The sequence below is a fragment of the Streptococcus sp. genome, assembly GCF_032481935.1.
In the GTDB taxonomy this organism is placed as follows: Bacteria; Bacillota; Bacilli; order Lactobacillales; family Streptococcaceae; genus Streptococcus.
Window position 1 is genome coordinate 1 of the sequence record NZ_JAWERU010000009.1, and the last position, 43,468, is coordinate 43,468.

38 protein-coding genes, 2 tRNA genes and 1 pseudogene are annotated in these 43,468 nt (G+C 34.9%); 20 read left to right on the forward strand and 21 right to left on the reverse strand.

What is annotated here, in order from left to right; translation table 11 throughout:
- From E7C97_RS02515 to yfmF, 12 genes and pseudogenes are all read right to left on the reverse strand, one after another.
- Positions 1–63: pseudogene (locus E7C97_RS02515) on the reverse strand (30S ribosomal protein S2); the annotation flags it as partial.
- Positions 64–499: 436 nt separating this feature from the next.
- Positions 500–1,714 (reverse strand): aminoacyltransferase, encoded by a 1,215-nt coding sequence (locus tag E7C97_RS02520; RefSeq protein WP_316108034.1) that lies wholly within the window; start codon positions 1,712–1,714, stop codon positions 500–502.
- A 198-nt stretch (positions 1,715–1,912) separates the two neighbouring features.
- Positions 1,913–3,130, reverse strand: coding sequence for a peptidoglycan hydrolase PcsB (gene pcsB / locus E7C97_RS02525; RefSeq protein WP_316108035.1), 1,218 nt, complete (start codon positions 3,128–3,130; stop codon positions 1,913–1,915).
- Positions 3,131–3,221: 91 nt separating this feature from the next.
- Positions 3,222–3,716: a rod shape-determining protein MreD gene (gene mreD, locus E7C97_RS02530; RefSeq protein ID WP_223140375.1), complete on the reverse strand. Its 495-nt coding sequence runs from the start codon at positions 3,714–3,716 to the stop codon at positions 3,222–3,224.
- Entirely contained in the window at positions 3,713–4,534 is an 822-nt protein-coding gene (mreC, locus tag E7C97_RS02535) for a rod shape-determining protein MreC (RefSeq protein WP_316108036.1), read from the reverse strand. Before mreC ends, mreD begins: the two co-directional genes overlap by 4 nt.
- 21 nt (positions 4,535–4,555) lie before the next feature.
- Positions 4,556–5,350, reverse strand: a complete 795-nt coding sequence (locus E7C97_RS02540) for an energy-coupling factor transporter transmembrane protein EcfT (RefSeq protein WP_049526146.1) — start codon at positions 5,348–5,350, stop codon at positions 4,556–4,558.
- Complete coding sequence (locus tag E7C97_RS02545; protein WP_316108037.1) at positions 5,343–6,182, reverse strand: energy-coupling factor transporter ATPase; 840 nt, start codon at positions 6,180–6,182, stop codon at positions 5,343–5,345. The genes E7C97_RS02540 and E7C97_RS02545 overlap by 8 nt, the downstream gene beginning before the upstream one ends.
- Positions 6,167–6,994, reverse strand: a complete 828-nt coding sequence (locus E7C97_RS02550; protein ID WP_316108038.1) for an energy-coupling factor ABC transporter ATP-binding protein — start codon at positions 6,992–6,994, stop codon at positions 6,167–6,169. Before E7C97_RS02550 ends, E7C97_RS02545 begins: the two co-directional genes overlap by 16 nt.
- Positions 6,995–6,996: 2 nt before the next feature.
- Positions 6,997–7,536: a CDP-diacylglycerol--glycerol-3-phosphate 3-phosphatidyltransferase gene (gene pgsA / locus E7C97_RS02555; RefSeq protein WP_061863869.1), complete on the reverse strand. Its 540-nt coding sequence runs from the start codon at positions 7,534–7,536 to the stop codon at positions 6,997–6,999.
- A gap of 12 nt (positions 7,537–7,548) precedes the next feature.
- A complete protein-coding gene (gene rodZ / locus E7C97_RS02560; RefSeq protein ID WP_075226780.1) occupies positions 7,549–8,373 on the reverse strand; it encodes a cytoskeleton protein RodZ in 825 nt (274 codons plus the stop codon).
- A 37-nt stretch (positions 8,374–8,410) separates the two neighbouring features.
- The gene (yfmH, locus tag E7C97_RS02565) at positions 8,411–9,694 is read right to left on the reverse strand and encodes an EF-P 5-aminopentanol modification-associated protein YfmH (protein WP_316108039.1); all 1,284 of its coding nucleotides are present in this window, start codon (positions 9,692–9,694) and stop codon (positions 8,411–8,413) included.
- The gene (yfmF, locus tag E7C97_RS02570; protein ID WP_316108040.1) at positions 9,691–10,941 is read right to left on the reverse strand and encodes an EF-P 5-aminopentanol modification-associated protein YfmF; all 1,251 of its coding nucleotides are present in this window, start codon (positions 10,939–10,941) and stop codon (positions 9,691–9,693) included. The genes yfmH and yfmF overlap by 4 nt, the downstream gene beginning before the upstream one ends.
- A gap of 161 nt (positions 10,942–11,102) precedes the next feature.
- Between yfmF and yaaA the strand changes: the two genes are divergently transcribed.
- On the forward strand, positions 11,103–11,471 hold the full coding sequence (yaaA, locus tag E7C97_RS02575) for a S4 domain-containing protein YaaA (RefSeq protein WP_061863865.1): 369 nt from the start codon (positions 11,103–11,105) through the stop codon (positions 11,469–11,471).
- Positions 11,472–11,473: 2 nt separating this feature from the next.
- The gene (gene recF, locus E7C97_RS02580) at positions 11,474–12,565 is read left to right on the forward strand and encodes a DNA replication/repair protein RecF (RefSeq protein WP_316108042.1); all 1,092 of its coding nucleotides are present in this window, start codon (positions 11,474–11,476) and stop codon (positions 12,563–12,565) included.
- 54 nt (positions 12,566–12,619) lie between these two features.
- On the opposite strand, the gene guaB is transcribed toward recF, so the two are convergent.
- On the reverse strand, positions 12,620–14,098 hold the full coding sequence (guaB, locus tag E7C97_RS02585) for an IMP dehydrogenase (RefSeq protein WP_045762410.1): 1,479 nt from the start codon (positions 14,096–14,098) through the stop codon (positions 12,620–12,622).
- A 162-nt stretch (positions 14,099–14,260) separates the two neighbouring features.
- A complete protein-coding gene (gene trpS, locus E7C97_RS02590; RefSeq protein ID WP_316108045.1) occupies positions 14,261–15,286 on the reverse strand; it encodes a tryptophan--tRNA ligase in 1,026 nt (341 codons plus the stop codon).
- A gap of 205 nt (positions 15,287–15,491) precedes the next feature.
- On the opposite strand from trpS, the gene E7C97_RS02595 reads away from it, so the two are divergent.
- Both E7C97_RS02595 and E7C97_RS02600 read left to right on the forward strand, forming a co-directional pair.
- Positions 15,492–17,114 carry an ATP-binding cassette domain-containing protein gene (locus E7C97_RS02595; protein ID WP_045762408.1) on the forward strand — a complete coding sequence of 541 codons (1,623 nt, stop codon included), beginning with the start codon at positions 15,492–15,494 and terminating at the stop codon, positions 17,112–17,114.
- A gap of 61 nt (positions 17,115–17,175) precedes the next feature.
- Complete coding sequence (locus E7C97_RS02600) at positions 17,176–19,725, forward strand: YfhO family protein (protein WP_316108047.1); 2,550 nt, start codon at positions 17,176–17,178, stop codon at positions 19,723–19,725.
- A gap of 31 nt (positions 19,726–19,756) precedes the next feature.
- On the opposite strand, the gene E7C97_RS02605 is transcribed toward E7C97_RS02600, so the two are convergent.
- Positions 19,757–22,420, reverse strand: coding sequence for a YhgE/Pip domain-containing protein (locus tag E7C97_RS02605; RefSeq protein ID WP_316108048.1), 2,664 nt, complete (start codon positions 22,418–22,420; stop codon positions 19,757–19,759).
- Between the two features lie 149 nt (positions 22,421–22,569).
- On the opposite strand from E7C97_RS02605, the gene E7C97_RS02610 reads away from it, so the two are divergent.
- Positions 22,570–23,112: a TetR/AcrR family transcriptional regulator C-terminal domain-containing protein gene (locus tag E7C97_RS02610; protein ID WP_316108049.1), complete on the forward strand. Its 543-nt coding sequence runs from the start codon at positions 22,570–22,572 to the stop codon at positions 23,110–23,112.
- A gap of 215 nt (positions 23,113–23,327) precedes the next feature.
- On the opposite strand, the gene E7C97_RS02615 is transcribed toward E7C97_RS02610, so the two are convergent.
- The 6 genes from E7C97_RS02615 to rlmH all read right to left on the reverse strand — a co-directional run bounded on the left by E7C97_RS02615 (position 23,328) and on the right by rlmH (position 26,509).
- Positions 23,328–23,401: transfer RNA gene (locus E7C97_RS02615), tRNA-Asn, on the reverse strand.
- A gap of 120 nt (positions 23,402–23,521) precedes the next feature.
- A complete protein-coding gene (comE, locus tag E7C97_RS02620; protein WP_301393757.1) occupies positions 23,522–24,274 on the reverse strand; it encodes a competence system response regulator transcription factor ComE in 753 nt (250 codons plus the stop codon).
- Entirely contained in the window at positions 24,271–25,590 is a 1,320-nt protein-coding gene (gene comD / locus E7C97_RS02625) for a competence system sensor histidine kinase ComD (protein WP_316108052.1), read from the reverse strand. The genes comE and comD overlap by 4 nt, the downstream gene beginning before the upstream one ends.
- A 22-nt stretch (positions 25,591–25,612) precedes the next feature.
- A complete protein-coding gene (gene comC, locus E7C97_RS02630) occupies positions 25,613–25,747 on the reverse strand; it encodes a competence-stimulating peptide ComC (protein ID WP_152901835.1) in 135 nt (44 codons plus the stop codon).
- Positions 25,748–25,912: 165 nt separating this feature from the next.
- Positions 25,913–25,986, reverse strand: a tRNA-Arg gene (locus tag E7C97_RS02635).
- Between the two features lie 43 nt (positions 25,987–26,029).
- A complete protein-coding gene (rlmH, locus tag E7C97_RS02640; protein WP_000695942.1) occupies positions 26,030–26,509 on the reverse strand; it encodes a 23S rRNA (pseudouridine(1915)-N(3))-methyltransferase RlmH in 480 nt (159 codons plus the stop codon).
- Between the two features lie 184 nt (positions 26,510–26,693).
- Between rlmH and E7C97_RS02645 the strand changes: the two genes are divergently transcribed.
- From E7C97_RS02645 to ftsH, 15 genes are all read left to right on the forward strand, one after another.
- Entirely contained in the window at positions 26,694–27,878 is a 1,185-nt protein-coding gene (locus E7C97_RS02645) for a S1C family serine protease (RefSeq protein WP_301393766.1), read from the forward strand.
- 56 nt (positions 27,879–27,934) lie between these two features.
- Positions 27,935–28,693 carry a ParB/RepB/Spo0J family partition protein gene (locus E7C97_RS02650; RefSeq protein ID WP_301393769.1) on the forward strand — a complete coding sequence of 253 codons (759 nt, stop codon included), beginning with the start codon at positions 27,935–27,937 and terminating at the stop codon, positions 28,691–28,693.
- Between the two features lie 221 nt (positions 28,694–28,914).
- The gene (gene dnaA / locus E7C97_RS02655; RefSeq protein WP_301393772.1) at positions 28,915–30,270 is read left to right on the forward strand and encodes a chromosomal replication initiator protein DnaA; all 1,356 of its coding nucleotides are present in this window, start codon (positions 28,915–28,917) and stop codon (positions 30,268–30,270) included.
- 157 nt (positions 30,271–30,427) lie between these two features.
- The gene (dnaN, locus tag E7C97_RS02660; RefSeq protein ID WP_049508360.1) at positions 30,428–31,564 is read left to right on the forward strand and encodes a DNA polymerase III subunit beta; all 1,137 of its coding nucleotides are present in this window, start codon (positions 30,428–30,430) and stop codon (positions 31,562–31,564) included.
- A gap of 66 nt (positions 31,565–31,630) precedes the next feature.
- Positions 31,631–31,825, forward strand: coding sequence for a DUF951 domain-containing protein (locus E7C97_RS02665; RefSeq protein WP_000285188.1), 195 nt, complete (start codon positions 31,631–31,633; stop codon positions 31,823–31,825).
- A gap of 85 nt (positions 31,826–31,910) precedes the next feature.
- Complete coding sequence (gene ychF, locus E7C97_RS02670; RefSeq protein WP_045762398.1) at positions 31,911–33,026, forward strand: redox-regulated ATPase YchF; 1,116 nt, start codon at positions 31,911–31,913, stop codon at positions 33,024–33,026.
- 72 nt (positions 33,027–33,098) lie between these two features.
- The gene (pth, locus tag E7C97_RS02675) at positions 33,099–33,668 is read left to right on the forward strand and encodes an aminoacyl-tRNA hydrolase (RefSeq protein ID WP_301393780.1); all 570 of its coding nucleotides are present in this window, start codon (positions 33,099–33,101) and stop codon (positions 33,666–33,668) included.
- The gene (gene mfd, locus E7C97_RS02680) at positions 33,661–37,164 is read left to right on the forward strand and encodes a transcription-repair coupling factor (protein ID WP_301393782.1); all 3,504 of its coding nucleotides are present in this window, start codon (positions 33,661–33,663) and stop codon (positions 37,162–37,164) included. The genes pth and mfd overlap by 8 nt, the downstream gene beginning before the upstream one ends.
- 64 nt (positions 37,165–37,228) lie before the next feature.
- Positions 37,229–37,495, forward strand: coding sequence for an RNA-binding S4 domain-containing protein (locus E7C97_RS02685; protein WP_301393785.1), 267 nt, complete (start codon positions 37,229–37,231; stop codon positions 37,493–37,495).
- On the forward strand, positions 37,488–37,856 hold the full coding sequence (locus tag E7C97_RS02690) for a septum formation initiator family protein (protein WP_000277028.1): 369 nt from the start codon (positions 37,488–37,490) through the stop codon (positions 37,854–37,856). Before E7C97_RS02685 ends, E7C97_RS02690 begins: the two co-directional genes overlap by 8 nt.
- A gap of 6 nt (positions 37,857–37,862) precedes the next feature.
- On the forward strand, positions 37,863–37,985 hold the full coding sequence (locus tag E7C97_RS02695; RefSeq protein ID WP_045762396.1) for an SP_0009 family protein: 123 nt from the start codon (positions 37,863–37,865) through the stop codon (positions 37,983–37,985).
- On the forward strand, positions 37,978–39,246 hold the full coding sequence (locus E7C97_RS02700; protein WP_301393790.1) for a serine hydrolase: 1,269 nt from the start codon (positions 37,978–37,980) through the stop codon (positions 39,244–39,246). Before E7C97_RS02695 ends, E7C97_RS02700 begins: the two co-directional genes overlap by 8 nt.
- Positions 39,243–40,520: a tRNA lysidine(34) synthetase TilS gene (gene tilS / locus E7C97_RS02705; protein WP_301393792.1), complete on the forward strand. Its 1,278-nt coding sequence runs from the start codon at positions 39,243–39,245 to the stop codon at positions 40,518–40,520. Before E7C97_RS02700 ends, tilS begins: the two co-directional genes overlap by 4 nt.
- Positions 40,521–40,524: 4 nt before the next feature.
- Positions 40,525–41,067, forward strand: a complete 543-nt coding sequence (gene hpt / locus E7C97_RS02710) for a hypoxanthine phosphoribosyltransferase (RefSeq protein WP_301393796.1) — start codon at positions 40,525–40,527, stop codon at positions 41,065–41,067.
- 16 nt (positions 41,068–41,083) lie between these two features.
- Positions 41,084–43,042, forward strand: a complete 1,959-nt coding sequence (gene ftsH / locus E7C97_RS02715) for an ATP-dependent zinc metalloprotease FtsH (protein WP_301393799.1) — start codon at positions 41,084–41,086, stop codon at positions 43,040–43,042.
- The last annotated feature ends 426 nt before the right edge of the window (positions 43,043–43,468 follow it).

Genomic DNA, 43,468 nt, shown 5'->3' on the forward strand with positions numbered 1-43,468 from the left:
ACGAGTTTGGTGACCAAAGTGTACACCAGCCTCAAGAAGTTGTTTCATTGAAATTACTGCCATGAGTATTTCTCCTTTTTGTTTTTTTCCTCTTCTTGATTTCAGCTTGCAAAACGACCCGAAGGCAACAGCTTCACAATTCATCAAGAATGAGTATTATCGTTTACACGACAAGTTACATTGTATCATAGTTGAGCCTTTTTTTCAAGTAATTTTGCTAGTTTTTCCTTCATAACCTAACTTCCCAACAGAAATTTTAAAAAAATTTATTAACTTTAAATAAAAAAACATCCCAACATAAATTGTTACTGCTAAATGTGCAATAACCGCTTATGTTGAGATTCAGATAAATACAAAATATTTCGAGTTGATAACTTAAATGTTTTGATATGAAAGAATCTACTTTATATTTTTTGATAGCAAGTGTCATATCTTCATACTCTATGTTCTCAAAAAAACAATTACTAAAGATTAAACTTGACAATAAGTCTTTGACTTTCTACTTGCTACTTCGAAGTTTCTTTCGGATTTTATAGGCTATATTAAACAAGAAATACAATGAGCTAGTTGGGAAATTAAACTCACCAGCAAATTCCTCGATAGTGGGATTAAACTTAGATTTAAAATTAAATAACCCACCCTCTAAATTATTTTCAATTCCACCCATATTATGAGTCTCTGCTCCACGTTCAAATGAATGCTGAGCAGTCTCAAACCATGTAGGAATAGCAGGTTGATAATGTCTAAATTCCTCATTCATTCCAGCATATAAGTTTTCAGAAGTTTTCCCAAATTCGATGGTTAAAGTTCCAGACAATGGAACGACACTGTCCCCTCTATCAATATGGCTCTTAATAAAAGAAATTTCTTCCTCTAATCGTTTTCTCTCTTGCTGATTCTCTTTTATTTTGCCTTCTTTCGTTTTATCAGTAAATTTCTGCGCTGTTTTTAGATTCTTTTCGAGTTGATTCTCAACTTCTTTCAGTCTATTAGGTAAATCTAAATAGCTCAGTGTGATAAAAGAGTGATCAGGATAAGTAGTCAGTAACTTCTGATAATAATCTTTGCCTCGTAAACTGATATTCTTACGAGACTCTGTTTTCTTCATTAAAAATGAAAATTCATCTAATAAGTCGAGTCCACCGAATTTTACTTCCAATCCTTTATTTCTTGCAGTTCGGATTGCCTGTCTAGTAGACTTGGATAGTTGATCCAACGAGAAGTTTTCTTTATGAATATTAGCTTGAAAACGTGGTTGTATATTTTCTGCCATATCCTTTGTCAAACCTGTCCAATGAACTTTGTTTTTTTGCAATTCCTCAACAATTTCAAAAGTTTTAGAATTTTGGATAGTTTCTTGGTCGATAAGACTTCGACTGATAAACAGACTTGGATCAAATTTGATCATTATTGCATGGCTTTTTTTAGCAAGTTTTTTCAATGTTAAAAGCACAAATTTCTGAAGTTCTTTATCTTCATAATTAATGACTGGTCCTCTTGGAATATAGAACATGGAAAATCCTAATGGAAGAGGCTGAATTAAGATGTTCGCTACTCCAACTAGTTGATTCTCTTTATAAAATCCAACTCTCTCATTCCCCCAAGTATCCTTTATCTTGGCCCAATCACTACTCTGCAATAAATTCCCTTGAGGATGATTTTCTAAAAATAAATCCCACTCTTGAACATCAACATTCATTTTATAAGTAAACATAATTCCAGTACCAACTCTCTTAAAATCTTGTTATTATTTCGTTAGATAAACAAATTTATTCTAGCTACATATCTGATAATTTTCAATCCATATTTAACTCTCTAATTATAAAAATATTTAGATGAAAATTTCTTATCAATACTATACAAAGGGTGAGATTCATAAAACCTCACCCTAAATTTAATAATAATTAATATGTTAGTTTGGATAAATGTATCTTACTGTACCACGTGATGCTGTAGGATTAAACCATCCACGATAATTTCCGATTGGTTGAGTTCCGCTACCATCATAGTTACATTCTGAAACTTGAATACGCGTTGTTGATTCAACAGCTGTAACAACCGCTACGTGTCCATATCCACCATCATCCCAACAAGCAATCGCACCAACTTGTGGTGTAGAACCTGTACGGAAACCTGCTGCTGCTGCACTAGTAGCCCACTGACCACCATTACCCCAATAATCACCAGCCCATGGAGCCAAAGTCTTAGCACCCCATGTACATTGACCTGTAGGGTAACTTGAAGCATTTGAACTATAAGTTGGTCGTTGACTTACAGTAGTTACTGCAGGTGTGTAGCTTGAATCATCATCTGACGATGAAGCTGATGAAGAACTTGAAGTTGCTTGTACTTGGGCAGCAAAAGTTGTGTTAGCTGAAGCTGCAAGTGATTGTTGTTGACTTGCTTGTTTAGCTTTATATGCTGCTTCTGCCTCCGCTGCTGCTTTAGCTTCTGCCTCTGCTGCTGCTTTTTTCTCTAGCAAGCTAGCTTTTTCGTTTTCTGCTGTAGCTTTTTCAGCTGCAAGATTTAACTCAGCTACTTTCAATTCTGCTTGTTTTGTTGTCAAAGCTTGAGCATCGTCAGCAAGTGTTTGTTGGTTAGCAATGACTGTATTGATTGCTTCGTTGTTTGCAACTTGTTTTTCAGAGATAGCTTTCTTATCTTCTTTTTGTTGCTGCAACATTTTATTGTTTGCTGATACGATTTCACTCATAGCTGCTACACGAGAAATAGCTTCTGTAATTGAGTCAGAGTTAATAATCGTATTGATGTAACTTGTAGCAGTTCCGTTTGTTTGTGCACTACGAGCTTGGTTTTCAAGCGATTCGTTACGTGCTACGATATTTTTTGAAAGCTCTGCGATTTCACCTTCAAGTTTTTTTGATTCTTCTTGAAGTTTTTCGTTTTCAGATTGTAATTTTTCTTGCTCTGATTGAATAGCTGAAACTTTAGTTTGAATTTCGTCTACTTGTTTTTGAGCTTCTTTCTGTTGAGCTGTCAAGTTACTAATTTTACTATCTTGAGCAGCAATCTTTTCATCTGTTGTATTTGCTTTAACACTTGAAAGAACAGCTCCTTGTGAGACCAATACTGTACTTAACAAAAGTGATGCTAGGATTTTTTTCTTCATAAGTGTAAATACTCCTTCTTTTAAGACAATACTAGTATATCAAAAAAAGGCTTAATAAATATTACGCCTTTATTACAGTTTTGTTTCTTTCTTATAGATATATTTTTTCAAAAATAAACTGGAAAACTAACATCCAGAGACAGTTTAATATCATTGACGGAACTAGACCATAAACGATAAAAACTGTTATACTTTCAGCAGTTAAACCAATCATTTGCGCTAGAAGAAAACTGCCAAACTCAAAAGAGAAAGTCATCATTAAAATAGCTAATAGTCGAGTCCATCTATTTGACAAAATAACTGAGTTGCTTTTATACACTATTGCTCCAATAATCACAAATAGAAGACTAGCGATTCCAATCAAATGGAAGAAATAAATATCGTATATAAGCCCTAGAACTAGGCAATAAGCTAAAAACAGATACTCAGATACTTCTATTGTTTCAAACAACAAGAAGATGAAGATAAAGTGGCTCACAATTTGAAAATGTGGAAAAAAACTATTTACAAATTGCCCTAAATGACTGTCTATTAAGACAACTATAGGCAAGAGTAAAAACATCCCTATCTGCTTCAACAGTCTCATGATGGATTCCCCACTAACTCTACGACTTTTAGATTCATTGGATCAGCATGGAGTTTAACCATAACTTCTCTTGTTAGATAGTCACTACTATGGATAACTGATACAACCTCCCCTACTGGAATATCTGTTGTTTTAAAGTTGCCCAGACCTCCTGTAACTACCTTGTCTCCTTGGCTGATATCACTACTACTATTTAACTGGCTTATTTTAAGCAAGTCTTTTTCTTTGTCGTACCCAATGATAATGCCATATATACTAGTAGAACCGTGTTGGATTTTAACGGAGATTTTCTCCGTATTTTCCGCATTGGTTAGTAAGTTAACCACAGTAGAGTTATCTTCAACCTTTCCCACGCTTCCAATCAGTCCCCCACCAGCAATCACAAGCATATTACTGGTCACACCTTGTTGAGAACCTGAATCAATTGTCAACTCTTGTTTCCAAGTTGCAGGAGTTCTCACGATGACATCAGAAGCAATCAACTTGGTTGCGTTCAATTTTGACTTCATATCCAATAACTGACGCAGTTGCTCATTTTCTTCCTTCAGACTGTCTGCTTCATTCGTTTCCTTCTTCATCTGATAGAGTTCTTTTTTGAGAGTTTCATTCTCGTTATAAGTTCTGGTCAAACGACCTAAATCAGATTTTACGGAAGATAGCCATTGAAAAGGCTTTTGCACTATTCTATCGACTAATGAAATGCCATCTCCAGCTTTTGTTACAACTGCACTTGATTGTGTAGTCACTAAAAAAACGGATACTACTAATACAACGACAAATAGAACAATGATATATTTTGATTTTTTAAAACGGTTCATACCTCTACCTTATATTACATTCTAAGATTTTAGCAAAAATAGAATTGCACCCAATACACAAACAAATAATAGCGCTATACTGTCTCTGTTCATCCAATTTAACTGTCGATACTGACTGCGGCCATTTCCACCTTGATAGCCTCTAGCTTCCATGGCTGTAGCAAGAGAATCCGCTCGTTTCAAACTTGTAGCGAACAAAGGAATCAAAATAGGAATCATAGCCTTAACCTTTTGAATTACATTACCTTCTCCAAAATCAACACCACGCGCCTTTTGAGCATTCATAATGCGAATCGTATCATCCATCAAGGTTGGTACAAATCGCAAACTCATAGACAACATGAGTCCAATCTCATGAACTGGAACCTTAAATCTTTTTAAAGGTCCAAGCAAGGATTCAACAGCTGTTGCCAAGCTCAATGGCATGGTTGTCAAAGTAAGCAAGGTTGAGAAAAAGATAATCAACACAAAACGACAAAAAATAATTCCTGCCTGCTCAATACCATAGCTTGTAATTTTTATAAATCCCATCTCGAACAAGACTTGGCCACCAGAGATAAAGAACAGTTGAAAAAGGGTTGTAAAAGCAATCAGAAAAAACATAGACCGCAAACCTTTTATAAAAAAAGATAAGGGAACTTCTGATAAAACGACAAATATGCCTGTTGCAATGAAGAGTATGAGATTTGTAATTGGATTATTGGCCCAAAAAGCGATGATGATCAATAAAATCATTGCTACTAACTTACTACGAGGATCCAAACGATGAATAATCGAATTTCCTGGTATGTATCGACCTAAAATCATATTATCCATTGATAAACTCCTTAAACTCCTCTATCGTTATCGGCAATTGTTCGAAAGAAATTCCTCTGTCAACTAGCCTTTGAGCAAATCGTGTGATTTTAGGAACACCCAATTGGATTTTTTCCATAAATTCGACATTTTGAAAGACAATACTTGGCTTCCCACCCTTAACTAGTTTCCCTTTTTCCATCACATAAACTTGGTCAGCAAATTCGGCCACATCATCCATAAGGTGGGTTACTAAAACAATTGTTATGCCATCTTGATGAAGCTTTTTAAACAAGGCCATCAACTCTTTTCGACCAATTGGGTCCAAACCAGCTGTTGGCTCGTCTAAGACCAAAATGCTAGGCTCCATCGCCAAAATTCCAGCAATAGCAACCCGTCTCATTTGTCCACCTGAGAGTTCAAATGGACTTCGTTCAAAGAGTGATTCATCGATTCCTACTAAAGCTAGTTTTTCACGCGCGATAGCTTCTGCCTCTTCTACAGAAACTCCAAAATTTTGAGGTCCAAAAGCCACATCTTTTAGGACAGTTTCCTCAAAAATTTGGTTCTCTGCAAACTGAAATACCAAGCCCACTTGTTTGCGAATTTGACGAATTTGCTTATTGACGGATGTTGGTGTAATCAATGTATCAAAGACACGAACACTTCCCTTTGTAGGAACCAACAAACCATTCAAGAGTTGTAGAATTGTAGATTTCCCACTTCCTGTATGCCCAATAATCGCAGTATAAGAGCCATCCTCTATTGACAAACTGACGTCGGACAAGGCAGCTGAGGCAAACGGCGTTCCTTCTTGATACGTATAACTAACATTGTCTAGAATAATTCCCATAAAGCCTCCTCGAGCTCCTCCTCGGTCAGGTAGTGCTCTGGTAATTTTAAGCCATTATCACGCAGTGATTGTTTTAATTGGTTGACAAAGGGTTGATCTAAGCCAATTTGATCTAAATCCGATCTAGAAAATAACTCTCTAGGAGTGCTAGTTGACTCGACTTCTCCTTTTTTCATCACCAAAACTCTGTCACTCATGGCCACCTCATCCAGATCATGCGTAATGGAGATGACTGTCATCTGATGGTCTTTGCGAATCTTCTGGACTATCTTAATCAACTCTAATCGTCCCTCAGGGTCCAACATACTTGTAGCCTCATCCAAGATTAAAATATCTGGTTGCAGAGCAACAACCCCTGCAATAGCTACTCTCTGTTTCTGACCTCCTGACAAGCGAGCTGGTTCCTTTTTAGCAAATTCAGCCATCCCAACCAATGATAAAGCCTCAGAAACACGTTTCTTCATCTCTTCAAGTGGGATTCCTTGATTTTCCAGTCCAAAAGCAACGTCGTCTTCAACAGTTGCTCCTACGAATTGGTTATCAGGATTTTGAAAGACCATACCAATCTTACGTCTTTTTTCCCAGACATTTTCTGGAGTTAGGCAATCACCGTCTATCCAAATTTCTCCAGATTCAGCCTCGAGCAAACCATCAATCAAGCGAACTGTCGTTGATTTTCCACTACCATTATGACCAACGATAGACAACCATTCTCCACGTTTCACGTGAAACGAAAGGTTATGAACATCATAATGTTCTTGATCTGCCTGATATCGAAAAAACAGGTCTTTTATCTCAATAATCGATTCCATATCTAACGAAAGGTTCCTTTAAACAAATATGCGCTTCCCTTGAAATAATCATAACCAGAATAAACTGTGAAGAACAAGGCAATATAAAGAGTTATCTGACCAAGCACATTCCAGTGAAGTAGCAAGAATATAATCGCAAACATCTGACTAAATGTCTTGATTTTTCCAGGCATAGCAGCAGCTAGAACAGTACCTCCTGTTTCAACTAAGAGCAAGCGTAAACCGGTGACAGCAAGTTCACGACAAATAATTATTGCTACCACCCAAGCTGGTGCCATCTTTAGACCAACCAACATAATAAAGGCTGACATGACCAATAATTTATCAGCCATTGGATCTGCAAACTTTCCGAAATTACTAACCACTTGCCATTTTCTAGCTAAATAACCATCTAGATAATCAGTGATACTGGCAATAGCAAAAATAACTGCTGCTATTTTATGTAACACAGGAGATGGCCCAACTGATAGAAGGAGAATAAAAATCGGAATAAATAAAATTCTACCAAGCGTAAGCATATTAGGAATATTCTCTTTTTTCATGTTATCCTTCCTTTAGTTTGAACTTAATGTTAGAGTAATCCAACCAGTTTGACCAGTTAATTTTGAAGTGTCAATTTCCTTATTATCAATTTTCACCGACACTCCTTTAACAACACCCAATGTTATGGTTACTGGAGATCCTTTGGAAATGGTTGTTTTAGCTGTTTTATTATTAGGTTCAAGAGTCACTCCCCCTGCTAAATCAGTATCCGAAACACTAATCCAGCTTGTTGCATCTGTTACAGATAATTGAAGCTCCGCAGAATCTTTAGATGTCTTATATTCCACTGATAAAGCATCTCCCTGACCTGAAACAGTCAAAGTAGTTGCCTCACTCGAACTTGATGAACTAGTAGCTTGACTACTACTTGATGCTACACTACTAGAGCTACTTGTTGAACTCACAACACTATAAGTTGCCGCAGAAGACGCAGTTGGTTGGGTTTGAATATAATTCCACACATAGTAGGTTACAAAAATTAAAATTGATAAAGAAAAAAGAACAAAGTAAAATAGCGGGAGAAATGAATTTTTCTTTCGATTAGACCGTCTACGTCCTGAAAGTTCAATCTCATCTACATCAACTTCTTCATAAGTAATCATACTTCCCGAATCATAGGCATCTAGAACGATATTTTCATCTAATTCAACTGCCCAAGCATACTTTCTCAAAAATGAACGAGCATAAAAAGTACTCGGTAGTTTGTCAAAATCATCTGACTCCATTGCCTCCAACAAATCCAGCTGAATATCTGTCTTTCTGTGCAATTCCTCTAAGCTCAGTCCTTGGTTAATTCTTGCAAGACGTAAGACCTCACCAATTGTTTTTTTTCTCATACTTAACATTCCTTCTTTCTAGTGTATTTTCTAGCGATTATATCGGGAAAATTGTACAATCAACCATATCGCTATTATCTATCAAGTCATATCCAGCCTCTAGAACATCGTCTAAAGTAATTTCCTGCAAAAGTTTAGGAAGGTCAAACAGGGTAGAACCTGTATCGGTTGGATGATACTGAGTAGCAATGTATTCAAGGGAATCCATACTATGAAGAAATTCTCCATACATCTCAGTTTTTACAATATCCAAGTGATCCTCAGTTATATCCTCATCTTTAACAAAATTGCGAATAGCTTTACGAAATTGATGAGAAAGTGCCACAGGTTCCTTTGTATCCATTGTTAATATCACAAAATGGAAACGAGGATCTACTTCAATTTCTAAAGACAGGGAAGCATCCAGTTTACCTGTCTCATATAATTTTTGAAATCTTTGTGAAGTCCAACCAAACATCATTGTAAACAACAATTTCAATAAAAGATGATAACGATACTGATCTCGATTTCCTATGTCTTTATTTCCTCTAATACCAATCGCTAATTTGGGAGATGCTACATCCATGCGAAAACTTTCAGTAGTCTTTACAGGATGTAAAGGTATTTGTTCTCTCTTAAACTCATGTTTTTTTTCTTGAGGATGAGATTTCTTAGCAAAATAATCTTCAAGCAGTTCAAAATCAAAATTCCCCACTAAAAAGATATTACTATTGACAGGTTTGTAAAACTCTTTAAAGTTCTCTTTTAAATCCTCCAAACAAATAGCATCAATAGAGTTTTCACTACCAACAATATCTGAAGCTAAAGAACTTTCTGGATAGAGATTTGCCAAAGTCTTGAAAAATAGACAAGAATCCGGATCATCCTGATACATCTCTCTTTCCTGTTGAATGATATCCTTTTCTCGCTCCACAGATTCTTCCGTTACATTGAAGGTAGTGACAAGTTCTTCTAGTAAATCTAAACACTCTAGAACATTTTCAGAAGTCGAGAAAAGATAGCTAGTATTCGTAAAGCTCGTAAAGGCATTACTTTCAGCACCCAACTCTGTAAAAGCTGCCATAACATCTCCAGAATCTTCTCTTTCAAACAGTTTATGTTCTAAGAAATGAGCGATCCCTTGTGGATATTGTTGTAAGTTCTTATCATCCACTGTAAACCTTGTGTCAACAGAACCGACTTGGACACTTACAACGCCATAAACCTCGTTAAAGTCCTTTTTAGGTAGTAAAGTAACTGTCAAACCATTTTCTAATCTAGTTTGATACAAAGTTTCTTTTACAGCAGGATAATATTTCTTTTGAAAAGTAGGTCTGGTCATTCTGCTCCTTCCATAAAATAAATAGCCTGCAACTTAAAACTGTTTGCTGCTTCACAAATTGCTTCTCTATCAACTTGTTCAAGCTTATCGATTAAAGTTTTTGTATCAAGATTCGCCTTCCCAAAAAAAGTTGACAAATAATATTTATCGACGATAGAATCTTGATTATCCTGAGCTAGTAGTAAAGAGCGACGAATCATTTGTTTGGTCTGATCAATCTCCTTATCTGTAAACTTTCCATTTTTTATGTCAATCAACTGATGATTCATCAATTTTCTTACTTTGTTTCGATTTTGCCGATCAATTCCAGCAAACAATCGTAAAAATCCACTAAAGAGATCCAAATGACTTGATACCGTATAGGCCAGTCCTTCTTTTTCTCGCACTTGGATAAATAGTTTCGAATGTGGAAAGGCTCCTAAAAGACCATTTACAAGAAGCACTGCCATCTGTTCTTCATCACCATATGCCACTGAACTATGGTAGCCCATCTCTAAAACAGACTGTCCTAATCTCTTTCTAACAATACCTTCTCTAAGAATATTAGAATAGGGTTGCTGATATTGAATGTTTACAACTGATTTACGACCTGTTAAAGGAAATTTATGTAAAAACTCTAAAACTTCAATTTCATTAAAATCGCCTAAGAAGAAAATATCTATTTGGTCTTCTTTTAGCATTTTTTGATAGCTTGAAAAACATGTTTTTGAAGTCTCTTCTGAAATTCTAGAAATCAAATCTTTTGGAACTAGCTGCATTGATTCTTCTTGGAAAAACAATTGATCTAACTCTTTATGTGCAAAGAAAAATGGGTCTTCCAATTCTGATTCTAGCCTTGATAAGATCTGTTTTTTCTCGATGTCAAAAGCATTTTTCTCAAATCCATCCTCATCCGACAATGGTGTAAACAGAACCTGATGCAGTAATTCTAAAATTTGAGAAGTTAATACGTTTTTCTTACTTAAAAATTCATCACGCACATAGGTAATATTCAAATCCACAAGATGACTTTGTCCTCTTCGATAGGCGTGCGCTGACAAATCAGTTCCATACAAGGTTGCTAAACGTTTTCTAAACAGTTGAGCAGTTGGATAACTTTGGTTGGCAGTTTCAAGCATACTGGCACTTAACATGCGACTTGAAATTGAATCCAAAGACAATGGAGCTGTGAGACGCACAGTAATTTTATTAGTTTTAAATTTTTTTGATTGGATAAAATGCACTGCAATTCCAGGTACTAACTCCATCTCTTACCTCCTTCTACATAGAGTTCTATTATACCATGAAAAGAGAAAATTTTCTTGTTCTCTTTACCCCTTTTAAAATTAAAATCGCTTTCATTTCTAACAAATTTACCTCTGCCATTTCAAGGTAAAATATGGTATAATACCAAAGATTGAGGTGAACTATGGAATACAAACTATTTGAAGAATTTATCACTCTCCAAGCTCTCTTGAAAGAACTTGGTATTATACACAGTGGCGGAGCCATTAAATCCTTTTTAGCTGACCATCTTGTCTACTTTAATGGCGAATTGGAAAATCGTCGTGGGAAAAAAGTAAGAATCGGAGACTCTATCGACATTCCTGACATGAAAATCCAAATCATTCTGACGCAACCGAGCTTAGAAGAACAGGAAGAATATCTCCAAGAAAAACTTGAGAAAGAACGTGTGGCTAAACTTGTCAAAGAAATGAATAAGACGGTCAAAAAAAAGCCAACAAAAAAGACCCCGAAAGCTAAAACAAAAACTGCACCACGTTTCCCAGGTAGATAAGTATGTGGCTAAAAAACTTATCCATCAAGCAATTTAGAAACTATCAGGATACCGAAATTGAATTCAATCCTAAATTAAATGTATTTGTGGGTCGAAATGCCCAAGGCAAAACTAATCTTCTGGAAAGTATTTACTTTTTAGCTTTAACTAGAAGTCATCGGACAAAGACAGACAAGAATTTAATTCAATTTGAAGAAGAACAGCTTCAAGTTTCTGGAATTCTTCAAAAACGAACGGCTACTATTCCACTTGCGATTGATTTGACTCCAAAAGGTCGAATTACTAAAGTCAATCACTTAAAGCAAGCTCGGCTATCTGACTATATTGGACACATGAATGTTGTTCTATTTGCACCCGAAGATTTACAACTTGTCAAAGGAGCACCTGCTATCCGACGTAAGTTTATAGATATGGAACTAGGACAAATCAAACCCATATACTTGTCAGATTTGTCAAGCTACAATCATGTGCTCAAACAAAGAAATACCTACTTAAAGTCAGCGAATCAGATTGACGAAACATTTTTATCTGTTCTAGATGACCAGCTAGTAGACTACGGTTGTCGGGTGATGGTCCACAGAGAAGAATTTATCAAAAAAATGGAATCTTTTGGTCGTAAAAAACACTTTGATATTTCGGACCAATTAGAAGAGTTATCAATTCGTTATCAACCATCTGTAAACTTCACTGACAAGGAAAAACTAGCAGAATCTTTTTATGCAGCACTTCAAAAAAGTAGAGCAAGAGATTTATTTAAGAAGAATACTGGAGTTGGTCCTCATCGGGACGATATAATTTTCTTAATCAATGGAATGGACGCAAACTTTGGAAGTCAAGGGCAACATCGTAGTCTGGTTTTATCTATAAAACTTGCAGAAATAGAACTGATGGAGAGTATCACTAAGGAATCTCCCATTCTTTTGCTTGACGATGTTATGAGTGAACTTGACAATACTCGTCAACTTAAATTATTAGAAACTATATCTCAAAATATTCAAACCTTTATTACAACAACTAGTTTAGAGCATCTTCAAAACTTACCTGATAATCTCAGTATATTTACTGTAAAGAATGGCCAATTATATGTAAATTGATATTTACATTGATGTAAACAATAAAAAATCTCCTGTTTTTCAGGAGATTTTTTATTACATTGAATAGTTTGGTGCTTCATTTGTGATTTGCACATCGTGTGGATGGCTTTCTTTTAGACCGGCACCTGACATTTCGATAAATTGAGCATTGTCATGCAATTCTTTAAGGTTAGCTGCACCACAGTACCCCATACCAGATCGGATACCACCAATCATTTGGAATACGATATCAGCTGCTGCTCCTTTATATGCAACACGTCCTTCAATTCCTTCTGGAACGAGTTTATTTGCTTCATTGACAGAGCCTTGGAAGTAACGGTCGCTTGAACCTTTCTTCATTGCAGCGATTGAACCCATACCACGGTATGTCTTGAACTTACGTCCTTGGAAGATTTCAGTTTCTCCTGGAGCTTCATCTGTTCCTGCAAACATTGATCCAAGCATTACTGCATTTCCACCAGCAGCAAGGGCTTTAACAATATCTCCAGAATACTTGATTCCACCATCAGCAATGATTGTTTTGCCATATTCACGTGCAACGGCTGCTGCATCATAGATAGCTGTAACTTGTGGAACTCCTACACCAGCGATAACACGAGTTGTACAGATTGAACCTGGCCCAATACCAACTTTAACAACGTCAACTCCTGCATCATAAAGGGCACGGGCTCCTTCAGCAGTAGCGATATTTCCAGCAATCAGTGTACGGTCTGGGAAATGGGCACGGATTTCAGCGATTTTACGAAGAACCCCTGCAGAGTGTCCGTGTGCTGTATCGATGACAATGGCATCTGCTCCTGCTTCAAAGAGAGCTTCAGCACGTTCAAAAGTATCAGAAGTTACACCTACCGCACCAGCAACTAGAAGACGACCAAACTCATCTTTAGCTGCATTTGGAAACTCAATCACTTTTTCAATATCTTTAATCGTGATCAAGCCAGAAAGACGACCTTCTTCATCAACCAAAGGAAGTTTTTCAATACGGTGTTCTTGAAGAATGCTCTCAGCTGTTTCAAGATCTGTTCCAACAGGAGCAGTAACAAGATTCTCACTGGTCATATGATTTGAGATTGGTTGATTGTAATCTGAAATAAAACGAAGGTCTCGGTTTGTTAAAATACCAACCAATTTACGATTCTCAAGAGTTTCAACCACTGGAACACCACTGATACGGTAACGTCCCATGAGTTCATCTGCCTCTGCAATTGTATGCTCTGGAGTCAAGAAGAATGGATCAATGATAACACCATTTTCAGAACGTTTTACCTTACGAACTTCATCTGCCTGCTGTTCAATAGACATGTTTTTATGGATAACACCTAGACCACCTGCACGCGCGATTGCAATGGCCATTTGGCTTTCTGTTACAGTATCCATCGCAGCTGTAATAATTGGGATATTTAAAGTCAAATTATCTGCCAATTTTGTTGTTAAATCCGCATCATTAGGCAATACATGACTCTCTGCTGGAATAAGCAATACATCATCAAAGGTAAAACCTTTTTTCAAAAATTTAGTGTCCCAATTAGACATTGAAGTTTCCTCTTTTCTTTCTTTTTGAGCTTGACGCTTTTTGTATTGTATCTATCATACCATTCTATGAAAATTTGTCAATTATATTGATAATAGATAATGTAAAAAAACTATCCCTTTAACTTTAAAGAAGAGATAGTTTTAGAGTTCATATTTTATCTATTAATGAAAGTAATTTAGCCCCATTGCTGCTTTTACCTCTGATAGTGTTTGGCCTGCAACTTCTCGAGCTTTTTCACTACCTTTTTGGAGCATATTATAAACCTCACCCATATCTTTAGCCAACTCAAGACGGCGTTCACGAATTGGACCAAGTTCATGTTCTAGAATTTCAAGTAGATAACGTTTAGTCTTGACATCACCTAGACCTCCACGTTGATAATGCTCTTTCATTTCAGCAATTACTTGAGCATCTTCTGGACGTCCGAAAACATCTAAGTAATGGAAAACCATATTGCCCTCAATCTTACCTGGATCTTCCACACGAATGTGATCTGGATCTGTATACATACTCATTACTTTCTTACGCAAAGTATCTGCATCATCTGACAAGTAGATACCATTATTAAGCGATTTAGACATTTTGGCATTTCCATCAAGACCAGGTAAGCGACCTGCTCCTTCATTTTCTGGATAAATTCCTTCCGGTTCTACTAAAACATCACAATTATAGGCATGGTTGAATGAACGTACAATCTCACGCGTTTGTTCAATCATCGGTTTTTGGTCTGTACCTACAGGAACATAGTTAGCCTTAAAAGCTGTGATATCTGCTGCTTGAGCAATTGGATAAACTAAAAATCCAGTTGGAATACTTTCTCCAAATCCTTTCTGAGCAATTTCTGTCTTTACAGTAGGATTACGCTCCAAACGAGCCAAAGACACCAGATTCATGTAATACATAGACAACTCTGCCAATTCTGGAATTTGACTTTGAATGAAAATCGTTGATTTATTAGGATCTAATCCCACTGCAAGATAGTCCAAGGCAACATTCCCAATAGACTCTACAATAGTTTGTGGATCTTTTGCATGGTCAGTTAAAGCTTGCTGGTCAGCCAAAAAAACAAACATGTCATATTTATCTTCTTGCTGTAATAAGACACGATTTTTTAAACTACCAACGTAGTGCCCAATATGTAATTTTCCCGTTGGACGATCTCCTGTTAAAATAATGGGTTTATTCATCTTATTCTCCTTTGATATGGTCCTTTCAATTATAGCATTTTTTTGATAAAAAGACAGATAATTTTTTTATCAAATAATTACGATTCCAACTCCTCAACTGTAAACTATCTGTAAACATCCTTTACAAATAATTGACAGATAAAAATTTGAATATTTGCTGATTTTCTAGTAGAATTAAAGTATTACATATAATAGGAGAAAAAAATTGCTAACAGTATCTGATGTTTCACTACGTTTTAGTGATCGCAAACTTTTTGATGAGGTCAACATCAAATTTACAGAAGGAAACACCTATGGTTTAATTGGTGCTAACGGTGCAGGTAAATCAACATTTTTAAAAATCTTAGCTGGTGATATCGAACCTACAACTGGTCATGTTTCTCTTGGACCTGATGAACGTCTTTCTGTGCTTCGTCAAAATCACTTTGACTATGAGGATGAACGTGTTATTGATGTTGTTATCATGGGTAATGAAAAACTATACAACATCATGAAAGAAAAAGATGCTATCTATATGAAAGCAGATTTTACTGATGAAGATGGAGTTCGTGCAGCTGAGCTTGAAGGTGAATTTGCTGAACTAGGTGGTTGGGAAGCTGAGAGTGAAGCTTCACAACTCTTGCAAAACTTGAATATCCCTGAAGATCTTCATTACCAAAATATGAGTGAACTCGCAAATGGAGACAAAGTGAAAGTACTCCTTGCTAAAGCTCTATTTGGTAAACCAGATGTCCTTCTTTTGGATGAGCCGACCAACGGTTTGGATATCCAATCTATTACTTGGTTAGAAGATTTCTTGATTGACTTTGATAACACTGTTATTGTCGTATCCCATGACCGTCACTTCTTGAACAAAGTATGTACTCACATGGCCGACCTTGACTTTGGAAAAATCAAACTCTATGTCGGAAACTACGACTTCTGGAAAGAATCTTCTGAGCTTGCTGCTAAATTGCTAGCAGACCGTAATGCTAAAGCAGAAGAAAAAATTAAGCAACTCCAAGAATTCGTTGCTCGTTTCTCTGCTAATGCTTCTAAATCAAGACAAGCAACATCACGTAAGAAAATGCTTGATAAGATTGAACTTGAAGAAATTGTGCCATCCAGTCGTAAATATCCATTTATCAACTTTAAAGCTGAACGTGAAATCGGAAACGATCTCTTGACAGTAGAAAATCTATCTGTCAAGATTGATGGTGAAACTATTCTTGACAACATCAGCTTTATCTTGCGTCCAGGTGACAAGACAGCTCTTATCGGACAAAACGATATCCAAACAACTGCATTGATTCGTGCGATCATGGGTGATATCGACTATGAAGGAACTGTCAAGTGGGGGGTTACAACTAGTCGCTCTTACTTACCAAAAGACAATTCAGCTGATTTTGCTGGGGGTGAATCTATTCTTGACTGGCTCCGTCAATTTGCAAGTAAAGAAGAAGATGACAATACCTTCTTGCGTGGTTTCCTTGGTCGTATGCTCTTCTCTGGAGATGAGGTTAACAAACCTGTAAATGTCTTGTCAGGGGGAGAAAAAGTGCGCGTAATGCTATCGAAACTCATGCTTTTGAAATCAAATGTTCTTGTACTTGACGATCCTACAAATCACTTAGACTTGGAATCTATTTCAAGCTTGAACGATGGATTGAAAAACTTCAAAGAATCTATCATCTTCGCCAGTCATGACCATGAATTCATTCAAACATTGGCTAACCACATTATTGTCCTATCTAAAAATGGTGTAATCGACCGTATCGATGAAACCTATGATGAATTCTTAGAAAATGCTGAAGTACAAGCAAAAGTTAAAGAACTTTGGAAAGACTAAATAATACTTTAAAACTCAGTTGGATTAACCAACTGAGTTTTCTATCATTCTATGAGGTAACATGAAAACATTTTTTAGAAACTATTGGACCTATTTTATTTCTTTCATCATTCCCCTAGTGATTATGTTCGGAGTCTATCTTTCTCAAGGTATCTACTGGAATAGTGATACTTCACCTTTATTAGGGGATGGATTTCATCAATATGTTATTTTTGATCTAAATCTTCGTAATATTTTACATGGGAGTGATAGTCTATTTTATACTTTTACCAGCGGTCTAGGTCTCAATTTTTATGCCTTGTCCAGTTATTACCTTGGTAGTTTTCTATCACCTCTTGTTTATTTTTTTGATGTATCAAGCATGCCAGATGCAGTCTATCTGTCAACCTTGTTAAAATTTGGCTTGATAGGTCTGTCAACCTTTTTTAGCTTGAGTATAATATTCAAAAATCTATCAGCCCCACTCAGATTATCTTTATCTAACTCATATGCTTTAATGAGCTTTACAGTTAGCCAACTTGAGATTAAAACCTGGTTAGATGTTTTTATTTTAATTCCCTTAATTTTAACTGGTTTACATCTACTCATAACGGAAAAAAAACGTATTCTATACTTTACAAGTTTGTCAATCTTATTTATCCAAAACTACTATTTTGGCTATATGACTGCCCTGTTTTTGATAGTTTGGTATTTTTGCCAACTTTCCTGGAATTTTAAAAGTCGCAAGTATTCTTTCCTTGATTTTTTCCTAACATCCTTACTCGCTGGTTTAACAAGTTTCATCATGACACTCCCAACCTTGTTTGATTTAAGAACTCATGGTGAAAAACTAACCGCTATTACAAAAATAAAAACAGATGCCAGTTGGTATCTAGATCTATTCGCTAAACAATTTATTGGTGCTTTCGATACAACTAAATATGGTTCTATCCCAATGATTTTTGTAGGCCTCCTTCCTTTTATCTTAACAATTGTATTCTTTACATTAAAATCAATTAAGTTTCACGTGAAACTATGCTATGCAACTCTACTCATTATCATCATTGCTAGTTTTTATCTAGAAGCCTTAGATCTATTTTGGCAAGGAATGCACGCGCCAAATATGTTTCTTCATCGCTATGCGTGGATTTTCTCTACTCTTTTGATTTATATATCTGCGGAAGTTTTAGATAGATTTAAAGATATCAAATTATGGAATATTTTATTCTCAATAACCTTCCTTTTATTTGGCTATCTGGCAACCATTTATTTTAAAAATCATTATTCATTTCTAACTAAATTAAATATACTCTTAACGATTGAGTTCTTAGTGGTATACTTACTATTGTTATTAGCACTTATCCGAAAAATGATTTCTCTAAAAATCTTTTCAATTCTTATTTTGATCTTTACAGTAAGTGAAGTTAGTTTTAATGCTTCATCTCAATTAAATGGAATTACGAAAGAATGGGGATTTGCTTCTCGTAGTACCTATGATAAAGATATTCCAAGTATGGAAGCTATTTTGGAGTATACCAAACAGCAGCCAGATACATTTACACGAACTGAAAAGTTACAAACTCAAACTGGAAACGATAGCATGAAATTTAACTACAATGGCATCTCACAATTTTCATCTGTTCGTAATCGTTCTGCAAGTACAACGTTAGATAAGTTGGGTTTTAAATCTTCAGGTACCAACCTTAATCTTCGTTATGCAAATAATACTATCATTGCAGATAGTTTATTTGGAATCAGCTACAATATTTCTGAAACCTATCCAGATAAATATGGTTTTCATCCAAGCTATCAAAAAGATAATCTAACCCTTTATAAAAATCAATTCGCTCTCCCAATTGCTTTTGCTACACAGTCTCTTTACAAAGATGTCACTTTTAATGACCATACTCTTGATAACCAAACTCAATTTTTAAATCAAATTGCTGGCTTAAATGAAGAGTACTTTTATCCGATAAATCATTATACAGACTCTGATAACAACGTTGTCAATCTAAACGGAACTGATACTGAAGATGCAACTATCAGCTACAGCATTGAAGTACCTGATAATAGTCAGGTTTACCTTTCCATGACCAAGCTAAATTTTTCAAACGATAAGAAAAAGCAAGTTGACATCATTGTCAATGGTGAAAAAAAATCCTTTACCACAGATAATGTTTTTACATTTTTTAATCTTGGATATGCAGAACATAAACAAACTTTTGATATCCAGGTTAAGTTCCCAGGAAATGCTCAAGTATCATTTGAATCTCCAACTTTCTATCGCTTAGATACTAAGAAATATACGGAGGCTATACGCAAAATAAAAGAAAATCCAGTAGAAGTGAGCTCTTATAAAAATAAAGTCACTGTAAATTATAAGGTAAAGAATGAGACATCGATCTTTTTCACAATTCCTTACGACCGAGGATGGTCTGCTTACCAAAATGGTAAAAAATTACAAATTCAACAGGCACAAACTGGATTTATGAAAATTGATGTTCCTGAAGGTGAAGGAACTATTACCCTTTCCTTTATTCCAAAAGGATTTGTTGCTGGTGCAAGTTGTTCTCTTATAGCCATTATTGTCTTTATTTTTTATGATATTCAAAGAAAAAAATATTCTAGATAAAAAAAAAATCGACCGAATTGGTCGATTGTTTTTAGTTTTCTTCAGCTTTTTTAGGTTGATAGGCTAGCATTCCTAAAGCAACAAAAATCATTACTGTAAAGATAAGGAAAATAATCTGACTATGAATATTGCCTGTCATAGAAATGGTTTGTCGTAAACCTGAAACTGAATAACTCATAGGTAACCATGGATTAATAGTTTTAAAGAATTGATTCGTCAAAGCTAAAGGATAAGTTCCTGCACTTGATGCTAATTGAAGGAGTAATAAAATTAAAGAGAAGAAGGCGCCTAGGCGAGAATTCCAGGTTGTCAATGCTGTTACCATCGCCATGAAAGCAAGGCTGGTTAAAATGATCAAAGCTAAGGTTTTGAATTCGTGAACTGCAGTCAGTCCGATTAAATGTACCCCACCATAAACTAATAATCCTGCCAAACCAGCAATGATACCGTTAATTTCAAAGCGAGACTTAAACCAAGCCCAGCGACTCTCTGGGTGGCGTCCAGAAGGTAATTTAGCAAAAATCATATTAGTAGAAATAGCCGCAACAAAGAGAGCAACTGATATCATATATGGAGCCATGGCAATTCCATTAACTGCTACTTGATCCGTATCAGTTTTTGAAAGACTTAAAGGATTAGCCAGTAAGTCTGCATTTTTTGGTTCAGTTGAAGCCTTATTCAATTGTTTATCAGCATCTGTCAACCCTTGATTTAATTGACTTGAACCATCACTTAATTTTCCGAGTCCTGATTGTAAAATTTCAGATCCTTGAGCAAGTTGATCTGCTCCACTAGCTATTTTTTCAGAACCATTAGCTAGTTGATTTGCTCCTGAAACTAGCTGGTCTGATTTATCAGCTAATTGTTGAGAACCCGCTTGTAATTGATTAAATCCAGCAGTTAAATCTGATGTTTTATTGTTTACTTGGTTGACACCTGATGCAAGTTTATCAATTCCTGTTGCTAATTCTGGCCCATTCGCTGCTAACTTAGCAGTAGCACCTGTCAATGTAGAAGATTTTTCTGTCAACTGATTAGAGCCTTGTAGCAACTTATTGAAACTTCCTGTCAAGTTCGAATTTTTCGAACTCAACTGACTTGCTCCTAAAGCTACTTGGTCTACAGATTTTGTATAGCTGTCAATACCAGATGCAAGAGTTTGACTAGCTGGCAATAACTTATCGTCAATTGCTGTTTGAACCTGTGTTAATCCACTTGACAAACTTGTCAATGTTGAAGAAGCAGTTGGTAATAATTGACTTGAGTGATTCTTTAATTGAGTTAAACTATTTGTTTGAGTGGTTACATTTTCTAAAGAAGATTGTAACGTTTGAACTGTAGTTAAAATTGTTCGTGCTGATTCACTAGTAGAAGATGATTGATTAGAAACCACAGAAGTTATCTCTGCCTGTTGGTCAGGAGTTAAGCTTTGATAAGCACTCGTAGATTGAATAGCTGACAAAGTAGTTTCTTTTTCAGATTGATTTGAAGTAATGATGCTTTGTGCAGAATTTGCAATCGTTGATAGACTACTAGAAAGCTGGTTTGTTACTTGTGTTATCTCTCCACTATCTGCTGTTTGAATATTTTGAATAGCTTGATTAAATTGCTCTAAACTAGTTGCTAATTGTTTAATCTGATCTTTTTGTTGGTTTGCACCATCTAATTGAGTAGAAAGTTCTTGAATACCTTGATTAAGTTGTGTTAGTCCTGTACGTAGAGTCTCTGATTTAGTAGAAATCTGATTTGCACCTGATGATAGACTTTGAACTCCATTTGTATAAGTATCAATACCAAGTGAAAATTGATTTAATCCTGAATTGAGTTGAGAAACACCACCTGTATAGGCTTGTGTGCCTGCATCAAGTTGAGTCAATCCTGATACTAGTGTCGGTGTCTGTGAGTTCAGTTGGTTTAATCCATTATCGATTTGTGAAATAGCGCCTGTATATTGATTTAAACCAGTATTAAAATTACCAAGACCAAGATTTAACTGATTTACACCAGCTGTATAGGTTCCTAAACCTGTAGATAATTGATCAGCACCATCTGAAAATGTGAGACTCGATTGAGCTAAGGTTTGAAGATTGGTTGTTAAGGTTTGACTCCCATCAGAAAGTTGATTTGAACCATCAGCCAACTGTAAACTTGCATTTGCCGCTTGAGATAAACCAAGTTTTAAATCACCCATCTTATTAAATAAAGCTTTAGTATAAGATTGAGTAACATTAGTAGCCACAGTCTGTTTGATTTGTGTCATGGCAGAATCACTCATCTTGCTTGCAATAAAACTATGACCACTTGATGTCTGATAGTCAATCGTCATCTGTTCAGGATGATTTGTAAGGATAGAAGAAGCTTTCTCAGAAAGATTACTTGGCAACGTTACAACCATGTAATAATCTCCATCCCGCAGTCCTCTTTCTCCCTCACCTTCATCTACAAAATGAAAATCCAGACTATTACTATCTTTTAAATTAGACACCATGTCTTCACCAATAGTGAGTTTTTCATCATTATAAGTAGCAGCTTGGTCCTTATTAACAATTGCTACAGGTAACTCCGAAAGTTTACCGTATGGATCCCACATTGATGATAAGAAAATGATATTGTACAGGGCTGGAATTAAGGAAATTCCTATCATGACAATAATAAATGTCGGTTTTTTAAAGATTGCTTTCCATTCTTTAAACATATTGTCTCCTTTTTTAAACTACTTATCTAAATTTTTAAACTACTTGTCTAAATTTTTGATATAATAGATTATACATAAAAAAATTAAAAAGACAAGATAAAAAATCTATTTTTAAACACATTGTCTAAAAATGTTCATCTGGAGGGAACATGCAAGAAAGTAATAAACGATTAAAAACCAAGCGCATTATCGAAAATGCTATGGTAGAATTATTGATGGAACAACCATTCGATCAGATTACAACTGTTAAATTAGCACAAAAAGCTGGAATCAGCCGCTCCAGTTTCTATACTCATTACAAAGATAAATACGATATGATTGAACATTACCAAAGTAAACTATTTCATACCTTCGAATATATCTTTCAAAAACATGCTAATCACAAACGAGATGCTATTCTAGAAGTATTTGAATACTTGGAATCAGAACCGCTTCTAGCAGCTCTTTTATCTGAAAATGGAACCAAGGAAATTCAAAATTTCCTGAGAAATAAGCTTCACATACTACTGAGCACGGACCTTCAAAAACGTTTTATGCAACTCAAACTAAATGAAGTAGAATTAGAATACAGTAGCGTCTATCTAACAAATGCTCTCTTTGGAGTCTGTCAAACCTGGATTGCCCACGGAAAAAAAGAAAATCCACAAGAAATCACGGACTTTTTAATGAAAATGTTAGGAGATACAAATTAACAAAAAAGCTCTATAATTTCTGTAGTGGGTAAAACCACCATAGAAATGATGGAGCCTGTTTTGTTGTTCTTATTAGGCGCTAAGGCAATACAATTTCCTTAGTTTTATTTTCGGACACAAATCATTATCTATCCGTATGTTAGGTATGCCTCCCCTCATTACATCGGAAAAAGAATCAAAAAAAGGAACACCAAATTAGTGTTCCTTTCATCTGACTCCGCCAGTAGGACTCGAACCTACGACATCATGATTAACAGTCATGCGCTACTACCAACTGAGCTATGGCGGATTAAATAGTCCGTACGGAATTCGAACCCGTGTTACCGCTATGAAAAGACGATTTCTTAACCAACGGACCCTCTACCTGTAGCAGATATAACCATTATATCAATTTATCAAAAATTGTCAATTACTTTTTTTGGTTTTTAGCCATTAGTTCTCTCAATTTTTTAGTTTTTAGGCGAGAGATAGGACAACGATGATCTTCATAAAATACAACTTCCATTTTTTTACGATCAATTTCTCTCACATTACCGATGTTGACTAAAAATGACTTGTGAGCTAGATAAAAACGTTGGGTTTCCCTATCCTTTTCTTGAATATCTGTCATTGTTCCATAGAATTCTTTGGCAAAATTCTTACCTACAATTCGTAATTTATGAGAAGTTCCAGTTGTCTCAATGTAGAGAATATCATGATAAGGAATACAAAGATCATTTCCTTTGTAACTATAATCAAAATAATCAACGACTGATTGGTTTTCAAGTAAAGTAGTCTTAGTGTAAAGCACACAGTCGGCAACTCTATTTTTAAAAACTTGATCACTGGTTTCTTTATCAATGAAATCCAATGCTGAAACTTTGTATTTATAAGTCAAGGTAGCAAATTCAGATCGACTTGTAATAAAAACAATAATGGCATAAGGATTGCGGTGACGAATAAATTGAGCAACCTCAAATCCTTTTCTCTCAATTCCATTGATATCAATATCTAGAAAATACAGCTGATTAACTTCATCATGCTCTACATATTCTATAAACTCTCTCACTTTTCCTGTTGTTTTATAGGAGATAGGAATATTTGTTTCCTTAGAAATTTTATTCAAAGTTGTTTCCAACCTTACTTGGTGTTCTATAATATCTTCTAAAATTAATACTTTCATATCAGTTCCCTCTTAAATCTAATCACTTGTTTAAATACATCATTATCAATTTCTGTTTCTAAAATAACATTGTCATATTTTCCTAAAATTTCTTTAACATTATTTAGTCCAAGTCCTCTATGTCTTCCTTTAGTTGAAAATCCTAATTCAAATAAATCTTCAGATTTTACCTTTCTTTTTTTACAAGAGTTTTGGATAACAACTAGGGTTTCAAGATCCAATTTGATGATAGCTACCTCTAGTTGTTTTTGATAGCTTTCAACTGCCCCTTCAACAGCATTATTGAGCAGAACGCTCATCACGCGCACCAAGTCTAATAATTCCATAGACAAAGGTGTGATGATATCTTTTACCTCTAGTGTGTACTCTACATCATTAGTTTTCGCATTGACAATAGATTGAGCAATCAAACTACGAAGTGCTGAATCCTCAATATTGTTCAAATCGAAATAAGTATACTTATCTGAACGTAATTTTTGATTCGCCTTTACAAGAACTTCACTGTAAACTCTGTCAATTTCTTGTAAATCTTTACTTTCGATTGCCATTCTTAAGCTCACAAGCATGCCTGTATAATCATGGCGAAAACCACGAATTTCATTATATAAGGCAACAATCTCATCCGTGTAAGCTTGTAAATGTTTTTGCTCAAACTTCTTTTGTTCCAATTCGATTTCTTTTTCTATCTGAACTTTGTGAGAATTCATGGAGAAAAAAGTCAAAAGTAGACCAACAAAAACAATGGATGATAAAATACTTCCAAAACCATTTAAGTGACGAATCGTACTCACAATATCTGAAGTGAAAGAGACAACGTGTAGAAAAATAAATGCAAAGAGCACTTTCTTCAGAAAAGGATATAGATAGTCTTTATCAAAATATTTAAATTCGAGATGGAAATAAGACACAACAACTTTAATAACCAAATAAGTTAAGATCAGGATAAATAGAGAAAAATAATTGTTATACTTCAATGCAAACTCATCTCCTGTAATAGATGATAAGGTTACTGATAAAAAGTTATTAGTACTATTATATAAAAGAGAAAATAATAGACTGATAAAAATTCCCTTAGATTTCTCATACTTCTTAAATCCAACAAAGTAACCAAATAGGAGGAAAGGAAATAAAAATTTAGACAAACTAAAACTATCTAATTTCAAGAAATAGAGAATTATTTCCAATACTAATGGTATTAGAAATATATAAAGACTAAAAAAATATTGGTCTTTTCTAGTTGCTTTACAAACCCATTCATGAATTTTACTAATAATAAAAACATAAACAATAGCAATTACTAATCCTAATAAATTCATTATTTCCCACCTTTATTTTTACTTACTTTCTTTTTGGAAAAAGAAAATTATTTATTGTATATGGAGGTCTCCATTCCCCACCTCTGATTTCCTGCAGTTCTTTTTCGTTCAATTGTTGGAAATCTTTCATCTGAGCAAAATCTGTATTCTTTTTCATAATATAAACTCCTATAATGTTTTTCTTGTAAATTAACTTACAAAAATATTATATAAAATCTACGATACCTATAGAGAATTATTTCTCAAATGCTCAAATTTTATTCTGAAATGTCAAATTTTTACAAAAAAAGCTGGGATTTTTTCCCAGCTTACGATTTAACACTGATCCCAGCAGGATTCGAACCTGCGACCGTTCGCTTAGAAGGCGAATGCTCTATCCAGCTGAGCTATGAGACCTTACTAATCTATCTTATCAAAAAAAGCTAGCTTAGTCAATCATCTATTTATGATAGGGAGAGCCCTGTTGAATCGAAAACGCTCTATAAATTTGTTCTACTAAGACTAATCTCATTAGTTGATGAGGAAGCGTCAATCTACCAAAACTAACAGAAAGATTGGCTCTCTTTTTCACCTCTGGAGATAGTCCTAAACTCCCACCAATGATAAAAGTGATTGTTGAAAATCCATTGATAGAAGCTCTTTCAAGCTGCTTACTGAACTCTTCAGAAGAAAAAGTTGTTCCTTCAATAGCTAAAACAACTACAAAATCACGTTCCCCTACTTTAGCAAGAATGCGATTCCCTTCCAACTCCAAAATCTTTTGATTTTCAGATTCGCTGGCCCGATCTGGTGTTTTTTCATCAGCCAACTCAATCATTTCTAGATTAGCAAAGCGTGAAATTCTCTTGGAGTATTCTGCTATGCCATCTTTGAGATATTTTTCTTTCAGTTTTCCAACTGTTACCACTTTAATTTTCATTCTTCTATTCTAACATATTCACACTCAATTTCACATCTTATTCACAGATAAGATTTTGAAAAACTTCAACAAATTCACAGTTTTTCGAAAGTTATCCACAGATTGTGAAAAACTTTTTTGTTTTTAAGCTTGGATTAAGCTAGCTATTTTATACTTTCATTGATAAAAAAACATGGAGGCTTCTATGAAAAACTTAAAAACTAGTTCCAAAAAATTAGGACAACTTTTATTAGTCATTCTCATTAGCTTTTTTAGTGGGGTTTTAGGTACTTTTACAACATTGCAGCTCAGTCAAAAACAAAATAGTGGTACGACAACTACAACGACTGTCAGCAAAACAGCTGTAAAAAATGAAAACTCAACTACACAGGCAGTCGATAAAGTTAAAGATGCTGTTGTATCTGTCATTACTTACTCATCAAACTCTCAAAATAGTTTACTCGGATCTGATGAAACTGATACAGATACCAATGCTGAACAAGTATACAGCGAAGGTTCTGGTGTCATTTATAAAAAGGAAGGGAATACTGCTTACCTTGTAACCAATACTCACGTTATTAATGGTGCTAAAAAAGTTGATATTCGTTTAGCAGATGGCACAAAAGTCCCTGGTGAAATTGTGGGTTCTGATACTTATTCAGATATTGCCGTTGTAAAAATTGCTGCAGATAAGGTCACAACAGTAGCCGAATTTGGTGATTCTAGTCAATTAACAGTTGGAGAAACAGCTATTGCAATCGGAAGTCCTCTTGGTTCTGAATATGCCAATACTGTAACACAGGGGATTGTATCAAGTTTAAATAGAAATGTCTCTCTAAAATCTGAAGACGGACAAGCTATTTCAACCAATGCTATCCAAACAGATACAGCTATTAACCCTGGGAACTCAGGTGGACCTTTGATTAATATCCAAGGCCAAGTTATCGGTATTACATCAAGTAAGATTGCCTCTAATGGTGGAACATCTGTCGAAGGTCTCGGTTTTGCCATTCCTGCAAACGATGTAATTAATATTATTAAGCAGTTGGAAAAAGATGGAAAAGTAACTCGACCTGCTCTTGGAATCCACATGGTTAACTTATCAAATCTTAGTACAACTGATCTTCAAAAACTAAAACTTCCTGGAAATGTTACTTCTGGTGTAGCTGTTCGTTCTGTTCAAAAAAATATGCCTGCCAATGGACATCTGCAACAATATGACGTCATTACAAAAATAGATGATAAAGCTATTTCTTCCACTACTGAATTGCAAAGTGCTTTATATAGTCATTCTATTGGAGACAGTATGACTGTTACTTACTACCGTGATGGTAAGGAAGAAACAACAACTATTAAATTAGATAAAAGTACTAGTGATTTAGATAAGTAGTTTACAGATATGTAAAGTTGCTTTACAGAATATCTAAGTTGTGTTAATGTAGAATTATGGAAGAATTTAAAATTGTTCAAATAAAAGATATTCAAAAAAATCCCTATCAACCTCGTAAGGAATTTTCAGAAGAAAAAATACAAGAACTGGCACAATCTATTAAGGAAAACGGCTTGATTCAGCCTATTATCGTTAGAAAATCTCCAGTACTTGGATACGAAATTCTAGCTGGAGAAAGACGGTATCGTGCTTCAATTGCTGCTGGACTTTCAGAAGTTCCAGTCATTGTTAAGCAACTTTCTGATCAAGATATGATGCTTCATTCTATCATTGAGAATCTCCAACGAGAAAATTTAAATCCTATCGAGGAAGCTAAAGCATATCAATCCTTAATTGATAAAGGTTTTACCCACACAGAAATTGCTGAAAAAATGGGGAAATCTCGACCTTATATTACAAACCTAGTTCGATTGTTAGGATTACCTAAACATATCCTGACAGAAGTTGAAAGTGGTAGACTTTCTAAAGCTCATGCTAGACTCCTCATTCAATTATCAAGTGATAAACAAGATAAACTCTTGAATCGTATTCAAACTGAAAATCTCTCTGTTCGACAAGTTGAACAAATACTACAAAAAACGAAGAAGAGCAGCAAAAAAGAAAAAGACCACTTTGTCAAAGACGAAGAGCAAAAATTGAAAAAAATACTCGGATTAGATGTTCAGATTAAGCTACAAAAAAAAGATAGTGGTAAAATTTCAATTTCCTTCCATAACCAAGATGAATACCAACAATTTATTAACAGCCTGAAATAAGGCTGTTATTTTAGTATTCTTAACGAACATGGTTATCCACTGCATTTTAGTTTTTAAAAGCCCAGTATTTCAGAATTTTTCTTAGTTATCCACATTTTGTGGATAACATTTAAAAACATTGTTAATTGTTTTCCACAACTTGTGGAAAAATAATCTTATCTATGGTAAAATGATTCTATCAATAAACCTTTTAAATTCTATAGTAAAGGAGGAGGAAATCATTGAAGGAAAAACAATTTTGGAATCGTCTTTTAGAACTTGCACATGATAAATTAACTCAGTCAGTTTATGATTTCTATATTTTAGACGCAAAACTGGTTAAAGTTGAAGAAAATACTGCAACGATTTTCTTACCCCGCGATGAAATGCAGATATTCTGGGAAAGAAATATCAATGGGATGCTTTTAGCAGCAGGTTTTGAAATCTATGATACTGAAATAAAAGCTCATTATATCTTCACGAAAGTTGAAGAAACTAGCTCACAAGTAGCTTTCGAGTCTGAACCTGGCAACGATTATCAACCAAGTCAATCCACTATTCCATATTCTGAAACTGGACTCAAGGAAAAGTATACTTTCGATAATTTTGTTCAAGGGGATGGTAATGTTTGGGCTAAGTCTGCTGCTTTGGCTGTTTCTGAAGATCCAGGATTAACTTACAATCCTCTATTTATCTACGGAGGGCCTGGACTTGGAAAAACTCACCTGTTAAATGCCCTTGGAAATGAAATTCTAAAAAAGAGCCCAAATGCGCGTGTAAAATACATACCTGCTGAAAGCTTCATTAATGAATTCCTAGAGCATTTGAGACTCAATGATATGGAAAAATTCAAGAAAACTTACCGTAGTTTAGACCTCCTACTCATTGATGATATTCAATCACTTAGTGGAAAGAAAGTACAAACTCAGGAAGAGTTCTTCAATACATTTAATGCCCTTCACAATAATAATAAACAGATTGTTTTGACGAGCGACCGTAGGCCTGAACATTTAGAGAGTCTACCTGAACGTCTGGTCACGCGCTTCTCGTGGGGATTAACGACAGATATCACACCACCTGATTTTGAAACACGTATTGCTATTTTACAGAGTAAGACTGAACATCTCAACTATCATTTTCAGAATGATACACTCGAATATTTAGCTGGACAGTTTGACTCTAACGTGCGAGAACTCGAGGGAGCACTCAACGATATCAGCCTAATGGCCAAAGTCAAAAAGATTAACGATATCACAGTTGACATTGCAGCTGAAGCTATTCGTGCTCGTAAACAAGACGTTAGCAAAATGATCGTGATTCCAATTGATAAAATCCAGACAGAAGTTGGAAACTTCTATGGTGTTAGTGTCAAGGAAATGAAAGGAACTAGACGTGTTCAAAATATCGTTTTAGCCCGTCAAGTTGCCATGTATCTAGCCAGAGAAATGACTGATAATAGCCTTCCTAAGATTGGAAAAGAGTTTGGTGGTAAAGACCACACAACGGTCATTCACGCTCATGGAAAAATCAAATCCATGCTTGAAACAGATGATAATTTACGTATAGAAATTGAAAACATCAAAAAGAAAATTAAATAACTTGTGGATAACTTTTTAAAAAATCTCTTATTTATCCACATCTTTTAAACAAGGCTCTGTCCTTGAGTTTTCTTGATTACAAGTGTTTTTCCACAGATTTCACACGCTCTATTATTACTATTATCCTTCTAATAATAAAAAGAATAAAGGAGAATCCATGATTCATTTTTCAATTAATAAAAACTTATTTTTACAAGCTTTAAATACAACAAAGAGAGCTATTAGCTCAAAGAATGCAATTCCTATTTTATCGACTGTAAAAATTGATGTTACCAATGAAGGAATTACCTTGATTGGATCAAATGGTCAAATCTCAATCGAAAATTTTATCTCGCAAAAAAATGAAAATGCAGGTCTCTTGATTAACTCTTTAGGTTCAGTTCTACTGGAAGCTTCTTTCTTTATCAATGTTGTTTCAAGTCTTCCAGATGTAACACTTGATTTTAAAGAGATTGAACAAAAGCAAATTGTCTTAACTAGTGGAAAATCAGAGATTACTCTTAAAGGAAAAGATAGTGAGCAATATCCACGTATTCAGGAAATTTCTGCAAGCAATCCTTTAGTTCTTGAAACAAAACTTCTTAAAAAGATTATCAATGAAACAGCTTTTGCAGCTAGTACCCAAGAAAGCCGTCCTATTTTGACAGGTGTCCACTTTGTTTTAAGCAACCACAAAGAATTAAAAACAGTTGCGACAGACTCTCACCGTCTCAGTCAGAAGAAATTGACTCTTGAAAAAAATAGCGATGATTTTGATGTTGTCATCCCAAGTCGTTCGCTACGCGAATTTTCAGCTGTTTTTACGGATGATATCGAAACAGTAGAGATTTTCTTCGCCAATAATCAAATTCTCTTTAGAAGTGAAAATATTAGCTTCTACACACGTCTTTTAGAAGGAAATTATCCAGATACCGATCGATTGATTCCAACAGATTTCAATACAACAGTGACTTTTGATGTTGCTAAACTACGCCAGTCTATGGAACGTGCTCGCCTATTATCAAGTGCGACACAAAATGGTACTGTTAAATTAGAAATCAAAGAAGGAGTTGTAAGTGCCCATGTTCATTCTCCAGAAGTAGGGAAAGTAAACGAAGAAATTGATACTGAAAATGTAAGTGGTGCTGATTTGACAATTAGTTTCAACCCAACTTATTTGATTGAAGCACTAAAAGCTTTGAATAGCGAAAAAGTTACAATCAGCTTTATTTCAGCAGTTCGTCCATTTACTCTGGTTCCAGCTGATACAGATGAAGATTTCATGCAGCTCATCACACCAGTTCGTACAAATTAATGGAAAGAGGTTGAGCCTAGCTCGCCTCTTTTATGATATAATCGAAAAAGAAAAAGGAGACTAACTATGTATCAAGTTGGAAATTTTGTTGAAATGAAAAAACCTCATGCTTGTACGATTAAGTCAACAGGCAAAAAGGCAAATCGCTGGGAAATTACCCGTGTTGGAGCAGATATCAAAATAAAATGTAGCAATTGTGATCATGTGGTCATGATGAGTCGCTATGATTTTGAAAGAAAAATGAACAAAATCATCGACTAGGAACCCCATAGTAAGAGGGTTAGCAAGTTTTCCCTTTTTGTGTTATAATATTGAAGATTGAAATGTGAACGGAGAATGAGAAATTATGGCTTTAACAGCAGGTATTGTAGGTTTACCAAACGTTGGTAAATCAACCCTATTTAATGCAATTACAAAAGCAGGAGCAGAGGCTGCAAACTATCCTTTTGCGACCATTGATCCAAACGTTGGAATGGTAGAAGTTCCAGATGAACGCCTCCAAAAATTGACGGAAATGATTACTCCTAAAAAGACAGTTCCAACAACCTTTGAGTTTACAGATATTGCAGGTATTGTAAAAGGAGCATCAAGAGGAGAAGGTCTTGGGAATAAATTCTTGGCCAACATCCGTGAAGTTGATGCGATTGTTCATGTGGTTCGTGCCTTTGATGATGAAAATGTCATGCGTGAACAAGGTCGTGAAGATGCCTTTGTGGATCCGCTAGCAGATATTGATACCATTAACCTAGAGTTGATTCTTGCTGATTTAGAATCAGTCAATAAACGCTATGCGCGTGTAGAAAAAATGGCACGTACGCAAAAAGATAAGGAATCAGTTGCAGAATTTAATGTTCTTCAAAAGATTAAACCTGTTCTTGAAGATGGAAAATCAGCTCGTACCATTGAATTCACAGATGAAGAACAAAAAGTTGTTAAAGGACTCTTCCTTTTGACCACGAAACCAGTTCTTTATGTAGCTAACGTTGATGAGGATGTCGTTGGAGATCCAGAATCTATCGATTATGTGAAACAAATTCGTGAATTCGCAGCAACAGAAAATGCAGAGGTAGTGGTTATCTCGGCGCGTGCTGAAGAAGAAATTTCTGAGTTAGACGATGAAGATAAAAAAGAGTTTCTTGAAGCCATTGGTTTGACAGAATCAGGTGTGGATAAGTTGACTCGTGCAGCATATCATTTGTTAGGACTTGGAACTTACTTCACAGCCGGTGAAAAAGAAGTTCGTGCTTGGACCTTTAAACGTGGCATGAAAGCTCCTCAAGCAGCTGGTATCATCCACTCTGATTTCGAAAAAGGTTTTATTCGTGCAGTGACTATGTCTTATGACGATTTGGTAAAATACGGCTCTGAAAAGGCTGTAAAAGAAGCAGGACGTTTGCGTGAAGAAGGAAAAGAATATGTCGTGCAAGATGGCGATATTATGGAATTCCGCTTTAACGTTTAATAAATATTTAAAATAATGTCAATTAGGTTGGAAAAAAATTCCAACCCTTTTGGCTTTTGAAAGGAAATTTAAATGACAAAATTACTTGTAGGATTGGGAAATCCAGGAGATAAATATTTTGAAACCAAACACAATGTTGGCTTTATGCTGATTGACCAACTAGCCAAAAAACAAAATGTTACCTTTAAACACGATAAGATATTCCAAGCTGAGTTAGCCTCATTTTTTCTTAACGGTGAAAAAATTTATCTGGTGAAACCGACGACTTTTATGAATGAAAGTGGAAAAGCTGTTCATGCATTGTTAACCTACTATGGTTTAGATATTGAAGATTTACTGATTATTTACGATGATCTTGACATGGAAGTCGGAAAAATTCGTCTTCGTGCTAAAGGATCAGCTGGTGGTCATAATGGAATTAAGTCGATTATTCAACATATTGGTACACAGGTTTTCAATCGTGTAAAGATTGGCATTGGAAGACCTAAAAAAGGAATGTCTGTTGTTAACCATGTTTTGAGTAAGTTTGATCAAGAAGATTATATTGGTATTTTACAGTCAATTGACAAGGTTGACGATGCTGTAAATTATTATTTACAAGAAAAAAACTTTGAAAAGACGATGCAGAAATATAATGGGTAAGGAAATGGCATTAATCGATTTCTTTTTAGAGAATAAACAAATTCTATCTTGGCATGAGAACTTACCACAGAAACAAAGACAATTATTGCTAGGTCTTTCTGGCTCAGCAAAATCGTTAGCGATTGCTAGCAGTCTGAAGAGTCAGGATAAGGTTTTAGTGATGACCTCAACATATGGAGAGGCTGAGCGTCTGATTAATGATCTAATCTCCATATTAGGTTCTGATCTGGTTTATCCATTTCTAGTAGATGATTCACCAATGGTTGAATTTTTGGTATCATCTCAGGAAAAGATTTTTTCTCGGGTTGAAGCTTTACGTTTTCTAAGAGATGAGTCTCAAAGAGGGATTTTAGTTTGTAACGTCGCAGCTAGTCGAGTATTCTTGCCGAATCCTCAAGTTTTTGATGATAGTATCTTAGAACTTCAAGTGGGGCAAGAATGCGAACAAAGAGAATTAAAAAATCACTTGATTTCTCTTGGTTATAAGAAAGTTACACAAGTTCAAAGTCAGGGAGAATTTAGCCTTCGTGGAGATATTCTAGATATATTTGAAACCTCTCAAATTTGTCCTTATCGGATTGAATTTTTCGGTGATGAGATTGATGGCATTAGAGAATTTGATACAGAAACTCAATTATCAAAAGATAGTAAAACTCAAGTACTAATCTATCCAGCTAGTGATATTTTGTTAACGAATGAAGATTATCATCGTGGTCAGAAATTTTTAGAACATGAGATTGATAAGGCACTTTCTCCAACTTTAAAGTCTTACCTAGAAGAAGTTTTTAGTTGTACGAAAGAGCAAGTTCTTCATGCAGATATTCGCAAGTTTTTGTCTGTATTTTATAAAAAACAGTGGACCTTGATAGACTATTTGAATCAAGTTCCTGTTATATTTGATGATTTTCAAAAAATCATGAACCAGTACGATGCTTTTGATAAGGAAACAGCTAGCTACTTTACAGAAGATTTACATAATAGTAAAGCAGTATCAAGTTTACAATATTTTGCTGATGTAGAAAGTCAGTTTAAAAAATATGTACCAGCGAGTTTCTTTTCAAATTTTCAAAAAGGGCTTGGAAATTTGAAATTTAATAATCTGTACCAGTTCAATCAATATCCTATGCAAGAGTTCTTTAATCAGTTTTCTTTTCTGAAAGAAGAAATTGAACGTTACAAAAAATTAAAGTATACGATTGTTCTTCAATCAAGTAGCAAAACTGAACTAAAGAAACTGTCAACGATTCTTGATGAATACGATATTAAAATTGATAATAGTAATGAAAGTGAAATCTGTAAAGGAACTGTCAATCTTATTGAAGGAAATCTGCGACATGGCTTTCATTTTGTAGATGAAAATCTTGTATTTATCACTGAATATGAAATTTTTAAAAAGAAGATTAAACGGAAATATCGAAGACAAAATATCAGTAACGCTGAGCGATTAAAGGATTATAATGAACTTCAAAAAGGAGACTATGTTGTTCACCAAATTCATGGTATTGGTCAATATTTAGGGATTGAAACGATTGAAATCAAAGGGATTCATCGAGACTACGTAAGTGTTCTATATCAAAATGGGGACCGTATTTCCATCCCTGTGGAGCAGATACAGACTCTTTCTAAGTATGTTTCTAGTGATGGTAAGGCTCCAAAGTTAAACAAATTAAACGATGGACGTTTTAAAAAAGCGAAGCAAAAAGTAAAGAGTCAAGTTGAAGATATTGCAGATGATTTAATTAAGTTATATGCAGAGAGAAGTCAACTTAAAGGTTTTGCATTTTCAAAAGATGATGAAGACCAAAACGCTTTTGACGAAGCATTCCCATATGTAGAGACTGAGGACCAACTTAGAAGTATCGAAGAGATTAAGAAAGATATGCAGGCTTCTCAACCGATGGACCGACTTTTAGTTGGAGATGTTGGATTTGGTAAGACAGAAGTAGCTATGCGAGCTGCATTTAAGGCTGTCAATGATCATAAACAGGTTGTCGTTTTAGTGCCAACAACCGTTCTTGCTCAGCAACATTACAGTAATTTCAAGGAAAGATTTGAACAATTTGCTGTCAACGTAGATGTTTTGAGTCGTTTCAGAAGTAAAAAAGAACAGACTGAAACACTTGAGAAATTAAAAAAAGGTCAAGTAGACATCTTGATAGGGACCCATAGAGTCTTGTCTAAAGATGTTGAGTTTGCTGATTTGGGGTTGATGATTATTGATGAAGAGCAACGTTTTGGTGTTAAGCATAAGGAAGCTTTGAAGGAATTAAAAAAGAAGGTTGATGTCTTAACCTTGACAGCTACACCAATTCCTCGAACTCTTCATATGTCTATGCTAGGTATCCGAGATTTATCAGTCATCGAAACTCCTCCAACCAATCGATATCCTGTACAAACCTATGTCCTTGAACAGAATGATCGTGTCATTCGTGATGCTGTATTGAGAGAAATGGATCGTGGTGGTCAAGTTTACTATCTTTACAACAAAGTTGACACTATTGAAAAGAAGGTTTCAGAGTTACAAGAACTGATTCCAGAAGCTTCTATTGGATTTGTCCATGGTCAAATGAGTGAAATTCGCTTAGAAAATACACTTCTTGATTTCATTGAAGGACAATATGATATTTTAGTGACTACAACAATCATTGAAACAGGTGTAGACATTCCAAATGCTAATACCTTGTTTATAGAAAATGCAGATCATATGGGATTGTCAACCTTGTATCAATTAAGAGGTCGTGTTGGTCGTAGTAATCGAATTGCTTATGCCTATCTCATGTATCGTCCAGATAAAACTTTGACAGAAGTTTCTGAGAAGAGATTAGAAGCTATCAAAGGTTTTACTGAACTGGGTTCTGGTTTCAAAATTGCTATGCGTGATTTATCCATTCGTGGAGCTGGGAATCTTTTAGGAAGCTCTCAGTCTGGATTTATTGATTCTGTTGGTTTTGAGTTGTACTCTCAGTTGTTAGAAGAAGCAATTGCTAAGAAAAATGGAACTGACAAAAAGCGTGAAAAAGGAAATGCTGAGTTAATTCTACAAATTGATGCTTATCTTCCAGATGAGTATATTTCAGATGAACGACATAAAATTGAAATTTACAAGAGAATTCGTCAGATTGACGATCGTGTCAACTATGAAGAATTACAAGATGAGTTGATCGATCGTTTTGGAGAATATCCAGATGTGGTTGCTTACCTTTTAGAAATTGGATTAGCTAAAGCATATCTTGATAAAGTGTTTGTCAATCGTGTTGAAAGAAAAAATAATAAACTTGTCATTCAATTTGAAAAAATTTCGCAGCAACTATTTTTAACACAAGATTATTTCCAGGCTCTATCTCAGACAAGTTTGAAGGCTAATATTTCAGAAAATCAAGGTTTAATCGAAGTTGTTTTTGATATTCGTAATAAAAAGGATTATGAGATTTTAGAAGGTCTTTTAACTTTTGGAGAATCATTAGCAAACATAAAAGATTCAAAAGAGTCACATTAGGAGTTATCTTTTTTCTTCTATAAAAGGTAGAAAAATGGTACAATAATAATTTGAGGTAATAAAAATGAGATTAGATAAATATTTAAAAGTATCAAGAATTATTAAGCGTCGTACAGTGGCTAAAGAAGTTGCAGATAAAGGGCGAATCAAGGTAAATGGAATACTTGCTAAAAGTTCAACAGATTTAAAACTCAATGATCAGGTTGAAATTCGCTTTGGAAATAAATTGTTACTTGTAAAGGTGCTGGAAATGAAAGATAGCACTAAAAAAGAAGATGCTGCAGGTATGTATGAAATTATCAGCGAAACAAGGGTAGAAAACGATGTATAAAAAAATTGTACAAATGAATAATTCTTTTATTCAAAATGAACACCAACGTCGTAAATACTTGATGGAAGAACGACAAAGACGAAATCGTTTTATGGGCTGGGTTTTGATTTTGATTATGTTGTTGTTCATCCTACCAACCTATAATTTGACTCAAAGTTATCAGCAACTACTCGAACGTCGCCAACAGTTAGCCGATCTGAAAAAACAGTATCAAGAATTGAGCGATGAAAAAGATAAAGAATCAAATCTTGCAACCAAATTAAAGGATGAAACATACGCAGCCAAGTATTTGCGTGCAAAATATTACTATTCAAAATCATGGGAGGAAGTTTATACTATTCCGGACTTACTTCCTAGGTAATGTAAAATGGAAAATTTATTAGATATTGTAGAAAAGTTTTTAAGTCAATCAGATGAAAAATTAGAAGAGTTAGCTCAAAAAAATCATCTGTTACGGCTACAAGAAGAAGAGGAAAAAAAGAATGCGTAAATTTTTAGTGATATTACTACTTCCTATTTTTTTAAAAAGTGTCCAAGTAGTAAGCACTGAGAATCCAGTTATCATTCCAAACCAAGAAGTTTATTCCTTAACCCACGCTTCGTATCATTTTTACTATCAAGATGTTATAGAATCTCCAAAATTTTATGGTGAAACGTCTGTTTATTCTACAGAAGATTTGATTAAAGAATCAGGAAAAGTCAATGCAGATACAACATTATCTGTTTTAGAATGGAGATTAAATAAACAAGGACAGCCTGTGTTTAAATTGTCAAATAATCAATTTGTGATGGCTGATAAACGACTTTTATACGATAGTTCAATTGTCAACGATTTTTCTAAACGAGTATGGTTAGAACCAGAATTTGTCGTTTATAATAGTCCTTATGATCAACAAGAATTAAAGTCTACTTTAGCAGCTTATCAAGAGGTTGAAGCAGATATGTCTATTTTTGCTGAAGGTCGTGAATTCTTACATATCAAACAAATTGGTTGGGTTTCGACGGATTACATTTCCAATGATGACAATCGTATCCAGAAAGTACAAGAGTTGTTATCTGCGAATTATCAAAATGAACAATTTTCTATTTATGTTAAACAATTAAGCACGGGTAAGGAAGCTGGGATTAACGAAGATCAAAAAATGTACTCTGCTAGTGTTATGAAATTGCCTTATCTTTATTATGTTCAAGAAAAAATCAATCAAGGTGATTACCAACTTGACACGAAATTGAAGTACGTTTCTGAAGTAAATGATTTCCCTGGTTCTTATAAACCCGAAGGAAGTGGAAGCCTCCCTAAAACAGCGGACGATAAAGAGTACACTCTCAAAGATTTAATTACAAAGACAGCGAAAGAATCTGACAATGTAGCTCATAATATTCTTGCTTATTATATTACGAATAAATCAGATGAAGCTTTTAAAAAAGAAATGGCTACTATCGCAGGTGAAGAGTGGGATGTGACAGATAAGTTGGCTTCAGCTAGAATGGCTGGTCAAGTTATGGAATCTATTTATAATCAGAATGGTTTTGTTTTAGAATCTCTATCGCAAACAGCTTTTGATAATCAGAGGATTGCTAAGAATATTTCTGCTAAGGTAGCCCATAAAATTGGGGATGCAGATGAATTTAAACACGATGTAGGAATAGTCTATACAGATTCTCCTTTCATCATTTCAATCTTTACCAAAAATTCTGATTATGATACCATTTCTAAAATTTCTAAGGATGTCTATGAGGTCCTAAAATGAGAGACCAAGATTTTTTAAATCATTTTCTAGAAAAAGGTTATTTTAAAGATCATTCACGAGTTGTACTAGCCTTGTCTGGTGGATTGGATTCGATGTTTCTTTTTCATCTCCTTTCAACTTACCAAAAAGAACTTGGGATTGATTTGTTTTTAGCTCATGTGAACCATAAACAACGACCAGAATCAGATGATGAAGAAATTGAATTAAGAAAACTAGCTGAACAAGTTGGAGTTCCAATTTACGTAGCTCATTTTACTGGAGATTTTTCAGAAGCAAATGCTCGTCAATTTCGCTATGATTTTTTTAGAGAAGTAATGGAGAAAACTTCCTCTACAGCCCTTGTAACAGCTCATCATGCAGATGATCAGGCTGAGACGATTTTAATGCGATTGATTCGAGGTGTTAGACTACAACATTTATCAGCTATAAAAGAGAGACAAACGTTTGATAAGGGAGAATTAATTCGTCCTTTACTGTCTTTTTATAAGAAGGATTTTACTGAAGTTGAGCATTTTGAAGATAGGACGAATAAAGAAAATCATTATTTTCGCAATCGAGTTCGTAATATTTACTTACCACAACTGGAAAAAGAAAATATTCAGCTAAAGAGAGCGTTTTTAGAGTTTGGAAAAGAAGTATTTGACTATCAAATTGCTCTGACTGAATTATCTCAAACAGTCAATGTGGAAGATTTAACTCAGTTTTTATCTTTTAGTGAAGCAACACAGCGAGTTTTACTACAACAATACCTTAGTTGTTTTGCTGATTTAAATGTAACAAGAGAACAATTCCAACAGGTCCATCATATTTTAAGAACCAAGAGTCAATATCGTCATCGTTTAAAAAATGGTTATGAACTTGTAAAAAAATACCAACACTTTAAAATTTGTAAAATCAGACCAAAGTCTGATGAAAAAAGTAGTGATTGTGTGTTAGACTATCAAAATCAAGTTCATTATGAAGGTTATTTATTTTCATTTGGAATCCCTCTAAAAGGGGAAAATGTTCAAAAGATAAATGTTTCTCGTGAAACATCGTTGATTTTACGGCATCGACATCCCGGTGATTATTTGATAAAAAATGGTCATCGTAAAAAACTAAGACGACTTTTTATTGATTTAAAAATTCCTAAAGAAAAACGAGAAAAAGCTATTATCATTGAGCAATTTGGAAAAATTTGTTCAGTTTTAGGAATTGAAATCAGTGATTTGAGTAAAAAAATGAAAAATGATATAATGAACACTGTACTTTATATAGAAAAAATAGATAGGTAAAATCATGTTAGAAAAAGATATCAAGAAAATTTTGATTTCACAAGATGAAATTACAGAAGCAGCTAAAAAATTGGGTGCTCAGTTGACAAAAGATTATGAGGGAAAAAATCCGATTTTAGTTGGAATTCTAAAAGGTTCTATTCCTTTTATGGCAGAATTGGTGAAATATATTGATACACATCTTGAAATGGACTTTATGATGGTCTCTAGCTATCATGGTGGGACTGTAAGTAGTGGTGTCATTAATATTAAACAAGACGTAACTCAAGATATTAAAGGTCGACATGTTGTCTTTGTAGAAGATATCATTGATACTGGTCAAACCTTGAAGAGTTTGAGAGAAATGTTTACTGCAAGAGAAGCAGCTTCTGTTAAGATTGTCACCATGCTTGATAAACCAGAAGGTCGTACAGTAGAAATCGAAGCAGATTATACATGTTTTACAATTCCAAATGAATTTGTTGTAGGCTACGGTTTAGACTATAATGAAAACTATCGTAACCTTCCTTATGTAGGTGTATTGAAAGAGGAAGTTTACTCAAAATAGAAGGGTAAGTGTTTGAATGCAAAAACAAAATAATGGTTTCATAAAAAATCCATTTCTTTATTTGTTGATGATTTTCTTGCTAGTGACAGGATTCCAGTACTTTTTTGCTGGCAGATCCGCTGGTCATAGTCAACAAATTAAGTATTCAGAATTGGTTCAGGAAATCACTAACGACAATGTAAAAGAAATAACCTACCAACCAAGTGGTAGTGTTATTGAAGTGTCTGGTGTCTACAAAACTGCTAAGACAGAGAAACAGGAAACGGGAATTCAATTTTTTACACCATCTGCTACAAAAGTAGAGAAATTTACAAGTATTATCCTCCCATCAGATACAACTGTAACGGATTTGCAAAAGTTAGCAAGTGAACATCAAACAGAAATTGAAGTGAAACACGAAAGCTCAAGTGGTATGTGGATTAACATCCTGGTTTCAGTAGTACCATTTGCTATCTTATTCTTCTTCCTCTTCTCTATGATGGGAAATATGGGCGGAAATAGCGGACGTAATCCAATGAGCTTTGGACGTAGTAAAGCTAAGGCTGCTAACAAAGAGGATATTAAAGTTCGCTTTTCAGATGTCGCAGGCGCAGAAGAAGAGAAACAAGAACTTGTTGAAGTTGTTGAATTCTTAAAAGATCCAAAACGATTTACAAAATTGGGTGCCCGGATTCCAGCTGGTGTTCTCTTAGAGGGGCCTCCGGGAACTGGTAAAACATTACTTGCTAAAGCAGTCGCAGGAGAAGCTGGTGTACCATTCTTTAGTATTTCAGGTTCTGACTTTGTAGAAATGTTCGTCGGTGTCGGTGCGAGCCGTGTACGTTCTCTCTTTGAGGATGCAAAAAAAGCAGCACCAGCTATTATCTTCATTGATGAAATTGATGCCGTTGGTCGACAACGTGGTGTCGGTTTAGGTGGAGGTAATGATGAACGAGAACAAACCTTAAACCAACTCTTGATTGAAATGGATGGTTTTGAAGGAAATGAAGGAATTATTGTCATTGCGGCAACAAACCGTTCAGATGTTCTTGATCCGGCCCTACTTCGTCCAGGCCGTTTTGATAGAAAAGTATTAGTTGGTCGTCCTGATGTTAAGGGTCGCGAAGCAATCTTGAAAGTCCATGCTAGAAATAAACCTTTAGCTGAAGATGTAGATTTGAAATTGGTAGCACAACAAACTCCAGGTTTTGTTGGTGCCGATTTGGAAAATGTATTGAACGAAGCAGCTTTAGTTGCAGCTCGTCGTAATAAATCAGTGATTGATGCTTCTGATATTGATGAGGCAGAAGATCGTGTCATCGCTGGACCATCTAAGAAAGACAAGACAGTTTCACAAAAAGAACGTGAGTTGGTTGCCTACCATGAGGCAGGACACACCATTGTCGGTCTAGTATTGTCAAATGCTCGTGTTGTTCATAAAGTTACCATAGTACCACGTGGACGTGCAGGCGGATATATGATCGCACTTCCTAAAGAAGACCAAATGCTTCTATCTAAAGAAGATATGAAAGAGCAATTAGCTGGCTTAATGGGTGGACGTGTAGCTGAAGAGATTATCTTTAACGTCCAAACAACTGGAGCATCTAATGACTTCGAACAAGCTACTCAGATGGCGCGTGCAATGGTTACAGAGTATGGTATGAGTGAAAAACTTGGTCCAGTACAATATGAAGGAAATCATGCCATGTTTGGTGCACAAAGCCCTCAAAAATCAATTTCAGAACAAACAGCTTATGAAATTGACGAAGAAGTTCGTTCATTGTTGAATGAAGCACGAAACAAAGCTGCTGAAATTATCCAGTCAAATCGTGAAACTCACAAGCTAATTGCAGAAGCATTATTGAAATACGAAACATTGGATAGTACACAAATTAAATCTCTATACGAAACAGGAAAGATGCCTGAAACAGTAGAAGAGGAATCACATGCACTATCTTATGACGAAGTAAAATCAAAAATGAGTGAAGAAAATTAATTATCTTAAATACTATAAACAGAGGAAGCGCAAGTTTTCTCTGTTTTTTTTTTTAAAATTGAGGGAACTCGAATTTAAATCAAAGATTTCGATATATAGAAAACAAAATACAAGTTCACCTATGTCAATGCTCTCTTAGAAGAAATGATTCAAATTTTCTGAAAATAAGAATGGAACAGTTACTTGAGTAATATGAAGAAATGTTTTCAAAAAATGATATGTGCTTCATAAAAAAGAATTATTGTAAGAAAGCAGACGAACGATTTAAAGGCCACAAAGCCCTTCTCAGAGAGCTGAAGGGATTAATTCAGGAGAAATGAAAAAAAGTTAAAAAAGGTGTTGACAAAGTACGAAAAGTCGGTATAATAGTAAGAGTTGAAAATAACAACTCCGGTCCGTTGGTCAAGGGGTTAAGACACCGCCTTT

Bases quoted from the DNA above. Each gene is read 5' to 3' on its own strand.
- pth (WP_301393780.1), top strand. From the start codon at position 33,099: ATGACAAAATTACTTGTAGGATTGGGAAATCCAGGAGATAAATATTTT.
- rlmH (WP_000695942.1), bottom strand. From the start codon at position 26,509: ATGAAAATTAAAGTGGTAACAGTTGGAAAACTGAAAGAAAAATATCTC.
- E7C97_RS02545 (WP_316108037.1), bottom strand. From the start codon at position 6,182: ATGGGAATTATTCTAGACAATGTTAGTTATACGTATCAAGAAGGAACG.
- tilS (WP_301393792.1), top strand. From the start codon at position 39,243: ATGAGAGACCAAGATTTTTTAAATCATTTTCTAGAAAAAGGTTATTTT.
- E7C97_RS02700 (WP_301393790.1), top strand. From the start codon at position 37,978: ATGCGTAAATTTTTAGTGATATTACTACTTCCTATTTTTTTAAAAAGT.
- comD (WP_316108052.1), bottom strand. From the start codon at position 25,590: ATGAATTTATTAGGATTAGTAATTGCTATTGTTTATGTTTTTATTATT.
- mreC (WP_316108036.1), bottom strand. From the start codon at position 4,534: ATGAACCGTTTTAAAAAATCAAAATATATCATTGTTCTATTTGTCGTT.
- yfmF (WP_316108040.1), bottom strand. From the start codon at position 10,941: ATGGAGTTAGTACCTGGAATTGCAGTGCATTTTATCCAATCAAAAAAA.
- E7C97_RS02645 (WP_301393766.1), top strand. From the start codon at position 26,694: ATGAAAAACTTAAAAACTAGTTCCAAAAAATTAGGACAACTTTTATTA.
- rodZ (WP_075226780.1), bottom strand. From the start codon at position 8,373: ATGAGAAAAAAAACAATTGGTGAGGTCTTACGTCTTGCAAGAATTAAC.
- recF (WP_316108042.1), top strand. From the start codon at position 11,474: ATGTGGCTAAAAAACTTATCCATCAAGCAATTTAGAAACTATCAGGAT.
- trpS (WP_316108045.1), bottom strand. From the start codon at position 15,286: ATGAATAAACCCATTATTTTAACAGGAGATCGTCCAACGGGAAAATTA.
- E7C97_RS02550 (WP_316108038.1), bottom strand. From the start codon at position 6,994: ATGGAATCGATTATTGAGATAAAAGACCTGTTTTTTCGATATCAGGCA.
- yfmH (WP_316108039.1), bottom strand. From the start codon at position 9,694: ATGACCAGACCTACTTTTCAAAAGAAATATTATCCTGCTGTAAAAGAA.
- pgsA (WP_061863869.1), bottom strand. From the start codon at position 7,536: ATGAAAAAAGAGAATATTCCTAATATGCTTACGCTTGGTAGAATTTTA.
- E7C97_RS02685 (WP_301393785.1), top strand. From the start codon at position 37,229: ATGAGATTAGATAAATATTTAAAAGTATCAAGAATTATTAAGCGTCGT.
- mfd (WP_301393782.1), top strand. From the start codon at position 33,661: ATGGGTAAGGAAATGGCATTAATCGATTTCTTTTTAGAGAATAAACAA.
- E7C97_RS02520 (WP_316108034.1), bottom strand. From the start codon at position 1,714: ATGTTTACTTATAAAATGAATGTTGATGTTCAAGAGTGGGATTTATTT.
- mreD (WP_223140375.1), bottom strand. From the start codon at position 3,716: ATGAGACTGTTGAAGCAGATAGGGATGTTTTTACTCTTGCCTATAGTT.
- hpt (WP_301393796.1), top strand. From the start codon at position 40,525: ATGTTAGAAAAAGATATCAAGAAAATTTTGATTTCACAAGATGAAATT.
- ychF (WP_045762398.1), top strand. From the start codon at position 31,911: ATGGCTTTAACAGCAGGTATTGTAGGTTTACCAAACGTTGGTAAATCA.
- E7C97_RS02695 (WP_045762396.1), top strand. From the start codon at position 37,863: ATGGAAAATTTATTAGATATTGTAGAAAAGTTTTTAAGTCAATCAGAT.
- dnaN (WP_049508360.1), top strand. From the start codon at position 30,428: ATGATTCATTTTTCAATTAATAAAAACTTATTTTTACAAGCTTTAAAT.
- E7C97_RS02600 (WP_316108047.1), top strand. From the start codon at position 17,176: ATGAAAACATTTTTTAGAAACTATTGGACCTATTTTATTTCTTTCATC.
- pcsB (WP_316108035.1), bottom strand. From the start codon at position 3,130: ATGAAGAAAAAAATCCTAGCATCACTTTTGTTAAGTACAGTATTGGTC.
- E7C97_RS02605 (WP_316108048.1), bottom strand. From the start codon at position 22,420: ATGTTTAAAGAATGGAAAGCAATCTTTAAAAAACCGACATTTATTATT.
- ftsH (WP_301393799.1), top strand. From the start codon at position 41,084: ATGCAAAAACAAAATAATGGTTTCATAAAAAATCCATTTCTTTATTTG.
- comE (WP_301393757.1), bottom strand. From the start codon at position 24,274: ATGAAAGTATTAATTTTAGAAGATATTATAGAACACCAAGTAAGGTTG.
- comC (WP_152901835.1), bottom strand. From the start codon at position 25,747: ATGAAAAAGAATACAGATTTTGCTCAGATGAAAGATTTCCAACAATTG.
- E7C97_RS02665 (WP_000285188.1), top strand. From the start codon at position 31,631: ATGTATCAAGTTGGAAATTTTGTTGAAATGAAAAAACCTCATGCTTGT.
- guaB (WP_045762410.1), bottom strand. From the start codon at position 14,098: ATGTCTAATTGGGACACTAAATTTTTGAAAAAAGGTTTTACCTTTGAT.
- yaaA (WP_061863865.1), top strand. From the start codon at position 11,103: ATGGAATACAAACTATTTGAAGAATTTATCACTCTCCAAGCTCTCTTG.
- E7C97_RS02650 (WP_301393769.1), top strand. From the start codon at position 27,935: ATGGAAGAATTTAAAATTGTTCAAATAAAAGATATTCAAAAAAATCCC.
- E7C97_RS02610 (WP_316108049.1), top strand. From the start codon at position 22,570: ATGCAAGAAAGTAATAAACGATTAAAAACCAAGCGCATTATCGAAAAT.
- E7C97_RS02690 (WP_000277028.1), top strand. From the start codon at position 37,488: ATGTATAAAAAAATTGTACAAATGAATAATTCTTTTATTCAAAATGAA.
- E7C97_RS02540 (WP_049526146.1), bottom strand. From the start codon at position 5,350: ATGGATAATATGATTTTAGGTCGATACATACCAGGAAATTCGATTATT.